Source organism: Streptosporangium roseum DSM 43021, assembly GCF_000024865.1.
Taxonomy (GTDB): Bacteria; Actinomycetota; Actinomycetes; order Streptosporangiales; family Streptosporangiaceae; genus Streptosporangium; species Streptosporangium roseum.
In genome coordinates this window covers 794,410-851,539 of record NC_013595.1, presented here as the reverse complement: position 1 = coordinate 851,539, position 57,130 = coordinate 794,410, and the positions used below count along the sequence as shown (strand labels likewise).

Genomic DNA, 57,130 nt, shown 5'->3' with positions numbered 1-57,130 from the left:
TACCGGCTGCTCGAGTCGGTGTCGGCGTACCTTTCGGGGCGGCTGCGGGAGAGCGAGTACGAGCGGGTACGGCGCGCCCACGCGCACTACTACGTGGCGTTCGCCGAGCGGGCCGACGCCTTTCTGCGCGGCGCCGATCAGCAGCACTGGCTGCGGCGCCTGGACGCCGAGACCGCCAATATCCGCAGCACGCTCGACAGCGCCGCCGCGGACGGCGACGGTCGCCTGATGCGCCGGCTTGTCCACGCGATGGTTTGGTACTGGTTCCTGCGTGGCCGCCTCAGCGAGGCCAACCGCTACCTCACCCTGGCCCTCGCCCTGCCCGAGGATCCTCCCGGATGCGGTGAGGGCGCGGCGGACTCCGCGGCCCGCCGGGTGCCGGACCGGTCGGGCACCGTGGCCTGGCACACCGGGATGAGCCTGCTGTCGGGCGCCCCGAACGGTCCGGCGCGCCGCAGCCGGGCCGTCCTCGAGGTGTACGAGGGCATCCGCGACCCGCACGAGCGGACCAGGGCGGGCTGGCTGCTCGGTTTCGCGGTCACCCGGTTCGGCGACTTCGCGGTGGGCGAGGAACTGCTGAACCGGGTGCTGACCGAGTCCCGGGCGCTCGGCGACCGCTGGGGAATCGCCGCGGGGCTCAGCACCCGGGGCATGCAGACGTATGTGTGCGGCGACCTGAAGGCTTCCCGGCGCGAGGGCGAGGAGAGTCTCGAACTCTTCCTTGAGGCTGGTGACCGGTGGGGGCAGGTGCAGGCGACGGCCGTGCTCGGGCGGGTCGCGGAGATCGAGGGCGACTATCCGCGGGCCGCTCGCCTGCACCGGGAGGGGCTGCGGATGGCCGAGGATCTGGGGCTGTGGACCGACGCCTCGATGCGCTGGTCCGAGCTTGGCAGGATCACCCTGCTGACCGGCGACCACGCCGGGGCCGAGGAGTTCCACGAGCGGGGCCGGCGCCTTGCCGTCGAGCAGGGGGACAAGCCGGCCGAGGAGTTCGCCGAGGTCGGGCTTGCCCTGGGGGCGCGCCGGCAGGGTCGGCTCGACCGAGCGGAGTCGTATCTGCGCCGCTGGCTGGAGTGGAACCGGCAGTTCGACGCGGAGTACGGGGCTGCACTGATCCTGGCCGAGCTCGGCTTTGTCGCGGAGCTGCGCGGGGATGCGGAGACGGCGCTGGCGCTGCACCTGGAAGGGCTGGCCGCGGCCCGGGACACCGGCGATCCGCGGGCGCTCGCCCTGGCCTTGGAGGGGCTCGCCGGGGCGCGGGCCCTCGCCGGTCACCCCGTGCGGGCCGCGCGCCTGCTCGGTGCGGCGTCCGCGGCCCGCGCCTCGGTGGGCGCGCCGCTGCCGGCGGCCGAACGCGGTGACGTGGACCGGATCACCGCGGCGCTTCAGGCGGCACTGGGAGAAGCGGGCTTCGAAGCCGGGTTCGAACAGGGCGCCGTCCTGGGCCCGGACACCGACGCGGAGTCGCTCGACGCGTGACGGGGACGTCGGCTTGCCCGTCGCGGAGTCGCTCGACGCGTGACACCGACCCCGGCTTGCCGGTCGCGGAGCACTGGGAGGCCGGTACGCGGCGAGGGGCCGCTGCCGGTGGACTCGCCGTGTGCGCGAGCGGACGGATGTGACTGGTTACCGCGATGTCTTCACCTTCGCGCGCCTGCGCCGTATCAGGCTCACCACCACGACGAGCACCGCCAGGGCACCGAGCAGGATCCAAGACGCGCGTCCCAGCAGCTGCTCCAGGTGGGCGGCGGAGGCGCCCGCGAACGCGCCCAGGCTTACGTATAACGCCGACCACAGCAGCGATCCCGCCAGCGAGGCGGGCAGGAAGCGCCCGTACCGCACCTGGGCGGCGCCGGCCGCGGCCGGCGTGAGTGTGCGCACGATGGGGATCAGCCGGGTGACGAACACAGCCGCCGCGCCGTACCGGCGCAGTGCCGCTGTGGCGCGGTCCCAGTGCCGCACGCCGAGCCGCCGCACCACCGCCAGCTCCCGCATCCGCCCTCCGTAGCGACGGCCCAACAGGTAGCCGACGTGATCACCTGCTGTCACACCGAAGGCAACGAGCAGGAGCATGACGGCGAACCGCACGGGCGTGCCGGCGGCGGCTCCCAGCAGCAGCACGCCCATTTCCCCGGGAAAGATCGACCCGACGCCCAGGCCGGACTCGGCGAACGCCATGAGCGCGGCCACCGCCCCCACCACGGGGAAGGGTAAATCGCTGATCGCCCGGACAACTTCCGTGATCAAGTCCACCGCGCCGCCCCCGTTGATCCGTCGGAACATTCATGATCCCCGCTGTCCGATTCGACACCTGGGCGGAAAGCCTTGAGGCGTCCGCGGGTCACGGCTGTCCGGGCGTCCGCGGAACGAGCAGCCCGCGGTTGAAGGCCTCGGTGACGGCGGCGGCGCGGTCGTTCACCCCGAGCTTGGTGTAGATGTTCAGCAGGTGGGACTTGACCGTGGCCTCGGTGATGAACAGCCGAACGGCCGCCTCTCGGTTGGTGTTCCCGGCCGCCACGAGTTCGAGGACCTCCAGCTCGCGGGGGCTGAGCAGCTGCGGCGCGGGTGCCCGCATCCGGTTCATCAGCCGGGCCGCCACCGAGGGGGCCAGCACGCTCTCGCCCCTGGCCGCGGCCCGCGCACCACGCAGCAGCTCCTCCCGGGGGGAGTCCTTGAGGAGGTAGCCGGTAGCGCCCGCCTCGATCGCCGGCAGGACGTCGGTGTCGGAGTCGTAGGTCGTCAGCACCAGCACGCGCGCGGTGACGCCGAGCCGGGCCAGCTCGATGATCGCGGCCAGGCCGTCCATGCCCGGCATGCGCAGGTCCATCAGAATCACGTCCGGCCGCAGTTCCTGGGCCAGCCGCACCACGGCGGCGCCGTCCGGGGCCGCGCCCAGCACCTCGAATCCGGGCGCGGAGGCGAACATGCTGCTCAGCCCATCCCTGACAACAGGGTGGTCGTCGGCGATCAGCAGCCGGATCGGGGTGCCGGTCATGCGCCGCTCCCGGTCAGCGGACAGGGGACGCAGGCCGAGATGCCGGCGCCGGCGCCGGGCTCGGACTCGACACGCAGGCTGCCGGACAGCCCCTCCACGCGCTGCCGCATGATCGTCAGGCCGAACCCGCCGGCCTCAAGGCTCGCAAGGTCGAAGCCCTTGCCGTCGTCGCGCACGTCCAGTGCCACCTCCTGCTCCAGATAGGACAGCGTCACCCCGACTCTGCTCGCGCCCGCGTGTTTGGCCACGTTGGCCAGCGCCTCCTGCGCCGTGCGCAACAGCGCGAACTCGGCCTCGGGCGTCATCGGCCGCGCCGTGCCGGTCGTCGTGACCTGGACGGGCAGGCCATGCAGCTTCGACCACCGGTCGGCGACGCCGGCGAGCGCGTCGCTCAGGCGCGCGGTCTGCAGCGGCTCGGGCCGGAGCGCGTCGACCGAGCGCCGCGCCTCGGCCAGGCTCTCCCTCGCCAGGTTCTTGACGGCGCCGAAGGGCCGGCGCCACGGCGCCGGGACCTCGTGCATCTGCTCGGCCGCCTGGAGTTGCGCGATGATGCCGGTGAGCCCCTGCGCCAGGGTGTCATGGATCTCGCGGGCCATCCGCTGGCGCTCGTCGAGAACCCCCGCCTCCCGGGCCTGGGCGAGCAGCTGGGCATGCAGGCCGGCGTTCTCGGCGAGCGACGCCTCCAGCAGCCGGTTCGTCCGGCTCAGCTCTTCGAGGGCCTGCTCACGCCGCTCCTCCTCCTGCTCGGCGAGCCGCAGGACCCAGGCGCAGCCGCACATCATGGCGATGTTGAAGGCGACGATGATCCCGTACATCATCAGGCCGATCGCGTCCGTCTTGGGGATGCCGGACGCCTGCGCCGTACCGGCCAGGACCGCCGCGGCGGCCACGCCCAGCAGCCGCCACGGCCAGCGCAGGACCGTGAAGGAGTAGACGTAGGCGGCAGGGGTGAAGAGCCCGAAAGCGGGGTGACGGGCCACCAGGACCGCGGTGATCACGAGCAGCCCCGCGACGAACATCCCCATGATCCGTGGCCGGTCCCACCAGCCGGGACGCAGGGTGAACATGCCGAGCATCCACGCGGCCGCCAGCCCGCACAGGCCGAGGTCGATGAGCAAGGAGCCGCCCGCCCAGTCCTCCACGATCATCAGGATCACGACGAGGAGCGCCAGCAGCGCGTACGGCACCACGTTGACCAGAAGGAACGGCGGCTGTTGCGAGATCTTCCTGCTCAAGACTCCCTCTCCCCGCGAGATTCTATTCCCAGCGTCTATTCCCAGCGGAACCAGCGGACCGCGACGAACGCGCACACCACCGCATAGGCCCCCAGGGTCAACAGCGGCACGGCGGACGGAAAGTGACCCAGGTACGCGTCCTGGAACGCCCCCATGCCCGCGCCGAGCGGGGTGTAGTGGGCGATGTTCCTCAGCAGCGGCGGCATCTGCGAGATCGGCACCCAGAGTCCGGCGAAGAACATCATCGGGAAGAACAGCACCGTGCCGATCGCCGTGGCCGGGCCACGCCCGGGCGCGAGCGCGGTGATCAGCAGGCCGATCGCGAGCAGCGCGGCCGCCGCGAGCAGCCAGGCGAAGGCGAAACCGGGAACGTGCTTCGGCAGGTCGACGCCGAAGCCGAGCCCGGCCACCGCGAGGAACAGGACCATCGCGACGACCGCGATGGCGAAGTTGGCCACGAGCTGGGCGGTGAGCACGCGGGCCGGGCCGACCGGCGTGGTCCGCATGCGCCGCAGCACGCCGTTCTCCCGGTATCCGGCGAGCGTGGTCGGTAGGGAGGCCGTGGCCAGGATGGCCAGATTGAACAGGATCAGGACAGGCACATACAGGTCGAAGTACGTCAGGCCGCCGCCGGGCTCCACGGGTTCCCGCAGGTCGGGGACGCTACCGAGGACGATCAACAGGATCAGCGGGAAGCCGATACCCCACAGGGGGCCGACCTTGTCCCGGACGCACAACGTGCTCTCGGCCTTGATGAGCCGCCACGTCGCGGAACCTCGCTCGGCGGTGACGGGGGGTGCGGCGGTGCGCAGGGCTGACATGGGTATGAGGTCCTCTCTCTGTGATCTGTTACCGGGAGCCGGGTTCGAGGCGCTTGCCGGTCAGCTGGACGAACGCGTCCTCCAGGCTTGCCTGCTCGACGCGCAGCTGTTCGGCCACGATCTGGTTGCGGGCCAGTACGGTGGTGACGGCGTTGAGCGCGTTGTCGTTGCCGTTGACGATGACCAGCTCGCCCCGGCGGGTGACGCCGGAGACGTCGGGCAGGCTCGTCAGCAGGCGGTCGTCCATCGGCCTGGACGGACGGAACTGGATCCGCTGCTCGATGCGCGCCCGCTCGGTCAGACCGGCCGGGGTGTCCACCATGACGACGCGGCCGGCGTCGATCAGCGCGAGCCGGTCGCACAGCCGCTCGGCCTCCTCCATGAAGTGGGTGACCAGCACGATCGTCACCCCGCGGGAGCGCACACCCTCGATCAGGTCCCAGGTGTCGCGCCGGGCCTGCGGGTCGAGACCGGTGGTGAGCTCGTCGAGGATCGCCACCCGGGGGCTGCCGACGAGCGCCAGCGCGATCGACAGCCGCTGCTTCTGGCCGCCGGACAGCTTGCCGTACCTCGTCTTGGCCTTGTCCGCCAGGCCGAGGCCGTCCAGCAGCGCGCGCCAGTCGGCGGGCTCGGGGTAGAAGGAGCTGTAGAGCTCCAGGGCCTCGGCGACCTGTAGCCGCTCGGGGAGGTGGCCGGCCTGCAACTGGACGCCGAGCCGCCGGGTCAGCTCGGCGCGGTCCTTCAGGGGGTCGAGCCCGAGCACCCTGATCTCGCCGCGATCCGGCATGCGGAGGCCCTCGATGCACTCCACGGTCGTCGTCTTGCCGGCGCCGTTCGGGCCGAGGATGCCGAAGATCTCACCCTCCTGAACGGTGAGCGAGACGTCGTCGACGGCGACCTTGTCCTCATAGCGCTTGTGGAGGTTGCGTACCTCGATCACTGGTGGCATGCCCGTCCTTCCGGCGATGTGCTGTGGCTCCTCAGCCTGTTATGACCAGCGCTTTTCCGGCATAGACCAGTGGACGGAACCTGGCGATCCACCGATCGGTTGATCGCCGTCCGCCAGACGACGGACACCATGAGGCAGGCGAGACAGCATCGGCGTCCCCGTCATGGAGCGGACAGGACGCGGGACTCACGATCAAGGCGGTGGTAGGCGCGGCGGGAGGAGCAGGGGGCCGAGGAAGGCCCTGGCGGGGCCACGACCACGGACGGCGCCGGCCGTACACTGCTGGCCGTGAGCGACAACGAGCTGGGCACGTACCTGCGCACCCGCCGGGAGGCCGTCAGACCTGCCGACGTCGGGCTCCCCGACGGTGTACGGCGCCGCACTCCCGGCCTGCGCCGGTCCGAGCTGGCCACGCTGGCCGGGGTCAGCGTGGAATATCTCGCGCGGCTCGAACAGGGGCGCGACCGCCGCCCGTCGGTCCAGGTGCTCGCCGCGCTCGCCGACGCGCTGCGCCTTCCCCCGGAGGAACGCCTCCACATCCGCCGCCTCGCCAAGATGACCAGCGGTGACCATCTCCTCTGCCCGGCCTCCACCGAGCCGCCGGACCGCTCGGTGCGCCCCACCGTGCGGTCGCTGCTCGACCGGCTCGAACCCGCTCCCGCCGTCCTGCTCAACCGGCTGGGCGACGTGCTCGCCTTCACAACCGGCTACGAACGGCTCGCCGGCCCCATCGGGCTCCTGGACGCCGAGCAGCCGAACCTCATCCGGTTCGTGTTCACCGACGCCAGGGCCCGGACCGCCTACCCCGAGTGGGACCGCGTCGCCGACGAGCACGCCGCCAACCTCAAGATCGAGTCTTCCACCGCCGACCCGTACACCGCGGAGCTCGTCGACGAGCTGACCATCACCGCGGGCGCGCCGTTCTCCGACCGGCTGGCGGCCCCGACCGGCTTCCGGGGAAGCGCCGGCGTCGAGCGGCTGGTGCACCCCGAGGCGGGCAGGCTACGGCTGACCTACGAGATCCTCGAACTCCCCGACACCGGCCGGCGGCTGGTCGTCTACCTCCCCGATGACGACGCCACCTCCGCCGCGCTCGACCACCTCACCGGGCGCCAGCCCGGCGCGCTGCGCGTGGTGGCCGGCTGACCCGGGCCGGGACCGGGAGCTCGCCGGGTCGCCCGCGCCCGGCCGGCGGGCCCGAGCCCCGCCGGCACCGGTCGCGGCGGGGACCCGGCTGACGGCTGCCGTCCCCGAGGTCAGTCCTCGCGATGGTTGCCGGTCGCCCCGTCGAGGAGCTCTCGCACGATGTCCATGTGGCCGACGTGCCGGGCGGTCTCCTCGATCATGTGAATGAGCACCCAGCGCATCGTCACCGTGTCGCCGAACCAGGCCTTGCCGACATCTTCGGCATCGAGCTCGTTGATCACCTGGTCGGCCGCTGCCCGGGCGCGGCCGTAGAACGCCACGATGTCAGCGGTGGTCTCGTGCGGCTCCACGCGCAGATCGGCGTTCTCGTCCTCGTCGCTGAACGGGAGCGGCTCGGTCTCGCGTCCGAAGGTCTCGCAGAACCAGCTGTATTCGACGCTCGCCAGGTGTTTCACCAGGCCCAGCAGATTCGTCCCCGACGGGGTCATCGGCCGCCGCAGCTGCTCGTCATCGAGGCCGTGGAGCTTCCACAGCACCACGTCGCGGTGCCGGTCGAGGCTGACGTACAGACTCTGCTTCTCTTCACCGGTGAAGGGCACTCGTTGATTCATCCGCGGACTGTAGCAGCCGGGTCCGATACCCGGATTCATCAGGATCTTCGGGTCGATCCGTCAGCCGGTCACGATGGCGATTCCCGGGAAGGCGGCGGTCGCGTTGCTCCACGGCGAGTAGTACAGCCGCCAGGAGCAGATACGGCCGCTGACGATGTAGCCGGTGCAGGGCACCTGAGCGCTGGTGTCGATGAGGGAGATGACTCCCACCGCGTACTGCCGGGTGGTGCTGGACGGTTCGGGAGTCTCCACCGGGCCGCCGCTGTCACCCTGGCCGGCCGCGTTCTTGCGCGTCGGGTTCTCAAGGAGGGCCAGGCCGTGGATCGCGCTCTCGGCGAGGTAGATCGTGACGTTGGTCCCCCTCACCTGGCAGAGGCAGATGGTGCCCGAGTAGGCGCCGGAGGTGCAGAGCCACATGCCCACGTAGGTGGCGGAGGTGCCGGCGACCGGGTTGGTGAACTCCGGCGTTGTGGTGCCGGGGTTGTTGTTGTGGACGCGGCCGGCGGTACCGGCGCGGATCAGCATCACGTCGCGGCTGGTGTTGGCGTGGGCGATCGGGCCGATCACCTGGCCGGTCGGGTCGGTGGCCGTCTGCCCGACGCTCCCGCAGTGGGCCGCGGACAGCATCCAGCTCGTCCCGCCGGCGGTGACGGCGAAGCCCGTCGAGCAGCCGCGGCCGGTGCCGGCGTTGCGCCAGGCCGCGCCGCCCAGCCAGGGCGCGTCGTCGTTCCAGCGGCTGGCCGGGGCCGGCGTGACGCCGGCCTCCACGGTGACGGGCACTGCCGAGCCGGCGACCTTCGAGCGGGTCAGGCCATAGTCGGCGCCCGAGACCGTCAGGCCCGAGCCGTCGGCGTTCGGCGCGATCGAGGTGATCACGCCGCCGGAGGCGCGGCCGAGGCGGTCCATCTCGCTCTCCAGCTCGCGGGCCGAGTAGGCCGCGGGCAGGACGCTGACCGGGACGTCCCGGCGCAGCCGGCCGACCAGGGCACTGATGCGCTCGGGGGTGTCTCCCTTCCAGTAGACGCGCAGTTCGCGGTTCTCCGGCGCCGCGATGATGCCGGCGAACCCGGTGCCGTCCTGCGTCCTGGCGGCGGCGGTGACGCGGTCGGCGGCCTTGACCAGCTTCTCCTGGGTGGCCAGCAGGTCCTTCCAGGAGGCGAACCCGCCCGGGACCTTGTCCGCGGGCTCGACGGCCCGGATGCCGGTGTCCTTGACGGGGGCGGGGACCGCGATGGCCTGGGCGGCACCCATTGCGACCATGGCGAGGGCGACTCCCAGCACCACTGCCAGGCGACCGGTGGATCGTGGAGTTTTCGAGGTAATCGGGGGGATTTTCACAGGATGCTCCTCCGTGCCTCAATTACGGGGATGCATCCGGTATTCCATGCATTTAAGGCGTAATCAATGTCTTGACATATTTTCTGGAGTGGTAAATCGGCAGGACATCACACCGGCCCTGTCCCGGCACGCGTGATCTCGCCGGCGGCGGCCGCGGCGGTCAGTCCGGGGATCCGTCGGCGCAGTCGGCCCGCCGGGCACCCGGCGGGGGGCCGGCGGCGAGCAGCCGGTCGCGCATCGCTTCGGAGATCTCGGCCAGCGTGTCGAGCTGACCGGCGTCGAGCGGGTCGATCAGCCACTGGCGGATGTGCGCCGCGCGCTTCGGGGCGGCGTCGGTGATGGCGGCGCGCCCCTCCGGGGTCACAGCGATCACCGACGCCCGGGAGGACTCGGGACACGACTCGCGGGTGACCAGTCCGCGCCGGGCCATGCGGGTCAGATGGTGGTGGAGGCGGCTCTTCTCGAACTGTGTGACGTCGCTCAGCTCGTATGCCCGCAACTGCCCCTCGGGCGCCCGCACGAGGGCGGTGAGGATGGCGAGGTCCGGCTCGGACAGGCCGGTGTCCTGCTGGAGCTGCTGGGCGAGCCTGCGCCAGAACAGCACCTGCATCTCGAAGAACGCGCTCCAGACACGGTCCTCGCGTTCGTCGAGCCAGTCGCCGGTGTCATGCATGGCTTGATCCTACGGGTGGGCCGGAACAGAGTTGACATGTCACCTCATGCCCGCCATCCTTCGGTTGACACATCAACCGTCAGCCGGGAAGGCGCCGGGCCGCGGCGACGGCGTCCCGCCTGATCGATTCCACATCGCCCGGCCAGCGATAGCCCGGGAGCCCGCCGAGGCCGGCGCCGGGAGTCGCCCGGCGACGAACGCTGCCGCATGTCAGGCACTCCACCTCCACCGCCCCCCTCATTCAGCCCGCCCGCACCCCTATAACCCTTAAAACCTACTTGTTTTATGTGTTCATCGGCGAGAGCCCGGCCCCTGCCCGGGGCTCCGGATCGACAGTCCGCGGATCCGGAAAGGCCGTGGCACTTCCCCCCGATCCCCGCGGAACACGGAAGGACATCTGCTGTGAAGTTCCTCCTCCTCCCCCACCTCCCCAACCAGGACAAACCACACGCGATCCAGTTGAAGGAGCTGGTCGAGCTGGCGGTGCTCGCCGAGGAATGGGGTTTCGACGGCTACGGCGTCGGAGAACGCCACGACCGCCCGGCCGTCTCCTCGGCACCACCGGTCATCCTCAGCCACATCGCGGCGCGGACGTCGACCATCCGCCTGTTCACCGCGGTGACGACCCTGGGCATGCTCGATCCCCTGCGCGCCTTCGAGGACTACTCGACTCTCGACAACCTCTCCGGCGGGCGGCTCGACATCATCATCGGCAAGGGCGCCTACCAGCGGTCGTCGAAGCTCTTCGGCGTCACGGCCGAGAACCGGTGGGCGTTGCTCCAGGAGAACTACGAGCTGTTCCGGCGCCTGTGGAGGGAGGAGAACGTGACCTGGGAGGGCAGGCTGGGTCGCAGCCTCGAAGACGCCGAACCCCTCCCGCGGCCGTTCCAGAAGGACATCCGCGTATGGCACGGCAGCGCGAGCAGCACGCTGTCGACCGACTACGCCGCCCAGCACGGCGACCCCGTCTTCTCCTCGAACGGCAGCGGCCCGATCGAGCGGTACGGCGAGCTCATCCAGCACTACCGGGAGCGTTTCGCGGCCCACGGCCACGACCCGGAGGACGCGCTCGTGGGGGCCGGAACGGCTGGATACCTCGGGGCCCGCACCTCGCAGGAGGCCGTCGCGAAGTACCGGCCGGTGTTCGAGGCGCGGCTCGCGGTCAACCGCGCCCACGACGGAGGGACGATCAAGTACGGCTCCGTCGAGGAGTGGGTCGAGAGCAGCTCGGTGCTGGTGGGCAGCCCGCAGCAGATCATCGACAAGGTCCACGAGCAGCACCGGCACTTCGGACACGAGGTGCTCCACATTCACGTGGACGGCGAGGTCCTCAGCCGGACGGACTATCTCGCGACCCTTGAGCTGTTCTTCGGCGAGATCGCCCCGGTGCTCCGCCGGGAGCTGCCCAGCAGGCCGCTGACGCCGGCGACGTCCGGGGCGCGCCGGAAGTGATCCGCGGCAGGCGCGGCGTCATGCCCGTCCGCCGTCCGGCGGTATCCCCATTCCACGTTGCTCTATAAACCAGCGGAACACGATGGAGAACATAAATCAGCAATACAGAAGAAGACGCCATAAAACGCCGATGCGAAGATCAGCTTGGCGGTCAACCAGTTAACGGGGTAAGGCGGGTCAGATCGCGACGAAAGGCTATACGGCCTTAAAACGGACACGGATTACCGGTCCGGACGTCACAGGGTGTCGGTGCGACGCAGCGATAGGGGAACGGATGCTGACCAGACGGAACATGCTCGCCGTGGGCGCTCTGACGCTTGGTGGTGCGGTGGGCGTTAAAGGACTGCTTTTCGATGACCGTACCGCTTTCTCAGCCGTACCCGGCCTCCGCCCGCACGAGCACGGCGTCCAGCCCGCGCGGGTCGGAGCGGCGCTGACCAACACGCCCTTCTCCGTGCGGATGCCCGTGCCTCCCGTGCTGCAGCCGGTGGTGTCGACCAACGACGTCGACATCTACCGGATCGACATACGGCACACGAACCTTGAGATCCTCCCCGGCGTCAGCACCCCGACCTTCACGTACGGCAACCAGCTGGTGGGCCCCACCATCCGGGCGAAGACCGGCCGCCGGGTGTTGATCAGATACAACAACCTCCTCAACCGGCCGACGAACGTGCACCTGCACGGCGGCCACGTCGAGGCGGACAACGACGGTCATCCGATGGAGCTCATCCAGCCCGGGCAGACGCGGTGGTACAACTACCCGAACAGGCAGCAGGGCGCGACGCTCTGGTACCACGACCACAGTCATCACACCGAGGCGGAGAACGTCTACCGCGGCCTGCACGGCTTCTATCTGATCGACGACGACAGCGAGAGGGGCCTCCGGCTGCCGCGGGGGGACTACGACGTACCGATCATGATCCGTGACGCCCTTTTCGACGCGGACGGCGCCATGCTGTTCGGCGGGAACCCGGCCGAGCGCAATGTGATCCTCGCCAACGGCAAACCCCAGCCGTATTTCCCGGTCGCCGCGCGCAAATACCGTTTCCGGCTGCTCAACGGCGCCACCGAGCGGACCTTCAACCTGAGCCTCGGCGGTGAGGAGATGACGCAGATCGCCTCCGACGGCGGCCTGCTGCCCGCGCCGGTGCCCCGGACCGGAATCCGGCTCAGCTCGGCCGAGCGGGTGGAGATCGTGGTGGACTTCTCGCGCTACCCGGTCGGCACGCAGCTGGTCCTCTCCGACGGGGCCACGCCGGTGCTCCGGTTCGACGTCGTCCGGCAGGCGGCGGACTCCAGCCAGGTGCCCGACCTGCTCCGCGCGCTCCCCGTTCTCCCGGCCGCGACGGTCAACCGCAACGTGACGCTGAGCTTCGACATCGCGGCCTTCCCGCCCGTGGGCCTGGTCGACGGCAAGACGTACGACCCGAACCGGGCCGACCTCCAGGTCAAACGGGGCAGCACGGAGATCTGGACGATCACCAACGGCGACGGCCAGTTCGGCTTCCCCCACAACTTCCACATGCACCTCGTGCAGTTCCAGGTGCTGGACCGCGACGGTCAGCCGCCCTCGCTGGACGACGCGGGCCGCAAGGACACCGTGCTCATCCCGGCGGGCACCTCCGTGCGGGTGAAGGCGCACTTCACCGATTACCTCGGACGGTACGTCTACCACTGCCACTTCCTGGAGCACTCCTCGCTCGGGATGATGGCGCAGATGGAGATCGTCCCCTGACGTTCGACACCGCTCCGTGTTCTCGGAAGGTGTTTCCGGGGTCCGTGACCGGCATGGCCCGTGTTCTCGGAAGTCACCTCGGGATCCGCCTTCCGAGAACACGATCTTCCCGGAAGTCCGATGATCCGCGCGGATCGGCGCGCCTCGGGGCTGGGGCCGCGCCCGGGAGGAGGACGCCCGCCGGCACTCCTGCCCTGCGGTGCCCGCACACCAAGGCGGGTCAAGGGGGTCCGCCGGATTCTCCGCGATCGCTACCGGGCCCCCTCGGCTATCCGGGCATCACGTAGACGTCGCCGGAGCCCGTCGTCATCGTCACCTTGCGGGGAGAACTCGCATCGTTCTTTACGGAAACCTGCGCGTCGCCCGATTTCATCTTGGTTTTCACGTCATACGACCCGTCGGGCACGTGAAGGGTCGCGTTGCCCGAGCCCGCCTTCATTTCGACGCGGTCAGGGGCGACGGTGTACTTCAACTCGGCGTCGCCCGAGCCGGTCTCGGTGAAGACCTTCTTCCCCGCCAGGCCGGCGCCGTTCACATCGCCGGACCCCGTGGAGGCGTCGATCGGCCCCGTCAGAGAGCTGAGCGTGATGTCACCCGAGCTGCTGCTCAGGTCCACCTGCAGCCCTCTGGGGATCTCGACCCTGTAGTCGACGCCGCAGTTGTCCCACTTCGCCGGGCAGTTGTAGGTCATGACCAGCGTGTCACCATCGACCCTGTGCTCGGCGTCGGGCTTCTCGCCGCTCCACCTGAGCTTCTCGACGACCCGGATGGCGCTCCCGCCGGTCTCGGTGATCACGATGTCTCCGGACTCGCTCGTCACGTTCACCCTGGCCACCTTCTCCGTGACCTGGTAGGTCACGGTGTCCCGGTTGGCGGGGCCGCCGATGTTCCCCAGCCCGCATCCCGTCAGCAGCGCCGCGCAGGCCAGCAGGCCACCCGCCATCGCAACCGCCTTCATGCCGTGATCCTTGTGCGGGCATGGAAGGTGCGCGTCGGGGGACGCCGCCGAAGGACCCTCGGGAGAACTCCGGGAGCGCCGTCGGAGACGACAGCCGCGGCCGGCCCGCCTGCGAACGCGCCGGTGACGGCCGGGGCGGCCTCGTCGGTGGACCGGGGCGCAGGCGCGGCCGGCGGGCCGGCCGGGAGCTGCGGCGCATGCTGTGTGGACATCGATGGCACCTCTGGGTGGGCGGTGAACGGCACCCCTGAAGTCTGTCCTGCCCGCCAAGCAAGATCATTCCCGGCCGCCCCCTGCTTGATGGTAGGGAGAGCCCTACCATCAGAGCCGGTCGTGCCGCCGGCGCCGGCCGGCCCGGCCGTCAGGCGGGCGCCGAGGACAGCTCCCCCGCCTCACAAGGGCTGAGCGTGACCGGGACCCCGTTGAACACGGCGTTTCCGGAGAGGGCGTCGACCACCGACTCGTCCGTCAGCGTATTGGCGTTGACCCCGGCGTGCTCCGCCGCGACCCGCTGCACGCTCCCGGCGTGTCCCCAGCCGTGGGGCAGGCTCACCACCCCGGGCATGATCGTGTCGGTCGGCTCCAGCGGGACGGTCAGCTCGCCCGCCGCCGAGCGGATCACGGCCTGCCCGCCGAGCCCGAGCCTGGTCACGTCGTCGGGGTTGATCTGCAGCGTGCAGCGGTTGCTCCCGCCGACCAGCGATCCCACGTTGTGCAGCCAGCTGTTGTTGGAGCGCAGCTGGCGCCGCCCGATCAGCACGAGCTCCGCGGGCGGTACGGCCAGCCGCTCGCGCAGCCGTCCGACGTCCTCGGCCAGCGGCCGCGGGGCCAGCTCCACCCGGCCCGAGGTCGTGCACAGCAACTCCTCAAGCCGCGGCTCCAGCGCGCCCAGGTCGACGCCGTGCGGGTTGGCCCGCAGGTCGGCCAGGGACAGGCCGTAGGGGCCGAGCCTCAGCATGGCGTCCAGCATCAGCTCGGGCCCGCTGTCACCGTCCAGCCCGGCGCGCAGCTCCGCCACTTCCTTGCCCTCGAACGGTGAGCCCGGAATCTCGGTGGCCCCGCGGAGCACCTGGTCGAGGATCATCTCGTCGAGCATGGCCGGATCGGCGTCCGCCCCCTGGCCGGAGACCATCAGCGTCAGCCGGGCCAGGATCTCGGCCTCCGACCGCTGCCCCGGCTCCAGCGGCAGGATCGGCGGGGAGAACCGGGCGTAGTTGCGCACCGTGACGGTCAGCAGCAGGAAATCGTAGTGCGGCATCTGCAGCATCCGGGGCGGCGGCAGGATGACGTCGGCATGGCTGGTCGTCTCGTTCAGGTAGGGGTCGACGCAGACCATGAAGTCCAGGTCGCGGAAGGCCCGGTCCAGCCGGGGTCCGTTCGGCGCCGACAGCACCGGGTTGCCCGCCACCGTGATCAGCGCCCTGACCTGCCCCTCGCCCGGGGTCTCGATCTCGTCGGCGAGGGTGGCCACCGGCAGCTCGCCGAGCGCCTCCGGCAGCCCCCGGACACGGCTGTGCCAGTTTCCCGCCGTGTACGGCTGCCCCGTTCGGAAGAGCTCGACGGCGGCGGTCCTGGTGAACATGACCCCGCCGGGGCGGTCGAAGTTGCCGGTCAGGATGTTGACCACGTCGACCAGCCACTGCGCGACGGTGCCGAACTCGGCGGTGCAGGTGCCGATGCGGGAGTAGACGGCGGCCGTGGGCGCTGCGGCCAGCTCGCGGGCCAGCCGTACGATCTCCTCGGCGGGCACCCCGCACACCCGCGCCGCGGCCTGCGGGGCGAACTCCTCCGCCAGCCGCCGGAGCTCCTCCAGGCCGTTCACCTCGACATCGATCTTCGTGAGGTCCTCGGCGAGGAGGGTGTGGACGATGCCGAGCAGCAGGTAGGCGTCGGTGCCGGGCCGTACGAACAGGTGCTCGTCGGCGAAGGCCGCGGTCCTGGTGCGGCGCGGGTCGACGACCACGAGCTTGCCGCCGCGCCCGCGCAGGGCCTTGAGCCGGCCGGGGAAGTCCGGGGCGGCGCAGAGCGAGCCGTTGGACTCCACCGGGTTGGCGCCGAGGATCAGCAGGTAGTCGGTGCGGTCGAGGTCGGGAACCGCGATGGCCATCGGGTCGCCGAGCATGAGGCCGCCGGCCACCTGCTTCGGTATCTGGTCGATGGTGCTGGCGGAGAAGACGTTGCGGGTGCCGAGTGACTGGGTGAGCGGCACCCGGTACATGAATCCGGCCATGGTGTGAAAGGTCGGATTTCCGAAGTAGACGGCCAGGGCCTGGCGGCCGTGGGTGTCGATGACGTCCTTGAGGCCCTGGTCAACGGCCTGGAAGGCCTCCTCCCAGGTGGCCTCGCGCCACTCGCCGCCCTTGCGGATCATCGGGACGCTCAGCCGGTCGGGATCCTCGTCGATACGGCCCAGGCTCGCGCCCTTGGGGCAGATGAACCCCTTGGAGAACGGGTCGTCCGGGTCACCCTTGACCGACGCGACACGTCCGGCACCGTCGAGCGTGAGCCGCAGGCCGCAGACGGCATCGCAGATAGGACAGGTCCGGTGTGCGGTTCGCATCGGCGCTCCTGAGTTCGTCGAGAACTCATCATGGCCCGCGCCGGGGACGAGGGGATCTTCCAGATTGCTGTGCTGCGGACCGTCTGTCCCGGCGGACGGGCCGGCCGGGGACCCGTGACGGCGTTCCGGGCCACGACGGCCCGCGACGGGTGATCCGGCGAGGGCCCGCGGCGAGCACCCCCGCGTTTCCGCACCGGGGTCCCGGCCGTGCCGACAAGCCCTGCCGTTAAAGTGACGTAGCCGGTTCCGTGACGCACGATCCGGCCTGCGCAGACCCGCCAGCCGGAAGGTGACGTACGTGCCGCACCACAGCAGGATCGACAAGATCGTGATCGATGTGCCGGAGGCGGACCACGACAAGGAAGTGGGGTTCTGGCAGGCCGCGACCGGCCAGGAGATGACCCCGTTCGCCCACTACCCGGCATACCACGGCGCCCTGCTCCCCGGCCAGGAGATCGGGCTGCTCACCCAGCGTCTCGGTGAGGGGGAGAGCCGGGTGCACCTGGACATCCATACCGATGACCTGGAGGCGGAGGTCGCGCGGCTGGAAGAGCTGGGAGCCAGGCGAGTACGGCAGGCGAACGGCTGGTGGGTCATGCGGGACCCGGCGGGCCTGCTGTTCTGCGTCATACCGGACACCAGCGGCGCGCTGAACGAGACCAACGCGCAGCGCTGGGGCTGACTCGCTCCACCGGAGCAGATCCACCGATCTCGGCTGACGCCTCCGGCTTTCGACTGACGCGGCGGACCGCCGCGGGATCACGATCACCGTTGATCCCGACGGGCGGCGGTCCGGTCCGGCCGAGCGGCGGAAAAGCGCTCCCCCTGGCGTTCCGCTCCACTCCCCTGGTCAGGAAGGGCACACCTGATTGCCTGGTCAGGAGGGGCACACCTGATTGGCGAGGGCGGTCTGCCAGGGCAGGTTGACCGGCCCCCTCGTGCCCACGTTGAAGAGCTGCAGGGGAGCGTAGACGAGTGTGTCGCCCTCGTCCGACCGCACATGGACCGGCACCGGCCATTCTCCCTTCTGAACATCACCGCAGTCGGTGATCTCATACCTGAGACCGAAAGAGACAATCTTTCCGGGCTGGAGCACATAAGGGCCGCGAGCCACGGGCGTGAGAAGCTTCAGCCCCGCTCCGCTCCGGCCGATCCCGGTGATGGTCATCGCTTCGGCGCCCTCGCCCCGCACCTGCACCTTGAGGTAGAAGTGCAGCCTGGTCTTGTTCCCGCGCAAATTGGAGTGGCTCGAACTGCTCCTCGCCTCCAGCTTGAAAAGGACGGGCGAGGCCGGGTTGGGCGGCGAGTCCGGCGCCGAGGTCCCGGCTGAGGCCGGGGCAGCCGAGCACAGTCCGCATACCAGCATGAATGCCAGGCCATAGGCGGTCCCGCGCGCTCCGGGACGCCGGCCACCGCTCATTTCACGAGTCATGCCACGGATCATTCGCGCCCCGAGCCAAAAACAAACTCATGCCGCGGTCACGCTAACCCTAGACCTGCCCCGCCGGATTCCGCGGACCAGGCCCCGCCGCCGGCTGGGGCTGGCCATAGGGCGATATGTCGCAACAGACCGTTTTTTTCGAACCGTTGACGCGGCTGTAGCACGTAGTTAACATTTGGCCAACGCAATGCAAGAACCTTGCAAGTCATCGTTACTTTCTAGCTGTTCTTCGCAACTTCTCGCAGGGACACGCAGTGTCCGTGCACCCGCTCCGCACCCCCCACGGAGAGGTCCCAGGTGATGTCGGCTTCGGCATTGCGTGTCCGGTCGCCGCCCGGCGGCCGCGGTCGGCCGCGACACCTGAATCCGCCGCCGGAGGCGGACCGGGGAGCACGGCCGCGTACAACGACCGGCCACCCCGGCCCGCCCGTCTGCCGGCCCCCGGGGATCCGATATCCATCCCTCGCCGGCGAGGCCGTACCCGCCCGTGGTCGAGCGCGTCGCACGGCGGACGCCACGGTCTCCTCTCCGCACCTGCCGTTCCAGACGAGAGACAGAGGAACGCAATGAGAAACAAGCACGTCCCGTTGTTACGGCTGATCGCGGCGGCGCTCGCGACCGGCCTGCTCGCCCTGTTCGGGCCGCTCCCCCAGGCCTCGGCGGCGGCCGACCCCAACCTGGCCGCGGGGAAGCCCGCCTCGGCCGGCAGCGCCAACAACCCCTACACCGCCGGCAACGTCAACGACGGCAACGCGGCCACCTACTGGGAGAGCGCCAACAACACCTTCCCGCAGTGGGTCCAGGTCGACCTCGGAGCCTCCACCAGCGTGAACAAGATCGTCCTGAAGCTGCCGCCGGCGCCGGAGTGGGCCACCAGGACCCAGACCCTGACCGTGCAGGGAGACACGAGCGGCCCGCCCACCAACACCATCGTCCCGTCGGCGGGCTACACCTTCAACCCGGCGACCGGCAACACCGTGACGATCAACTTCACCGCGACCAGCGTCCGGTACGTGCGGTTGACCATCACGGGCAACACGGGCTGGCCTGCCGGTCAGCTGTCCGAGTTCGAGGTGTACGGCCCCGCCGGCCCCGGCGGCGACACGCAGGCGCCGACCGCGCCGTCGAACCTGGCCTACACCGAACCCGCCTCGGGCCAGATCAAGCTGACCTGGAGCGCCTCCACCGACAACGTGGGCGTGACCGGCTACGACGTCTACGCCAACAACGCCCTGCGCGGCAGCGTGGCGGGCAACGTCCTGACCTACACCGACAGCCAGCCCGCCGGCGCGACGGTGTCGTACCACGTCAAGGCCAAGGACGCCGCGGGCAACCAGTCGGCGAACAGCAACACCGTCACGCGCAGCGGCAGCGGCGGCGGCTCCAACCTGGCCGTCGGCAAGCCGATCACCGCGTCGTCCTCTGTCTTCACCTTCGTGGCCACCAACGCCAACGACAACAGCGTGACGACCTACTGGGAAGGCAACGGCGGCAGCTACCCCAGCACGCTCACCGTGCAGCTGGGCTCGAACGCCGCCGTCAACTCGGTCGTGCTGAAGCTGAACCCCGACAGCTCGTGGGGGACGCGCACGCAGACCATCCAGGTCCTCGGACGCGAGCAGAGCTCCTCCTCCTTCACCAACCTGTCCTCGGCGGCGACCTACACCTTCAACCCCGCCTCCGGCAACACCGTGACGATCCCGGTCACCGCCACCGCCGCCGACATCCAGCTCAAGATCACCACGAACTCCGGCGCGCCCGCCGGGCAGGTCGCCGAGTTCCAGGTCATCGGCACGCCGGCCCCCAACCCGGACCTGACGATCACGGGCATGTCGTCGGCTCCCTCGGCCCCGGTCGAGACCGACTCCGTCGCGCTGACCGCCACGGTCAAGAACATCGGAACGGCGGCCTCCGGCGCGACGAACGTCAACTTCTACCTGGGCACCGCCAAGGTCGGCACCGCCTCCGTCGGCGCGCTGGCGGCCGGAGCGTCCACCAGCGTGTCCGCCAACGCCGGTCCCCGTGACGCGGGCACCTACCCGCTGAGCGCCAAGGTCGACGAGGCCGACAGCGTCATCGAGCAGAACGAGACCAACAACGGCCACACGAACCCGTCCCCGCTCGTCGTCAGGCCCGTCGACAGCTCGGACCTCGTCGCGACGACCAGCTGGACGCCGAGCACCCCGGCGAACGGCGACGTCGTCACCTTCTCCGTGGCGATCAAGAACCAGGGCACCGTGGCCTCCGCGGGCGGCGCCCACGCCATCACGCTGACGGTCTCCAACGAGGCGGGCACCGTCGTCCGCACGCTGACCGGCTCCCACAGCGGCGTGATCGCCGCCGGCGCCACGACCAGCCCGGTCAGCCTGGGCACGTGGACGGCCGCCAACGGCAAGTACAGCGTCAAGACGGTGCTGGCCGACGACGCCAACGAGCTTCCGGTGAAGCGGCAGAACAACACCGCCACGCAGCCGTTCTTCGTCGGGCGCGGCGCCAACATGCCCTACGACATGTACGAGGCCGAGGACGCCGTCGTCGGCGGCGGGGCGACCGTCCTCAGCCCGAACAGGGACATCGGCAACCTGGCGGGCGAGGCCTCCGGCCGCAGGGCGGTGACGCTGAACTCCACCGGCAGCTACGTCGAGTTCACGACCAAGGCCAGCACGAACACCCTCGTCACCCGCTTCTCCATCCCCGACGCGGCGGGCGGCGGCGGGATCGACTCGACGCTCAACATCTACGTCAACGGCACCTTCCTCAAGCCCATCAACCTGACCTCCAAGTACGCGTGGCTGTACGGGAACGAGGCGAGCCCGGGCAACTCGCCGGGAGCGGGCGGACCTCGCCACATCTACGACGAGGCCAACGTCATGCTCGGGACGACCGTCCCGGCCGGCAGCAGGATCAGGCTGCAGAAGGACCCGGCCAACACCACGACGTACGCGATCGACTTCATCAACCTTGAGCAGGTGTCGCCCGTCGCGAACCCCGACCCCGCCAAGTACACGGTGCCCGCGGGCTTCACCCACCAGGACGTGCAGAACGCGCTCGACAAGGTGCGGATGGACAGCACCGGCACCCTCGTCGGCGTCTACCTGCCGCCGGGCACCTACCAGACGGCGAGCAAGTTCCAGGTGTACGGCAAGGCGGTCAAGGTGGTCGGCGCCGGTCCCTGGTACACGCAGTTCCGCGCCCCGACGACCCAGGACAACACCGACGTCGGATTCCGCGCGGAGGGGACGGCCAACGGCTCCTCGTTCGCGAACTTCGCCTACTTCGGGAACTACACCTCACGCATCGACGGTCCGGGCAAGGTGTTCGACTTCTCCAACGTCGCCGACGTGGTGATCGACAACATCTGGAACGAGCACATGGTCTGCCTGTACTGGGGCGCGAACACCGACCGTGTGACGATCAAGAACTCCCGGATCCGCAACATGTTCGCCGACGGCATCAACATGACCAACGGCAGCACGGACAACCACGTCGTCAACAACGAGGCCCGCGCGACGGGTGACGACAGCTTCGCGCTGTTCTCGGCCATCGACGCCGGCGGGGCCGACATGAAGGGCAACGTCTACGAGAACCTGACCTCCATCCTGACCTGGCGCGCCGCCGGCGTCGCGGTCTACGGCGGCTACGACAACGTCTTCAGGAACATCTACATCGCGGACACGCTGGTCTACTCCGGCATCACGATCAGCTCGCTCGACTTCGGCTACCCGATGAACGGCTTCGGCGCCGACCCGCCGACGAGGTTCGAGAACATCTCCATCGTCCGTGCCGGTGGCCACTTCTGGGGCGCGCAGACCTTCCCGGCGATCTGGGTCTTCTCCGCCTCGAAGGTCTTCCAGGGCATCCGCGTCAGCGACGTGGACATCGTGGACCCGACCTACAGCGGCATCATGTTCCAGACGAACTACGTGGGCGGCCAGCCGCAGTTCCCGGTCAAGGACACGGTCTTCACGGACATCTCGATCTCGGGCGCCCGGAAGAGCGGGGACGCCTTCGACGCCAAGTCCGGGTTCGGAATCTGGGTCAACGAGATGCCCGAGCCCGGCCAGGGCCCGGCGGTCGGTTCGGTGACCTTCAACAACCTGAGGATGAGCAACAACGCGACGAACGTGAAGAACACGACGTCGACCTTCACCATCATCACCAACCCGTAGGGAGAGCGGAGCCGGTGGAGGCGCCGCCGGGAGGTCCGACCTCCCGGCGGCGCCTCCGTCGCGTGGCGGGAGCCGCGCCGGCCGGCCGCGGGGCCGTGAGATGCCGCAGGGCCGTGAGATGCAGCAGGGCCGTGAGATGAGGAAAGATCCGGCCCCGTGAACGGGAGGGCATCGGGGCGCTCACCGAGGTTCGAGAAGGACCGGAGACCATGCTGGAGACGTCCATCGGACGGGCGGGCCCCGTTCCGCCGTACCCTGGATACGTTCAGAGCGTTTCATCCCCTCCGATTCTTGGCCATCATGAGTCCCTCAGATCCGCATACCTGGTAGGACGGAGGGAACGCCCGCCCTGTGAACTGCGGGTCTAAGGAGTTCTCGATGTCAACCGAAGGTGCGGCAACGCTCCTCATCTCGTCCGGATCGCACGGCGGCGCCATCGTCGTCCGCGCGGTCGGCGAGCTCGACTACGACTACGCGCCGACGTTCCGGCGAGAGCTCACCCAGGCGTGGACCAGCGGCACCGGTGAGTCACCGACGCTCGTCCTCGACCTCACCGGACTCACCTTCTGCGACTCCACCGGGCTCGCCGAGCTGCTGTGGATGCTGCGCCGGAGCCAGGAGAGCGGGACCCGCCTGGTCCTGGCCGGGGTGAGCCGCACCCTGCGTCACATGCTGACCACCACCGGGGTCCTGCCCTACTTCACGCTCTCCGCCTCCGTGGAGGAGGCTCTCCAGGAGGGGTGACCGGATGACCAGTGGTCAGGCCGGCGGAATCACGATGTGCAGGCGGACGGTCGTGCCGGCCCCCTGAGCGGACCGGATCTGGACCAGGTCGCACAGCTGGTGGACGAGCCACATGCCCCGGCCGCTCAGCGGCCGGGGACTCGGGAGCCTGCGGCCGATCATGGGATCGGTCATCACCCCGTCGTCGCGGAACTCGCAGACGAGCGTGCCCCCCTGCACCCAGGTGCGGAGGGTTCCGTGGCCGCCACCGTGGGCGATGCTGTTGCCGGCCACCTCGGTGACCGCGATCAGGGTCTCCCTCAGCCTCTCCCCCTGCAGACCGTGTGGTATGGCGCAGGCCGACACCTTTTCCCGGACGGCCGCGAGATCCCCCCTGCCGTAGGGGAACTCCTCGAACGGGTCGCACGCCGGCTCCAGGTCGTCCCAGACGAAGGGCGCGTGGACGTAGTCCGGGAGCTCCCGATGGATGCCCTGCTCCAGGACGAACGGATGGCACTGGCTGATCGCCCGCATGGTCTCGGGATCGATCGTGTCGGTGTCGTAGGGGCACAGCAGCCACCATGCCGGCGAGCCGGTGAAGGCGAGATTCAGCAGCCACTCGTGATAGCGCAGCTCAGCGATCTCCGCCGCGCCGCGGCCGCTCCAGTCGGTCTCGCCGATGCCGCGCACCGGACGCCCCTCCTCCGCCCGCTCGCTGATCCACCGCTGCCAGGCCGGGATGAGCCGGGCGGGATTGCGGCCCAGCTTGGAGACGTCCATGAACACCACGCGGGGGTCGGAGCCGGCCGGCTCCGCGCGGAGGATCTGCTCCCTGCTCTCGGGGACGGACACCAGGACGACCTCGTCGGCCGCCAGCGCGTCTTCGATGAAGGACAGGGTCCCGTCGAGGAACTGCGTCTCCCCCGAGTAGGAGTAAAGCTCGTGGCGGAGTCCTGCGGCCCCCTCCGCTCCGGTGACTTGAGTGGTCATGGCGTCAGCTCCACGGGTGCCTCGTAGGTGCTGTAGCCGAGCATCTCCCAGCACGAGCGCACTGTCGGGTTCGCGCCCTCGACCGTGATGCTGCGGATCGGGGCCCGGGTGGCGGCTTCCACGAGCGCGCGCATCCCGGCGGCGTCCATCAACTCCAGTTCGTCGAAACGGAGCCGCAGCGCCGGCGAGAGCACCGCGGCGGCGGACAGTGCGGCGCTGAACGCCGTGGCGCCGTCGGAGTCGACCACCCCGCACACGCTCCAGCTGTCCGGCCCCGAGTTGAACATCCGGAACGACGGCCCCGCCCATCCACTTCCCAGTTCGCGAGGGTGAACACATGCCACGTGGTTCAATGTGGCGGCGCCGAAACGGTCACGGCCGTAGGCGCACACCATGATGGCCGCGCTGTCCGCCACGAGCTCGTCAAGGCGGAGCTCGTGGTCGATCAGCATGTCCACGCCCGCGCCCGGCGGCACGAGCTGGTCCATCACGGCGAGCACGCGGAGGGCGCGGTAGCCCTGGCGTCCCGCTCTGTCCGCCTCGCGCCGCACCAGGCCCAGCATCGAACTCATGTCGGGGGTGGGACCCGCGCCACGGATCAGCCCCGGATCGACGACCATCGCCCCGCGGAGGGTGCCGGCGGCCGGGGAGGGCTCCAGCAACGACCCGACGATGACCACCTTGTCACCGAAGAGCTCGCCGTCGGCCAGGAACGTCGAGGTGGCGGCCGTGTAGCCCTGGTCTGGATCGACGACCCAGCACACATGCTCGCCGACATCCACCGGATCAAGCGTCTGCATGACCCCTGACTTGCGCACCGCGAACTCACCCCGCCCTCGCTGCGACACCGGCGCCAGTGTATTGCGTCCGTACGGCACCGCAGATCATGCGCCGGACGGCCGGGAACAGGGTGGCAGATGGGGCACGGGCTCAGGAAATCAGGAGGCCCGGGGGCAGGGGGCAAAGGGTCGGAGGGTCCCGGGGTCAGGGGGTCAGGGGGATTCCAGCGGGATGACGGCCTCGTCGTAGGCGGCCAGAAGCGCGGCCGCGACCTCCGTCACGTCCAGCTCCACGACGACCTCGTCACCCGAGGCGGTGCCGCGATCCGCCACGGCGAGGCCGATCAGCGCCAGGGACGCCGCGCGGTCCCGGACCCGGGCCTGCTCTACGGTCTCCTCGCCCACCTCTCCCTCCTCGTCACGGTCCCACGCGGCGACCGCGGCCCGTGCCAGGTCTCCGGAGAGCCGGACGGTGAGACGTGCGACCTGGGGGTCGAGGAAGCGTCCGATCTCGGCGAGCACCCCCGAGTCCTGGCGGTACCTGGTGTACTCCTGGCTTTCATCCACAGCAGGAGCCTACGCAGGGCACCGCCGTCCACAGCTTCAAACCCATATGTGCGATGGACCGTCCGGCTTGGGCCCCGCCTGTCTCTCCCCATCGCCACAGATCTCACCGCCGTGGATCTCTCACCGCCGTAGATCTGACCGCCCTGGACCTGACCACCCCGGATCTCACCGACCCGGACCTGACCGCCACAGATCTCACCACCCCGGACCTGACCACCCCGGACCTCACCGCACTGGACCTGACCGCCACGGATCTCATCGGCCGCAGGTCTCGCGATAGGGGATGCCGGGGATGAGGCGCTCCCACTCGGCCGCCGACAGCCCGGAGCCGACCCGGGCGCAGACCGACTCCGCGACCATGGAGGGTTCCACCGGCAGGCGGCTGACCGAGCCGTCGCGTGCCACCGCGTTGAGGACCCGGCCGTCCGGGCTGAAAGCCAGATCGAGGGCGGTCGCGGCGAGTGGGAGGGCGCCGATCTCACGCTGGGTGGCGGTGTCCCACAGGCGGACACCGTCTCCCGCCGTGACGAGCACCCGGCCGTCGGGAGAGAACCGCAGGGGCTGCTGGAGCCCCTTGACGCTCAGGACGCCCAGGCGCGCACCGCGCTCGACGTCCCACAGAAGGACGCGCTGGTCGGCGAGGCCCAGGGCCAGGACGCGGCCGTCGGGGGTGAAGGCGGCGGACTGGACGTCCGGGCCGCTGACCCCGGCGGGGGCACTGACCGTCCTTCCGCCGGGGAGCGCGACCAGCTCCGCCCCAACGGAGATCACCTCTCCTCCGGAGCCTCCGTCCCGGCCGCCCACCGGGTCCCCGCCCGGGCGGAAGGCCAGGCTCTGGATGGCCCCCCGGGGCACCGTCCCGGTGATCCTGCCCGCGCGCACGTCCCAGATCTGGATCTCCTTGCCGCCGCCACCGCCCACACCGGCCGCGAGCGTCCGGCCGTCCCCGCTGAAGGCGAGGGCCATGACCGGCCCGGCCCCGGTCTCCAGGGTGGTGAGGCTCCGGCGGGTGGTGACATCCCACAGGGTCACCGCCGAACCGTCCCTGCGGGGGATGGCGAGTGTCCTGCCGTCCGGGCTGAACATTCCGGCCGAGCCCGCGTCGGCGGTCAGCGGGCCGCCGATCGGGGCCAGCCGGGTGGGGTCCCAGAGGCGGGCCACGCCCAGGTTGGCGTAGGCGAGCACCCGCCCCCCGGGGGCGAACGCCGCGCTCTCCCAGCCGCTGCGCTCCTTCGGCACGTTCAGGGTGTCGGTGTGGGTGACTGCGCTGATGTCGACCGAGACCACCGAGCCGTAGTCGGTCGGGTACCGCAGCGTGCGGCTGTCGGCGGTGAAGCGCGCTCTGCCGAAGGTCGCCAGGGGGAACTGCGCGGATATGGTCCGGTCGGCCACCTTCCAGAGGTAGAGGGCGTCGTCCGCCTGCTCGGCGAGGAAGCGGCCGTCCGGGCTGAACCCGAGCGAGCCGCCGCCGGTGCTCGGGAAGTGCTCGCCGCGCTGCTTCCCGCCGGCGGGGTCGAGCAGCACGATCGAGGTGTCACCGCCGACCGCGAGGGTCGCGCTGTCCGGGCTGAACGCGATCTGCGGCGCTCCCCGCTCCCCCCGGAGGCTGACGGGTCCGTCGATCTTCCTGCTGAACGCCCGTCTCCCCGCGGCCAGGTCCCAGACCTCGACCGTGCCCTGACGGCCGGCCACGGCCGCCCACCGGCCGTCCGGCGAGACGGTCCCCTCCGGTTCGGTCCCGGTCGCCGAGACCAGCGGCCCGCCCCCGTCCAGCGGGCGCATCACCAGCCCGTCGGGGCCGGTGATCGAGAGCAGCCGCCGCTCCGGCTCCAGCTCCGCCCTCGCCCCCTCGGGGATCGCCGGGCCGACGGCCTTACCCGTGGTGCTGTCCCAGAGCCGCTCGCCGACCTGGAGGATCGAGCCGTCAGAACTCGCCGCGGTCACGGCGGCGCGGTCTCCCACTCCCCGCAAGGACCGGACCGGCCTGTGCGTGGCCACGTCGTACATGCGGACCTCGCCGCCGTACGCCCGCACGAGCGTCCGCGCGTCGGGTGTCAGGACGTAGGAGGCCCTGGAGGTGGCGTCGGGGTCGGTGAACACGTCGATCTTCGCCTGGGCCAGCGCGGCCTGCAGCGCGGAGCGCGCCTCCGGCACCTGGGCGATCCGCCAGGCGGCCACGCTGAGCCGCATGGCGGTCCCGGGGTCGGAGTCGCGCAGGTCGTCGGCGCGGGCGGCGGCGGCCCGTGCGGCCGACTCGTCACGCTGCCGTCCCAGATCCTCGGCCTGCCCGGCGAGAGTCTGCCGCTGGCGCAGGGCGATCGCGGTCACGCCCAGCGAGAAGACGAGCAGCACGGCCATCCCTGCGGTGACCAGCCGCCGCCCGCGCTGGCGCCGCCGTTCCACGGCGGAGGCCATGTCGAGGAACTGCCGTTCCCGGCGGTTCATCCCGAGGTAGCGCCGCTCGGTCGCGGCCCAGTGCAGCGCCTCCCGGAGTGACGCCCCCTGGTAGAGGTCTCCCGGGAGGCGCCCGCGCTCCTCCCAGACCCGGGCCGCCTCGGCCAGCCGGCGATGCACCGGCAGCCCGTCGCGCTCGGCCGCCAGCCACTCGCGCAGCCGGGGCCAGGCCCGCGACAGGGCCGCTCCGGCCGGAACGACTGTGGCGCCCTCCCTGACCAGCAGCCCGGCGTCGGCGAAACGGGCGATCACCGGCTCGTCCTCCGGCCGGTAGTCGATGCTCTGGATCGAGTCGTCACCGATCATGCGGAGCAGCACCCCGGGGGCGTCGGCCTGCGCCTCGGGCGGCAGCCCGGCGAAGGCCTCCTCGGCGACCACGCCGAGCGCGGGGGCGCCGGATCCGGCCGGCAGGACCCCCCGGGCCGCCCGTGCCCCCGCCACGAGGTCCGCGGCCACCCCGTCCTCCGTGCCCTCGCCTCCGGCCCCGCCGTCCTCCGCCGCCGAGGTCGCGGGCGCGGGCCCACCGGCCGCGCCCGTCTCCCGTACGGCCGGCGGGCCCGCCGTGACGGCGGCGCCGCCGAGCAGGCCGGTCAGCAGCTCGTGCGCGGTCGGCCGGCCCGTCGCCTCCTTGGCCAGCGCGGCGGCCATCAGCGAGCGCAGCGGCTCGGCGACGTCGCCGAGGTCGGGGTCGACGGTGAGCACCCGGTGCATCACGCCGCCCAGGGTCTCCGCCTGGAACGGGTCCTTGCCCGTGGCGGCGAACAGCAGCACCCCGCCCCAGGCGAACACATCGGCCGGGGCGCCGGCCCGCTGCCCGACGAACACCTCGGGCGCCATGTACGTCGGCGTCCCCGTGACGATCCCCGTCGTGGTCGGCGGCATCTCCCCGGTCCTGGCCACGCCGAAATCGATCACCCGGGGGCCGTCCGGGCCGAGCAGCACGTTCTCCGGCTTGACGTCGCGGTGGACCACCCCCGCGCGGTGGATCGCGGTCAGCGCCGTGGCCAGCGCGATGGCGAGCCGGTGCAGGGCGTCCCCGGCGTACGGCCCGGCCTCGCGGACCGCCCCGCGCAGGTCGGGCCCGGCGACGAACTCGCTGACGATGTACGGCCTCGGCGCGTCGAAGTCGACCGCGAGGATCCGGGCCGTGCAGAACGACGCCACCCGCCGCGCAGCCTCAGCCTCCTTCATGAACCGCGTCCGCAGCCTCGGGTCCGCCGCCACGTCCCCGTGCAGCACCTTGATCGCGGCTCGGCCGCCCTCGGCGTCATAGGCCTCGTAGACGACCCCCTGACCGCCTGCCCCCAGCCGCCCGGCCAGCCGGTACGCGCCCAGCCGTACGGGATCGCCCGGTGCGAGCGCCGTCAGTCCCATGGTGAGAACCCCCGTCCCCGGCAACGTCACCCCTTAGACGCCGGTTGGCTCAGAGAAGTTGTGAGAGATGTGGTGAATCACGCGCGCACGGCTGACATGTGGGTCAAAATCTTCTTACCGCGCAAGCCCGCCAGCCCCCGAGAGTGGGTCCCGATGCGGAAGATGTTGCCGCGCATGACCGCGGAGTCGCTGCCCGAGAGGCTCGACGACCTGCCCGTGGAACCCAAGGACTTTCTCCAGCTCGTGGCCGTGGACTTCAGCGGGACCTACCACGTCTACCTCGCCGCCAAGGACGAACGGCTCAAGATGACCAGGCTCTCCATGAGCCTGCTCGCCGCCCCGTTCGCCGCGGCCATCGCGCTGGCCAGCGCGAAGGTGATCAACCCGGGGACGCTGACCTCCTGGAACGGCGTGCCGTGGTATCTGTTCGCGACGATCGCCGCGTTCGGACTGCTGAACATGTTGCCATTCCTGCGGCTGATCGAGGCGGTGAACGCGCACATGCGGACCGCGCGTGCGCTCAACAACTTCCGCCTGCTCTACGTGGTCCAGCTCAAGGACCACTTCTCGGCCCTCGGCTGGACCCCCAACCTGCCGGTGGACCCCCGCTATCCCGAGACCTACGCGCCGCTCGCCTGGCCGGGGATCAACGTGATGATGCTGGCCCTCGTCAACAGCTCCTACATCGCGGTCGGCGCGCTCGGCATGGTCGGGGCCGACCCCAACACGGCCCTGCTGCTGGTGGTCATCGGACTGCTCGCACTGCTGCACTACGCCGTCTACTACGTCCGCGCCAACGTCTCGCGACAGCGCAGACTCCCACACAACCCCTTCCATTTCCCCAACGTGGAGACCTGAATGCCCGACCTCCTCAGATTCGCGTCTTGTGGGGAGACGTGGATCTGGCTGATGCGACACGTAAGGACCAACGGCAGGGCCGCCGAGGACGACCGGGGCCCGATCATCGAGGCCCAGGCGGTGCTGTTCGAGATCGCCGGGCTCGGCTGGGACGATCCGATCCTGGAGTCCTACGGCGACTCGGGGAAGATCCCGCTGTACGCCGGCAAGTTCAGCGAGTGCGCGATCATCCCGCCCTTCAAGTACAGCTACGGCGGCCGGCTCCGGCGGCTCCTCGGCGTCGACCAGCTCCACTGGGTCGCCGACGTGCTGCGCGCCAAGCCGTACACCAAGAGTGGCTGGATCTCCCTGACCGTCCCGGGAGAGTCTCCCGACGCGGTGCCCTGCCTGACCAGCCTGGCCTTCCGGCTGCGCGACGGGCGGCTGGTGATGACCGCCGCCTTCCGGTCGCAGAACGTGTTCACCTCCTATCTGAACTACGTGCCGCTGCGTAGTATCCAGAACGAGGTCGCCGGCGACCTCGGGGTGGGCTGTGGGTCAATGAGGGTCTTCGTCGACGTTCCTCACATCTACGTCGCGGACGCGGCGGCGGTCGGGGAGATCCTCCGGCTGTCGGAGCGCGATGGGCTCGGCGAGGGAACATCACCAGGTCCTGCTGATCGACTTGGACGGGACCGTGGTCGACTACGCCCGGACCGAGCGAGGCGCGCTTCATGAGGTCCACCACCGCTTCTTCCGGATGGGCCGCGCCGAGTTCCTGGCGCGGTTCCACGCCGCCAACGAGCCGCTCTGGGCCGCCTACCGCGAGCACCGGATCACCCTGGCCGAGCTGCGGCTGGAACGCTGGGCCAGGATGGGCGCCCTTCCCTCGGTCGCGGTCGCGTTCGAGGACGCGCTCGGCCGGAACGTGAGCCTGTTCCCCGAGGCCAGGGCCGCCCTGCGGCACCTGTCCCGGAGGTTCAGGCTGGCCCTGGTGACCGACGGCATCGCCCATGTCCAGCGGGCCAAGCTCCGCCGTACGCGGATCGGCGGGTTCTTCGAGCACGTGGTGATCGCGCCTGAGGTGGGCCTGCGCAAGCCCGACGGGGAGCTGCTCCACCACACCCTCGACCTGCTGGAGGCCAAGACCGGCGACGCGCTCATGGTCGGCGACTCCCCGGCGAGCGACGGTGGCTGCGCGCAGGCCGCCGGGGTGGACTTCTGCTGGGTGAACCGCACGCAGGCGCCGCCCGCCCCCGGCATCCCCGTCCACCGGACCGTCGCCTGCCTCCGCACCGTCTAGACCTTCACGGCGCGCAGGCGGTTCTGGCCGATGGCCGTGATGTCCTCGACATCGGAGGTCAGGACAGTCACCGGTCCGGGAAGGCGGAGGGCGGTGGCGCACACCATGGCGTCGACGGCGTGTCTGTGACCGTGGAGCCCGGCCGCGGCGAGCAACCGGGCCGCGTCGTGGGCGATCTCCCGGCTGACGGGTTCGACGCTCAGCCGGGAAAGAGTCCAGTCGTAGCGAGCCCGGTTGAGCCGGGGGTGGGACACCTCGACGAGAGTGGCGGCGCTGACGACGACGCGGACATCCTCCTCCTCGGCCGCCACCAGCCATTCGGTCAGCTCGGGGACCTGGAGGATCGCCTTCGACAGGCCTTCGCAGTCCAGAACGAGTGATCCGGGCATCACGCGGCCGACGTGTGGCCGCCGCTCCGATCCTCGGGCTCGGTTCGCAGGAGAGCGCGTTTACCCTCCACCCCCGCGCGATCCACGGGACCGTGCTGGGACTCGGCGGCGACGACGAGCTCTCGGAGGTTGTCCCGCTCCACCTGCCGGGCCAGCGCCTTGGAGACGTACGCGGAGAAGCTGGCACTGCCGATCCGCGCCTGCACGGTCGCGGCCAGCTCCTCCGGAATCGTGACACTGAACTTCCTGGTTCCACCGCTCATGCTACCGAAAGTAGCATGAGTAGCATCTTGAAGGCGATTAGAGTGGTGAAAGTCCGGTTCCCATCGGATGACCGGGCATTTCGGTGACGGGTCGCCGGAACCGGACGAGGCGGCCGCCGGGCTACGGCACGAACAGCGCCTCGGCGCCCACCGGGGCGTATCCCGCGGCCAGGAAGGCCCGGACGCTGGCCGCGTTGCCCGGGGCGATCTGGGCCCACAGCGGGTGCGGGGTGAGCCGGCGGGCCGCGCAGGCGAGAGCCCTTCCCAGGCCCCGGCCCTGGTGCTCCGGCTCGACCTCGATCGCGACCTCCCAGCGGCCCGCCACGCCGCGGCCGACGATGAGAAGGCCTCCCGGGCAGGTCCATGCCCGTACGGCGTCGCGGTACCGGCGGGCGAGCTCGACTCTCGGATGGCCGGTCCCGGCCGCCTCCGCCAGCGCGACCGACGGGCGGCCCCCCAGAGGCTCGGCGAGGGCGAGCATGTCGATGTTGTTGATCGGGCGGCCCATCCGTTCCTCCAGGGCGCTGAGGAACGGCGGGTTGAGCGGCGCGGAGAGATCTCCCGAGGGAAGCCGGTCACGGATCCACGACGGCTCGACGTCGGCGAATATCACGTTGTGAGCGGTGAAGGCGATGATCCCCGCGTCACGTGGTGTCGGCTGGGGCAGGATCGTCGGCCCCGTGTCCGGCGCGGGGAACCGCCCCCGGGACGCCTCGGTGAGCAGGTCCGCCAACGTGTTCACTCCGCAGCCCTCCATCGCGTCCGATCCTAGTCTCCGGAAGATCGGCGGACGAAGGGTGCCAGCAGTCCGGGCACCGACTCCTCGGCGAACACCAGCCCTTGCGTGACGGAGACGTCCCTGACCTTGTAGGACCCCTTGCCCGCCGCCGTGGTCGCGGCCAGCGTGAGCAGGCCCGACCTCCGCTGGAAGGGCGAACGGCTGACGGTCCAGCCGATGATCGCGGTACGGCGGAGCACCACGGTCCGGCGCCGGGCCGTGCCGTACCGGGTGACGAGGTAGGGGCCGTGGAGGCCGTGACCCAGGTTGCGGTAGGCGTCGCGGGCCAGGAGCAGTCCGGCGGGGAGCAGGGCCGGGCCGGCCAGCCAGAGCGGGCCGGGGGCCCGGATCAGCCACGCGGCGAGCCCGGCCGCCAGGAGCCCGAGGACGAGCGGCGGCCAGATCGCGTGGACGACCCTGCGCCGCAGCGCGGCCCGGGGGTGGGCGGCGAGCCGCGCGAGGGTCGGCGAGGTGTCCTCGGCCAGCACGGCGGCGGCGCTCCGGTGCGCCTCGGCGCGCGGAGCGGGCGGCAGCAGGGCCGTCGAGTCGTCCTCGCCGAGCCCGGTGGCCACGGCGTTCAGCCTGGCGCCCCCGCCCCAGCGCAACGGCAGCGGCTCGGCCACCTCGACCCCGTGCAGCCGCCGCTCCTCCAGCGACAGGGAACGGGTGGTCAGCAGGCCCCGCCGCACGAGGAAGGTGCGGTCGGGCTCGCGGGTCAGGCGGAAGTCCCACCAGGACTCCACGTGGAGCAGGAGGGCTCCCGACAGCCCGATCGCCAGGACGACGCCGACGGCGGCGGCGAGGACCACGACCGGGTGGGTCGCCATGACGGCGGCCCACAGCTCACCGAGGAAACCGACCTCCGCGGGACTGACCCCGAAGATGTCCAGCACGCGGAAGAACAGGCCGAAGGGGGCCAGGCCGATCGGCAGCGACCAGCTGCTCAGCAGCGCGTAGCGGATCCAGGCCGGGCGAGGCTCCGCGATGACGGAGCCGGCGGGCGCCGTACGGCCGAGCAGGCTCCGCCGCAGGAGCAGGGCGCCGGCCCGGGAGACGCCTTCGAGGGCGAACCCCTTCTCCGCGTCGTTCCGGCCGGTGCCGACCTTGACCGTGGCCAGGCCGAAGACCCGGTGCAGCGGGCCGGCCGTCAGGTCGACGCTGCGCACCCGGTCACGCGGGACCGAACGGTGCCTGCGGAAGAGCAGGCCGGAGCGGAGCTCGACGCGGTCACCGGTGACCCGGTAGCGGGTGGTGGTGTAGCGGAGCAGGCCGATCACGGTGATCACGGCGCCGGTCGCGAGGATCGAGCCGAGGGCGATGACGGTCTGCAGGTTCAACCGGTCGCGGGCGACCAGGGCCGTGACCGCGATGGGCGCCAGCGGCCCGATCACCCAGCTCAGACTCAGCCACGGCATCCGCGGGTCGAGCCGCGTCCACTCCCCGCCTGCCGCGACGCCCCCGCGCCCGCCCGTCCTTTCCGGGCCGCCCGTCCTTTCCGGGCCGCCCGTCCTTTCCGGGCCGCCCGTCCGCTTCCGGCCGTCGGCCTGCTCCCGGCCGTTCATCCCGCCGCCGGCGGCTGCGGGAAAGCCCCCGTCGTCTCCCGCCTCCCGCCGGCGGTCGGCGGCCGTCTCCTCGCGGCTCACGTGGCATCGCCGGGGGTGCGCCGGGTCCGGGCGGTGAGCCGCTCGACGAGGTCGGCGGCAAGGGCGTGGTCCAGCCCGTTGATCTTTATCGCGCCTGCCGCCGAGGCCGTGGTGACGGTCACGCCGGACAGGCCGAAGATCTGCTGGAGCGGGCCCCGGACCGTGTCGACGGTCTGGATCCGCGACATCGGCGCGACCCGCCACTTCTGCCAGATCCACCCGGAGGCCGCGTAGACCGCGTCGTCGGTGGTCTCCCAGCGGTGCACCCGGAATCGCCACCGCGGCATCACCAGCACGTAGACGGCTCCCAGCACCGCGATGACCAGCGCCGGGAGCAGCAGCCAGAACCGGGCCGGCGGGATCAGCAGGCCGAGGAGGACCAGCACGAGGACAGGCGGGACCACGATCACCGCGGCCTGGCTCGTCCACCACCGGACCGCCCGGCTGTCGACCGGATGCCGGGGCGGCCGGAGGGCGAGCTCCCCGCCTGCTCCGGCGCCCTCCCCGCCAGGCTCCGCCTGCGCCCGGCCGGCCGTCTCGATGGACGATCGAGCTTCTTGGCCGACCGGATTGTTTTTTGACCGCATGGCCAAAATTTAACACATGTGGACAGACACCGTCCCCGATCCCGCCTGGAGCGCGGACCGCGCCCGGCCCGCACGGACCGGAATCCACGCGGACCGGAATCCACGCGGACCGGAATCCGCGCGGGTTACGGCCCGCGGGGTCAGAAGCCAGGCGAGCCGGAATCCGCCCGCGGGGACGCCGGACGGTCAGACGGGCAGGCGCCTGATCCGGTCGGAGGCCGGGTCGTAGAGGGGTTCGGCGACCACGGTGGCGCCGACCCAGGTGCCGGTGACGCCGACCTCGGCCCGGTCTCCGGCGGCGGTCCCGGCGGGCAGGTAGGCGTAGGCGATCGAGCGCTCCACCCGGTGGCCGTACCCGCCGCTGGTCACCCGGGAGGCCGGCTCGCCGCCGAGGCGGACCGGCTCGCCCGCGAGGCACACCTGGCGGGGGTCGTCCAGGACGAGGCAGGCCAGGCGCCGGGCGGGGCCGTCCGTCCCCTGGAGCCGGTCCGGCGGGCCCGCGGGCGCGCCCTGCCCGTCCCGATCCCGCCGGGCGGCCGCCTCCAGCGCGGACCGGCCGAGGAAGTCCTTGTCCTTGGCCACCGCGAAACCCAGCCCCGCTTCGACGGGGGTGGTCTCCGGGGTGATGTCCATGCCCCAGACGCGGTAGCCCTTCTCCAGGCGCATCGAGTCGATCGCCCGGTAGCCGGCCGGGCGCATGCCGTACGGCGCGCCCGCCTCCATGAGCGTGTCCCACAGCGTCAGCCCGTACTCCGACGGGCAGTACAGCTCCCAGCCGAACTCGCCCACGAACGTCACCCGCTGGGCCAGCACCGGGACGTTCCCGACGCTGATCTCCCTGGCCCGCATGTATCCGAAGGTCAGATCGTCGCCGGACAGGGTGCCGAGGATGTCCAGCGCACGGGGGCCCCACAGGCAGTAGCAGGCGTGGGCGGAGGTGACGTCCCGGACGTCGAGGCCGTGGCCGCGGAGCCAGGCCGCGTCATGGACGCCGAAGGCGGTGCCGGTGACCAGACGGAAGCGGTCCTCGGCCAGGCGGGTGACGGTCAGGTCGGCCTCGATGCCGCCGCGCTCGTTCAGGAGCTGGGTGTAGACGACCGAGCCGGGGGGCCTGTCGAGCTGCCCGGCGCACACCCGCTGCAGCCTCATCAGCGCCTGATGTCCTGATATTTCAAGCTTTGAGAATGAGGTCTGGTCGAACAGCCCCGCCGCGTCCCGCGTGGCCAGGCACTCCTGCCGGATCGCCGGGGACCAGATCCGGCCGGCCCATCCGGCCGGGCGCGCCTCCGGCGACGGGCCCGCGTTCGACTCGAACCAGTTGACCCGCTCCCAGCCCGACTTCTCGCCGAACTCCGCCCCCAGCTCCGCGTGCCGTACCCACGCCGGAGAGCGGCGCAGCGGCCGGGCGGCGGTGCGCTCCTCGCCCGGGTAGACGATGTCGTAGTACTTCGAGTAGGAGTCGAGCGCCTTGGCGCGGGCCCACGAGGAGGACCGGGCGTGGCCGCCGAACCGGCGCAGGTCCATGCCGAACACGTCGTACTCGGGCGAGCCGTCCACGATCCACTCGGCCATGACCTTGCCCACGCCGCCCGCGGCGGCCAGGCCGTGGACGCAGAACCCGGCCGCCGCCCACAGGCCGCGGACCGCGGTCTCGCCGAGCAGGAACTCCCCGTCCGGGGTGAACGCCTCGGGCCCGTGGACGACCTTCACGATCGCGGTACGGCCCAGCGCGGGGACCCGCCGGGCCGCCGACTCCCACGATTCCTGAAATTTCGGCATATCGGCCGCGAACAGCGTCCGGGGCTCCTCCAGCGGGTTCCCCGTGTCCCAGATCTCCGGAGTCCGGATGTATCCCCCGACCAGGATGCCGCCGCCCTCTTCACGGAAATAGACGATGTTGTCAGGGTCCCGGACCGTGGGCATAGACGAGGGGACGTCGAAAGGCTCGGTGACGACATACTGGTGCTTGATCGGCACGACCGGGATGTCCACGCCGGCCAGCCGCCCGACCCGCCCGCTGGCCGCGCCCGCCGCGATGACCACGGTGTCGGCCTGGACCTGCCATTCCCCGGCGCCGAGCGCGAGGCGGACCCCGGAGACCTCGCCGCCCACCACGTCGAGCCCCGTCACCCGGGTCCCGGTGAGGATCCGCACGCCGAGCTTCTCGGCCCCGGCCGCCAGCGCCCTGGCCAGCAGCGCCGGGTCGAGCCAGCCGTCCCCGGGCAGCCAGAGCGCGGCCCGCACGTCGCGCACGTCGAGCAGCGGCAGCATCTCCTTCGCCTCGGCGCCGGAGAGCACCGCCAGGCCCAGGCCATAGGTCTCCCCCGCCCCCGCCAGCCGCAGCGACTCCTCCACCCGCTCGGGCGTGGTCGCCAGGCGGAGGCCGCCCACCCCGTGCCAGCCGGGGTCCATTCCGGTCAGCTCGGCCAGCTCGGGATAGAGACCGGCCGAATACATGATCATCTTGGTCTGGGTGACGGTCGAGCGGAGCTGGCCCACGAACCCGGCCGAGTGCCAGGTGGTCCCCTCGGTCAGCTCGTGCTGCTCGACCAGGATCACCTCGCTCCAGCCGAGCCTGGCCAGATGGTAGGCCACGCTGCATCCGGCCACCCCACCGCCGATCACGACGGCCCGCGCAGAGTTGGGAAGTTCCAAGGTCGGCAACCCCTCTGTAACAACTCGTCCGCATAATCGGATCAATGGTCTGAAGGTAGGCCAAAGGAGTGCGGCATGCCAGATGCTCTCGCAGACGTCCGCAGATGGGCCGGGCAGCCCGTCACCGAGACGCCGATCAAGGGTGGGCTCAGCCATCGGATCGCCCGGCTGGACGCGGCCGACGGGCAGCACTGGCTGCTGCGGGTGCTCGATCCGCGCGTCTCGCAGGCGGGCCTCGGCATCCCCATCGACCAGGAGATCGCCAACACGCTCCGCGCGGCCGAGGCCGGGGTCGGCCCGCGGATCCTGTACCGCATGCCCGGCGCCCTGCTGCTGGAGTATCTCGACGGCGCCACCCTGGACGCGCGCGACGTGCGGACGCTCCCCGAGCCGATCGCGGCGGCCTGCCGCCGCCTGCACGCCGGGCCCCGGTTCGTCAACGACTTCTCCATCTTCCGCAAGCTTGAGGAGTTCCTCACCCTCTGCCATACCCACGGACTGCGCGTACCCGACGGTTACGAGGACCGGCTCCCGGCGGTGGCGCGCATCGAGCGCGCGCTGGCCGCCCACCCGCTGCCGGCCGTGCCCTGCCACAACGACCTGCTGCCGGGGAACCTCATCCGGTGCGGCACGGAGATCAGGATCGTGGACTACCAGCTCTCCGGGAACAACGACCCGGCCTTCGAGCTGGGCGACATCGCCGCCGAGGCGGACTACGACCCGGACCTGGCCGGCCGGCTGGCCCGCGCCTACTTCGGCGAGGACGACCCTCGGCTGATCGCGAGGGTGCGGCTCAACCTGATCATGTCCAACCTGACCTGGTCCCTCTGGTTCTCCGTGCACCACGGGCTGCTGCGCGAGCAGGCGGCCGCGGCCGACTTCGACTACGACGCGGAGGCGGCCGACAAGTTCGCGCGCGCCGTACGGGACCTGGACGATCCGGGGTTCGGACGGCTCGTCGACGACGTCCGGGGCGGGCGCGCGCCCGGCAACCCGGACGGCCCACCCCCGGATGACCCCCCGGGCCACCGGGTAAGACCCCCCATGTAAGACGCAAGGAGGCTTGAATGACCAAGCCAGTGCCACCCGCGGACGCGGACGCGGATGCCAGGAGGCTCGCCGAGCTCGGCTACAAACAGGAGCTCTCCCGCACCTGGAGCGGCTTCTCCAACTTCGCCATCTCCTTCTCGATCATCTCCATCCTGGCCGGGTGTTTCACCACCTTCGGCCAGGCCTGGAACAACGGCGGGCCGATCGCCATCTCGTGGGGCTGGCCACTGATCTCGATCTTCATTCTGATCATCGGCCTGTGCATGTCGGAGCTGGTATCGGCCTATCCGACCGCCGGCGGCATCTACTGGTGGGCCGCCAAGATGGGCAGGCCGGTCCACGGCTGGTTCACCGGGTGGTTCAACCTCGTCGGGCTGGTCGCGGTGACCGCCTCGGTGGACTACGGCTGCGCGACGTTCATGAACATCACGATCAACCGGTTCGCCGAGGGCTTCGAGATCTCCCTGGGCAACACCTTCATCCTCTTCACGGTCATCCTGGTGCTGCACGCGCTGATCAACATCTTCAGCCACCGGCTGATCTCCCTGCTGCAGAACGTCTCGGTGTGGTGGCACGTGTTCGGGGCGGCCGTGGTGGTGGCGATCCTGATCTTCGGACCGGACAGCCACCAGTCGATGTCGTTCGTGTTCACCGAGCGCTTCAACAACTCCGGCTTCTCCGACACCTCGTTCTGGTTCTACGTGCTGCCGCTCGGCTTCCTGCTGACCCAGTACACGATCACCGGCTTCGACGCCTGCGCGCACGTCTCGGAGGAGACCCATGGCGCCTCGAAGGCGGCGGCCCGCGGGCTCTGGCAGTCGATCTTCTACTCCGCGATCGGCGGCTGGGTCCTGCTGCTGGCGTTCCTCTTCGCGGCCACCGACGTGGACGCGGTCAACAAGGAGTTCGGCTTCGTGGGGGCCATCTTCACCTCGTCGCTCACCCCGGTCCTGGCCACGGTGATCTTCGGAATCTCCACGATCGGGCAGTTCTTCTGCGGGATGAGCTGCGTGACCTCGATGTCCCGGATGACCTACGCGTTCTCGCGGGACGGCGCCATCCCCGGCTGGCGGCTCTGGTCGAAGGTCAACAAGAACCGGACGCCGGTCAACGCGATCGTGTTCGGCTGCGTCGCGGCCCTCATCCTGACCCTCCCCGCCCTCTACAAGGCCCCGACCGGCACCCCGCTGGCGTTCTACGCGGTCGTCTCTGTCGCGGTCATCGGCCTCTACATCGCCTTCGCCATCCCGATCTGGCTCCGGCTGAGGATGGGTGACCGCTTCCAGCCCGGCCCGTGGACGCTGGGCGCGAAGTACAAGGTCATGTGCTGGATCGCCGTCATCGAGATCATCGTGATCTCGATCTACTTCATCATGCCGCTCGCCCCGGCGGGGGTGCCGTTCAACAAGGACGACCCCGCCACGCCGGGGGACGAGACGTTCACCTGGACCGCGGTCAACTACTCGCCGATCGTGGTCGGGGTGATGGTCCTCGCCGTGGGCCTGTGGTGGGCGCTGTCGGCCCGGCACTGGTTCACCGGGCCGCGCCGTACGGTCGACGAGGATCAGCAGCCGGCCGCCTGATCAGGCCGCCTCGAAGGCCTCCGCCACCGCGGCCCGGACCCGGTCCATGGCTCCGGTGGCGGAGGACGTGCGGGACTCCCGGTTCAGCGAGGTCATGTCGACCTCGGGCATGCCGCAGGCCACCGCCCAGTTCCACGGGGTGAGGTCGCCCTCGACGTTGAGGGCGAACCCGTGGCTGGTCACGCCGCGGCTCTGCCGCATGCCGATCGAGACGATCTTCCGGCCCGTCTCCGTCGTCCACACGCCGGTGAGCAGCTCGGAGCCGGGCGGGGTGTCACGGCGCTCGGCCGGGATGCCGAGCGCGCCGAGCGCGCGGACGAGCCGGAGCTCGACCTCGCGGACGTAGTCGACGATCCCCTCGTCCTCACCGAGCTTGACGATCAGATACCCCACGAGCTGGCCGGGGCCGTGGTAGGTGAGCTGCCCGCCGCGACCCGTGCTCACGACCGGGATGCCGTGGGACGGGTCGGGCAGATGCTGCTCCGGCGTGCGCCTGCCGATGGTGTAGACCTGCGGGTGACTGAGGAGCCAGAGCGTGTCGGGGCGCTCGTCGCGCTGCCGTCGACCGACCAGCTCGGTCATCTGCTCCATGGCCTTCTCGTAGTCGACCAGGTCGTCCTGGATCAGTGACAGGGGACGTTGCCTCATGCCCCCACCTTATTTTCAGTATCGGACTGCGGGAGCCTTGGGGACGAGGATCCACATGATCACGTAGGCGACCCAGAGCGGACCCGGGATGAGCGAGAGCAGCAGCCACAGCACCCGGACGACCGTGGGCGACCAGCCGAGGCTGTCGGCGATCCCCCCGCAGACTCCGGCGATGATCTTGTGGTTTCTCGAACGGCGCATTTTGTCTCCCCGGATGGTTGTTCTTCACCTGTCCAAACGAAGGGCGAAGTCCTCCCCGTTCCCCGGACATCCCTGAGAAAACCCTGTCAGGGTCGGGCACGAGCCGAACGGATCGGGCGACTCACTGTCAATGGGCCTAGGCGAAGGTCGTTGATCACGGTACGTTCCGCCTTAGCAAGGCATGGGGCCCCCGAGTTCCACTCCCCGAGGAGCGTTATGCGCCTACGACGCAACCTGGTCCGGACCGTCACCCTGGTCACGGCCGTCACCCTTCCGCTCGCCTTCACCCCGCCGGCGAGCGCGACCACGGCCGACATCCCCGATGTCCTGGCCAACGCCCTGTCCTCCCAGGTCAAGGGCAAGAACGTCAAGAAGCATCTCGACAGGTTCCAGCAGATCGCCGACGCCAACGGCGGCACCCGCGCCGCGGGCACGCCCGGATACGACGCCTCCCTCGCCTACGTGCAGGACAAGCTGCGGCGGGCCGGCTACAAGGTCTCCACCACCGACGTGGAGTTCCCGGTCAGCTGGGAGGAGTTCTCCCCGTCGGTCCTGCAGCAGGTGACGCCGGAGGCCAAGTCCTACGCCAACCCCGCCGACTTCGTCACCGTGGTCTCCTCAAGTCCCGGTGACGTCACCGCGCAGGTCCAGGTGGTCGACGCGGTGATCCCGGTGCCCGGCACCCCCAACACCTCCACCGCGGGCTGCGAGGCCGCCGACTTCGCCGGGTTCGTGCCGGGCCGGATCGCCCTCATCCAGCGAGGCACCTGCGCGTTCGTCGACAAGGCCACGAACGCGAAGGCGGCGGGCGCGGCCGGCGTGATCTTCTTCAACGAGGGTCAGCCGGGCCGTACCGACCCGTTCGCGTTCGACATCCGCGAGTGGCGCTTCGGCTTCCCGATCGTCTTCGCCAGCACCACCGTCGGCCTCGACCTGGCCGACACCCCGGGCACGACCGTCCGCCTGAAGGTCGACGCCAAGACCACGGTCGGCCAGACCAAGAACCTCATCGCCGACTCCCTGTGGGGCAAGAAGGGCGAGGTCGTGATGGTCGGCGCCCACCTGGACGGCGTCACCGAGGGCCCCGGCATCAACGACAACGGCTCCGGCAGCGCCGCCATCCTGGAGACCGCGCTGAAGCTGGCCTACCTGCCCACCAAGAACAAGGTGCGGTTCGCCTTCTGGGGCGCCGAGGAGCTGGGCCTGCTCGGCTCCGACCAGTACGTCGCGGGGCTGTCCCAGGCCGAGCGGGACAAGATCCGGCTCTACCTGAACTTCGACATGATCGCCTCGCCGAACGACGTCACCTTCCTCTACGACGGCGACGACTCCGACGCCGAGGGCGCCGGAGCGGGCCCGGCCGGATCCGCGGAGATCGAGAAACTGTTCGAGAAGTTCTACGGCAAGCGTGGCCTGGGCTTCAAGGGGACCGACTTCAGCGGCCGCTCCGACTACGGCGCGTTCATCGCGACGGGCATCCCGGCCGGCGGCATCTTCACCGGCGCCGAAGGCATCAAGACCGCCGAGGAGGCCGCCACGTTCGGCGGTACGGCGGACGCCCCCTACGACCCCTGCTACCACGCCGCCTGCGACACCATCACCAACATCAACGCCGCCGCGCTGGACCGCAACTCGCGGGCGATCGGCTACTCCACCGCCTTCTACGCCTACGACCTGTCCACGATCCCCGACCGCGACGCCGCCTCCCTCGCGAGGTCGGCCGCGGCCGCCAAGCGGACGCCGGAGGACGCGGCCCGCTGACCCGTGTCCCGCGGATCCCACCTGACGGCCATCGCAGGCGGCGGATCCGGAGGACACCACCCAAGCGCACCACCACGCTGTACGGCGCGCACCCGCCAGGTGCGCGCCGCTCGGGGGACCCCCACACCTCACAACCCGAGGAGCATGATGCGCAACCTGTGGACCATCGGGATGGCGGCGATCCTGGCCATCCCCCTGGCGCTCACCGCGCCGGCCGCGTCGGCCGCGTCGGCAGCCGTCCCACCGGACATCTCACTCGCCAACGTGAAAGCACACCTCACCCAGCTCCAGTCCATCGCCACCGCCAACGGCGGCAACCGCGCCCACGGCCGCCCCGGCTATCTGGCCTCGGCGAACTACGTCAAGGGCCTGCTCGACGGCGCCGGGTTCACCACCACCCTGCAGTCGTTCACCTACAACGGCGCCACCGGCTACAACGTCATCGCCGACTGGCCCGGCGGCGACCCGAACGACATCCTCATGGTCGGCGCGCACCTCGACAGCGTGACCGCGGGGCCGGGCATCAACGACAACGGCTCCGGCAGCGCCGCCATTCTGGAGACCGCGCTGGAGGTCTCCCGCCAGGCCCTGGCGCCCACCAAACACCTCCGCTTCGCCTGGTGGGGCGCCGAGGAACTGGGCCTGCGCGGCTCGCAGTACTACGTCACCAACCTCCCGGCCGCCGAACGGGCCAAGGTCAAGGGCTACCTGAACTTCGACATGGTGGGCTCCCCCAACGCCGGTTACTTCGTCTACGACGGCGACAACTCCGACGGCGTCGGCTCGGGCCCCGGCCCGGCGGGCTCCGCCCAGCTGGAGGCGACGCTCCAGGCCTACTTCACCTCGATCGGCGTGGCCACCCGTGGCACCGACTTCGACGGCCGCTCCGACTACGGGCCGTTCATCAGCGTCGGCATCCCCGCGGGCGGCACGTTCACCGGCGCGGAGGGCATCAAGTCCAGCGCCCAGGCCACCCTCTGGGGCGGTACGGCGGGGCAGGCGTTCGACCCCTGCTACCACCGGGCGTGCGACACCACGACGAACATCAACGACACCGCGCTGAACCGCAACGCCGACGCGATCGCCTACGCGGTGTGGACGACCGCCACGGCCACCCCGCCGGTGACCGTCTGGCAGGACACCTTCGAGACGGCGACCGGCTGGACCGCCAACCCCGGCGGCACCGACACCGCCACCCTCGGCCGGTGGGAGCGCGGTGACCCCGAGGCCACCACCTCCAGCGGCGCCAAGCAGCTCGGCACCACCGTCAGCGGCAGCAACGACCTGGTCACCGGACGGCTGGCCGGCGCCTCCGCCGGAGACCACGACATCGACGGCGGCACCACGACCATCCAGTCGCCGGCCGTCACCCTGCCCACCGGCGGAACGCTCAAGCTGAACTTCTCCTGGTACCTGGCCCACGGCTCCAACGCCTCCAGCGCCGACTACCTGCGCGTCAAGGTCGTCGGCTCCACCACCACCCAGGTCTTCCAGCAGCTCGGCGCCGCCACCAACCGCAACGGCGCCTGGGCCGTGGCCGACGTGGACATCTCCTCCTACGCCGGGCAGAGCGTCCGGATCCTCATCGAGGCCGCCGACGCCTCCGGTGCCTCGCTCGTCGAGGCCGGCGTCGACGACGTCAAGATCACCCGGTAGCGGGAACACGGCCCCGCCTCAGTGAGGCGGGGCCGTACACGGGCACGAGCGTCAGGACGCGGGTTGGTCGTAGACTCCGACCGCCCAGCGCCCCGGCCTGGTCCCCATCTCCGCCGTCAGCCGCTTGACGATCTTCGGATCCATGAGGGCCGTCATGGGATACTTCCCGTCGCACTTGCGGATCTTCCTGCCCACCGGCTTGCACCCCTTGCGCACCATGTCGGACATGCTGATGACGGGGGCGTCGGAGGGGAGCACCCAGACGGTGACCGTCTGCTCCTTCCGTGTCCAGTCGGCGGGAGCCGACTTCTCGTCGTGCTGCGGCCCCATCCGGTTGAGCCCGTCGCCCTTCAGGGGCGGCACATCGGACGGGCAGGAATCGCCGACCGTCCCCGAGGGCTCGTGTTTCGTCCTGGTGGTGACGACCACCCACGACTTGGGGTCGGCACAGGTGACCCGGAATCCGGTGAAGCGACTGGTCGGCGTGAACGTCAGGGTGTACGGGGCTCCCGTGGTCTCCGCCCTGTGCGCCTGGATCAAGGACATTTTCCGCCCCCACATGTCCTTGAGGGCCTCCGGCAGGTATGTGCCGGGTTCGGGTCGCTCAGGTGCACGGGACACGGTAGGCGCGACGTCGACGGCCACCGTGTGCCGCGCGTCGCCGCCCCCGAGAAGCGGCGACGACACCACCCCGATCGCCACCGCTCCCGCGGCGAGGGCCGTGCGCACCGCCCTCCGCCTCCGCCGGACCGCCCTGCCCCTGCGCAGGATCTCCTCCAGCCGGGCGGCGCCCCCGCTGCCGCCCTCGCTGCGCTCCGCGAGCAGTTCCTTCAGATCGTGTTCGGTGTGGGTCATCGCTTCGCCTCCGTCATCGTCCGAACCCCCTGATCGACCCGTAGCCGGGCCAGAGCCCTGCCGAGCTGGCTCTTCACCGCTCCGAGAGAGCACCCCAGCACGTCGGCCACCTGGGCGAGGGTCATCTCCTCGAAGTAGTGCAGGACGACCACCGCCCGCTGGCGGCCCGACAGCTCGCTGATCGCCGTCCACAGCACGTCCCGGTCGCCGACGTCGCTCGTGAAGTCGCCCGCGACCGCCCGGTCCGGCAGGACCTCGGTGGGCACCTCCCCCCGCCAGCGCCGCCGCCACCAGGAGGCGTGCGTGTTGGCGATGATCCGGTAGACGTACGGATCGGGATCGCCGTCGATCCGCCGCCAGGCGACCCACGCCTTGGCCAGCGCCGTCTGCACCAGGTCCTCGGCGATCGCCCAGTCCCTGGTGAGGAGGTACGCCGTTCTTCGCAGCCGTTCGTGCCGCTGCGCGACGTACTCCGCGAACTCAGTCATCCCTGCCTCCACCTCGATGCTCCGAGGATGACTACCGCCGGGACGGGGGGTTCGGTTGACAGCCGGCCCCGGCCGGATGACGGAGTCACGAGAAGTCCCACGCTCCGCTAGCCTCGCGTAGGTTACGCACGCGCTGGGATGGAAGGTGCCCAAGTTGATCGGCTGGTTCGAAGCGGTGGTCCTCGGGCTCATTCAGGGATTGACGGAGTTTCTGCCGATCTCGTCCAGCGCCCACATCAGGGTCGTGTCGGCGTTCTTCGGCTGGGAGGACCCCGGGGCCGCGTTCACCGCGGTGATCCAGCTCGGCACCGAGGCCGCGGTGGTGATCTACTTCCGCAAGGAGATCTGGGAGATCATCTCCACCTGGACCAGAGCCCTGTGGACGCCCGACCTCCGCAAGCACCACGCCGCCCGGATGGGCTGGTATGTGATCATCGGTACCCTGCCGATCGTCGTCCTCGGCCTGGCCTTCGAGGACCCCATCGATTCCGCTTTCCGCGACCTGCGCCTGATCGGCACGACGCTGATCGTCTTCGGGCTGGTCCTCTGGTTCGCCGACCACACCGCACGCAACAAGCTCACGCTGGACAGGCATCTCAGCTTCACGCACTCCCTGATCTACGGCTTCGCCCAGTCACTCGCCCTGATCCCGGGCGTCTCCCGCTCCGGCGGCACGATCAGCGCCGGCCTGCTGCTGGACTACCGCCGGGAGGAGGCCGCGAAGTACTCCTTCCTGCTGGCCATCCCGGCCGTGCTGGGCGCGGGCTTCCTGCAGCTGTTCAAGATCGGCGAAGGGGAGGCCCCCGACTGGGGCCCGACGATCCTGGCCACCGTGATCTCGTTCATCGTCGGCTACGCCGCGGTGGCGTGGTTCCTGAAGTACATCAGCACCCACCGCTTCACCGGCTTCGTGATCTACCGGATCATCCTCGGCGTCGTCATCATCGCCCTGGTGAGCTTCGGCGTCCTGTCGCCCACGCCTTAGGACCGTCACCCCCCGGATGCGCCCGTTCAGCCCAGGTAGTCGCGCAGGGGCTGTGACCGGGAGGGGTGGCGGAGTCGGGACATGGTCTTGGACTCGATCTGGCGGATCCGTTCGCGGGTGAGGCCGTAGACCCTGCCGATCTCGTCCAGGGTCCAGGGCCTGCCGTCGGCGAACCCGAACCGCATCGAGATCACGCCCGCCTCCCGCCCGGTCAACGTGGCGAGCAGCGCGCGCACCTGCTCCTGGAGCAGGGTGAAGGCGACCGCCGCCTCCGGGGTGACGGCCTCCGCGTCCTCGATCAGGTCGCCGAGCTCGCTGTCACCCTCGTCGCCGAGCGGCGTGTGCAGGGAGATCGGCTCGCGGCCGTGGCCCTTGATCTCGGTGACCTTCTCCGGAGTCAGGTCGAGCTCGGCCGCGATCTCCTCCGGCGTCGGCTCGCGGCCCAGGTCGCACAGGAGCTGCCGTTCCACCCGGGCCACCTTGTTGATCATTTCGACCATGTGGACCGGGACGCGGACGGTCCGCGCCTGGTCGGCCATGGCCCGGGTGATCGCCTGCTTGATCCACCAGGTGGCGTAGGTGGAGAACTTGAACCCCAGCCTGTGGTCGAACTTCTCGACGGCGCGGATCAGGCCCAGGTTGCCCTCCTGGATCAGGTCCAGGAGGGGCACACCGCGTCCGGCGTGGCGCTTGGCGATCGAGACGACCAGCCGCAGGTTGGCCTCCACGAAGCGGTCCTTGGCGCGGCGGCCGTCGTCGGCGACGCACTCCAGCTCGGCCCGCAGGGCCGCCGGGAGTCCCTCGGCGCCGAGGCGTTCCCGGGCGAACAGGCCCGCCTCGACGCGCCGGGCCAGCTCGACCTCCTGCCCGGCGGTGAGCAGGGGGATCCTGGCGATCTGCCGGAGGTAGTCCCTGACCGGGTCGGCGGTGGCGCCCATCTCGGCCTTCAGGAGCGTCAGGACTTCGTCGCCGGTCTGGGTGAGGGTGGAACCGAGTGACAAGACAGGCACCTCTCGTAGGGGGCGGGGGGATGGCGGTCTGTTCAGTAGGTGCGGGACCGCGCCTGGTGGAGAGGGCGGCGGGCGAGGTCCGTCCTGCCGGTGGAGCGCACGTGGTCGTGCTCGCGGCGGCGCGGCCGGTACGGCCCGGCGTCCGGGGCCGCGGAGGCGCGGGCGCCCTCAAGGAGCGAGGCGTCGAGCTTGACCACGACGGCGGCCGAGACGCGGAAGGCGGGGGTTGCCTGGGGGTTCATACGATCTCCGTCCATCAATCTTGTGCTGGACCTAAATTTAGGTCAGCGCAAGCATGTTGTCAACATAAAAACAGGTCGAACCTAAAAATATGTCGAGCCTGTGAGAGGATGGCGGCATGAGCACAGAGACAACGGGCCTGCGGGAGCTGAAGAAACGCGAGACCCGCCAGACCATCTCGGACCACGCGACCCGGCTGTTCATGGAGCGCGGCTTCGACAGGACGACCATCGCCGACATCGCCACGGCGGCCAGGGTGGCCAAGATGACCGTCACCAACTACTTCCCGCGCAAGGAGGATCTGGCCCTCGACCACCACGAGGAGTTCGTGGCCGGCCCGGCCCGCACGGTCGCGGAGCGGGAGCCCGGCGAATCGGCCCTCGCCGCGCTCAGGCGGGCGTTCTTCACGGGGGTGGAGCGCCACGACCCCGTCATCGGCTTCTCCGGCGCCCGGTTCGCCCGCATGATCGCCGACAGCCCGACGCTGGTGGCCCGCATCCGCGACCTGCACGACCTGCGCGAAGACGCCCTGACCGAGGTCCTGGCCGCCGAGACCGGAGCCGAGCCGTACGACATCCTCCCGCGCGCGGTGGCGACCCAGCTCGGCGGCGCCCACCGCGTGCTCTTCACCGAGGTGCAGCGCCACACCCTCGACGGCCGGAGCAACCAGGAGATCGCCGCCGCCGTCGCCGAATCCGCCCGCCAGGTCTTCGACCTGCTGGAGCCCGCCGTCGGCGGCTATGCCGTACGGCGGGCGACGGGCTGACGGGCCGGGCCGCATGAGATCCGGCCCCCCGTCCGCGCCGGTCACCGGGCTCGGGGAGACTGGCCGGGTGCGTTCCGACTGGTCAGGCCTCCCCGTCCGCCACGTTCTGCCCGAGCTGCTCGCGGCCCTGGACGAGCGTGGCGTCGCCGTGCTCACCGCGCCACCCGGCACGGGCAAGACCACGCTCGTCCCGCTCGCGCTGGCCGGGCTCCTCGACGGCTCGGCCCCGAAACGGGTGATCGTGGCCGAGCCTCGCCGGATGGCGGTGCGGGCGGCGGCCCGGCGGATGGCGTGGCTGCTGGAGTCGGAGGTGGGCGCGGAGGTCGGGTTCACGGTCCGCGGCGAGCGCAGGGCCGGCCCGGAAACGGTCGTCGAGGTCGTCACCACCGGAGTCCTCCTCCAGCGGCTCCAGCGCGACGCCGAGCTCGACGGCGTGGACGCGGTGCTGCTGGACGAGTGCCACGAACGCCACCTGGACGCCGACACCGCCCTGGCCTTCCTCCTCGACGTCCGCGCCACCCTCCGTCCCGACCTGCGGCTCATCGCCACCTCCGCCACCGCCGACGCCGCGCCCTGGGCCCGGCTGCTCGGCTCCGGCGCGGCCGGCGACCACCCGGCGACCGCCGTACCCCTGCCGGACGCGCCGATCGTGCACGCCTCTGGTGCCATGCACCCGGTCACGCCCGTCTGGGCGCCGCCCGCCAGGCCGGTGACGCCCCCGCGCGGCCTGCGGGTGGACCCGGCGTTCCTGTCCCACGTCGCCGATGTCGTACGGCGCGCGCTGGGCGAGCACGGAGGGGACGTGCTGTGCTTCCTGCCGGGGGTGGGCGAGATCGGCAGGGTGGCCGCGATGCTTCACGGCGTCGACGTCCTGCAGGTCCACGGCCAGGCCCCGGCCCGCGTGCAGGACGCCGTGCTCTCGCCCGGTGAGAACCGCCGGGTCGTGCTCGCCACCTCGGTCGCCGAGTCGAGCCTGACCGTCCCCGGCGTGCGGATCGTGGTCGACTCCGGCCTCGCCCGGGAGCCCCGCACCGACCACGCCCGGGGGCTCGGCTCGCTCACCACCGTCCGCGCGTCCAAGGCCTCCGCCGTCCAGCGCGCCGGCCGGGCGGGGCGCGAGGCCCCGGGGGTCGTCTACCGGTGCTGGTCGCAGGCCGAACACGACCGGCTCCCCGAACACGCCCAGCCCGAGATCGCCCTCGCCGACCTGACCGGCTTCGCCCTCCAGGCCGCCTGCTGGGGTGATCCCGCCGCCACCGGCCTGGCCCTGCTCGACCCGCCGCCGCCCGCCGCGATGGACGCGGCGCGACGGACCCTGCACGACCTGGGCGCCCTCGACGGGCGGGTCACCGCCCGGGGGCGGCGGATGGCCGGGGCCGGGGTCCACCCCCGCCTGGCCCGCGCCCTGATCGACGTCGGCCCCCGGGCCGCCGAGGTGGTGGCGCTGCTGTCCGAGCAGCTCCCCAGGGACGCCGGTGACGACCTGGTCGCCGTCTGGCGTTCCGCCCGGCGGGGCGACGACGGTTTCTCCGCGCGCTGGCGCCGGGAGACCAGGCGGCTGGCGCAGGCCGTTCCCCGCGAGGGCCGGACTCCCCCGCCGGCCGGACAGGACGGGCGGCCTCGTCCGGCTCCCGCACCGGCCGGACAGGGCGGGCGGCCTCGTCCGGCTCCCGCGCCGGGCGGCCGGGACGGGAGCGCGGGGGTGTCTCCCCCGCCGGCCGGACGGGACCGGGGGCCGGAGCCGGGCGACGACGCCGTGGCCGGGCTGGTCGTGGCGCTGGCCTACCCGGAGCGGGTGGCCCGGCGGCGGGGCGGCTCCTACCTGATGGCGTCGGGAACCGCGGCGGAGCTCCCCCAGGGGTCACGGCTGGCGAGCGCGGAATGGCTGGCCGTCGCGGTGGCGGACCGGCCGGCGGGGTCGGCGTCGGCCCGCGTCAGGCAGGCCGTCGTGATCGACGAGGAGATCGCCAGGCTCGCCGCCGCGCCCCTGTACGGCTCCGGCGAGGAGGTGGTGTGGCGGGTCCCGCCGGGTGAGCGGCGCGGTGACGTCTCGGCTCGCCGGGTGGAACGCCTCGGCGCCATCGAGCTGTCCTCGGCCCGGCTCCGGGACGCCGATGTCAGGCCCGCCGTCCTGGAGGGGCTGCGCACCGAGGGCCTGGCGGTCCTGCGCTGGACCCCCGAGGCCGTCGCCCTGCGCGAGCGCCTGGCCTTCTGCCACCGCGCGCTCGGCGACCCCTGGCCGGCGACGGACGACGACGCCCTGATCGGCGCGGCCGACCTGTGGCTGGAGCCCGAGCTGTCCCGGGTCCGCCGCCGGTCCGACCTGGAACGCCTCGACGTGACCTCGGCGCTGCACCGCCTGGTCCCGTGGAGCGCCCGCCTGGCGGACACGGCCCCCGAACGGATCGAGGTCCCCAGCGGATCGCGGATCAGGATCGACTACTCCGGCGACCAGCCGGTTCTGGCCGCCAAGCTGCAGGAGCTGTTCGGCTGGGACGAGGCCCCGCGCGTGGCCGGGGTGCCGCTGGTGATCCACCTGCTCTCCCCGGCGGGGCGCCCGGCGGCGGTCACCGCCGACCTGGCCTCCTTCTGGCGCGGCGAGGGCTACCGGTCGGTCCGCGCCGAGCTCCGGGGCCGCTATCCCAAGCACCCCTGGCCCGAGGACCCGCTGTCGGCCGTCGCCACCCGCCGTACCAACCCCCGCCGCTGAGCCCGCGGCGGCGGGTCCAGGCGGTCCGCGGTGGGGATGACATCCTCGATCCGCGTGACGGGGAGGTCCATCGAGTACACGGTGCCGCCGACGGCGGCCGCCAGGGACCTGGCGGCCTTGTAGACGACCTCCACGTCGGAGCGGTGCGGGTCGCCGCCGTCGATCCCCAGGTCGACCGAGTGGTCGGGGAGCTCCCCCTCCCATCCGGGGGGCGGGTAGTCGTAGGTGACCTGGATGGGGTCTCCCGCCTTGCCGTCGATGTGGCAGAGGCCGAGGTCGTGGTCGTGGCGGATGGTGCGCTCGCCGAGGTCCGGGCGGAGCAGCTCGGCCACCCGCTCGCAGCCGAGCGGGTGGCCCCTGCCGATGCGCACCTCGACGTCCACGTGGTTGTCGTGCTCCTGCGGCGGGTACAGCGCGCCGCCGAGACGGCTCGCGAGGCCGTTGAGCAGGAGGCAGGCCGCCGGCCTCAGCTCGTTCCTGGCGATGATCGCCCCGCGCCGGTCGGCGGGGACGCCCGCGAGGGCGGTCTGTCTGTCGGTGAGCTCGGTGCAGCGCACCCGGATTCCCCTGGCCTCGAACCAGTCGCCTGACCTCGTGAGGCCGGGATCGTACCGGCGGAGCAGGGCCTCCAGCCTGTCGAGGTCGGGTGGGCGGCGGGTGAGCAGGGCGGGGTGACGGCGCAACTGGCGCGCCGTGCGATCGAGGAACCACATACCCCCGAGTCTGCGATCCGGCGCTTGGGGTTCACTTGCGAGCCGGCGGGCCATGACTTGCGCGCGCCGGCCCGGACGCCGTCCCGGCGCTCCGGCCCGGACATCACTTCGGGGTTGCGCGCGATCACCCATGGTGGGCTATCGTAGTGATATCACTTCGATAGCAGAGGCGGGACTCATGGAACGACGTGCTTTCCGGGCGAACGGGTTCGCCGTTCTGGCGGGGCTGCTGGCCCTCGGGATCGCCGCGGCCGCGGCCGCGCAGGCGGGCGGCGTGGCGCTGCTCTCCATCGCCGCGATCGTGTGGGGGGTCATCGCGGTCGTCGTGGCCACCGGCTTCGTGGTGATCAACCCGAACGAGGCGAAGGTCGTCCAGTTCCTCGGCCGCTACGTCGGGTCGGTGAGCGACGCGGGCTTCCTGTGGGTGCTACCGTTCACCACCAAGCGGCGGATCACACTCCGGGTGCGCAACTTCGAGACGGCCAAGCTCAAGGTGAACGACGCCGACGGCAACCCCGTGGAGATCGCGGCTGTCGTCGTCTACAAGGTGATCGACACCGCCACGGCCGCGTTCTCCGTCGACGATTACGAGGAGTATGTGGCGATCCAGTCCGAGGCGGCCGTCCGGCATCTGGCCACCAGCCACCCTTACGACGCCCACGAGGAAGGCCGTACGAGCCTGCGCGACGGCGCCGAGGTGGCGGCCGAGCTCACCACCGAGCTGAGCGACCGCACCCAGCTGGCCGGGGTGGAGGTGCTGGAGGCCCGGATCACCCACCTCGCCTACGCGCCGGAGATCGCCCAGGCGATGCTGGTCCGCCAGCAGGCCACCCAGGTCGTCGCGGCGCGCACCCAGATCGTCGCGGGCGCGGTGGGCATGGTCCAGCTCGCGCTGACGAGGCTGGCCGAGGAGGGCGTCGTGGAGCTCGACGAGGAGCGCAAGGCGCAGATGGTGTCCAACCTCCTGGTCGTCCTGTGCGGTGACCGGGCGACGCAGCCGGTGGTCAACGCCGGCAGTCTGTATGGCTGAGCGCAAAAAGATCCTGCTCAGGCTCGATCCGGCCGTCTACGAGGCGATCGCCAAGTGGGCGGCCGACGACCTGCGGAGCGTCAACGCCCAGCTTGAGTACGCCCTGCGCCTGGCCCTCAGGGGAGCGGGCCGCGATCTCAGGCGGGCGGAGCGGAACGACGCCGGGCCGGGCACCGCGGAGCGGGATAACACCGATGAGCCGGACAAGTCATCTGATTGAGATGTGAGAAGCTTCCGCTGACGCACTCGCCGGACCACACTCGGTTCATGTCGTGGGTGGGAAAGTCCGCAGCGGAGATCGCGGAAGCCGTGCGACGGGGGAAGGCGACCGCGCCGGCGGTCGTCGAGGAGCACCTGCAGGTGATCGCCAAGTATGACGGTCGCATCGGGGCGTTCCGCAAGGTCCGCGCCGAGCGGGCGCTCGCCGAGGCGCGGGCCGTGCAGGGACGGGGGGACCTGGCCGGGCTGCCGCTCGCCGGGGTTCCGGTCGCGATCAAGGACAATGTTGCGATCCGGGGCGAGGCGACGCGCAACGGGTCCGCGGCGACGCCGAGCACCGCCGCGGCCGAGGACCACCCGGTGGTGGCCAGGCTCAGGGCGGCGGGCGCGGTGGTCGTGGGGATCACCAACGTGCCGGAGCTGTGCCTGGCGGGGTTCTCCGACAGCGTGTACGGCGTGACCCGCAACCCCTGGGACCTGAGGCGCACCCCGGGCGGGTCGTCGGGCGGGAGCGCGGCGGCCGTGGCCTCGGGGATGGTCCCGCTGGCCCACGGCAACGACGGGCTCGGCTCGCTGCGCATCCCGGCCGCCTGCTGCGGGCTCGTCTCGATCAAGCCGGGCCACGAGGTGGTCCCGCCGCCCGAACACGGCTGGCGCGGGATGTCGGAGAACGGCCCGCTCGCCACGACGGTGACCGACCTCGCCCTGGCGTTGGCGGTGATGGCGGGCGACATGTCACTGGCGACACCCGGTGAGAGCGAGTCCCTCGAAGTCGGCAGCGCCATCGACGACTATCCGGGCGGCCTCACCCCGGCGGAGCCGGTGAGACTGCGGATCGCGGTGGCTCCGGCGCCGCTGCCGCCGGGGTTGACGGTGGACGCCGAGTTCCAGAGAGCGGTGGTGGAGGCGGCCGACACCCTCGGCGCCGCGGGGCACACCGTGGTGGAGCACGGCGCGCGGATGCCCGGCTGGCTCGGCTCCGCCACGATCGCCACCTGGCTGGCGTGCGCCGGAGAGGACGTCGAGGGGCTCGACCCGCGCAGGCTGGAGCGCCGCACCAGGTCACTGGCGAGGATGGGCCGGCTGCTCACCAGGCTCAGGCTGGACGGCTCGGCGGGCCGGGACCGATGGCGCGCCCACGGCGCCGACCAGTGGTTCGGCAACGCCGACGTGCTCATCACCCCGACGCTCGCCACCGTCCCCCCGCCCGCCGAGCGCTGGGGCCGCCGCGGGCTGCTGGCGAACATCCGCACCAACGTGACGTACGCCCCCGCCACCGGGGCCTGGAACATGGCCGGCTGGCCCGCGATGACCGTTCCGTACGGCTGGCACTCCACCGGCATGCCCATCGGCGTCCAGCTCGTCGCCGCACCGGGTGGCGAGTCCCAGCTCCTGGCCCTGGCCGCCCAGCTGGAGAGCGCCCACCCCTGGCTCCGCCACGCCCCGCTCGACTGACCGGTCGAGGGGCCCCGGCGGGCCGCGCCGCGGGGCCGGTGCGGAGGGCGGACCCCCCGCACCGGCACAGCGGGTCAGAGACCGGTGGGATGCCAGACGGTCTTGGTCTCCAGGAAGGCCGTCAGGCGCTTGGTGCCGGGGTCGGCCGACCAGTCGGTCGCGGCGGGGCGCAGGACCCGCTTGAGGTTCTCCGCCGCCGCCTCCTCGCACGCGACCGCCAGATCCGCGTCGGTGACGCCGGTGAGGTCGATGGCGTTGACGTCCATGTGCGCGGCCAGCCAGGGAGCGATCTCCTTGACCGAGCCGGTGAGGACGTTGACCACACCACCGGGAAGGTCGGAGGTGGCCAGCACCTCGGCCAGCGTGATGGCCGGCAGCGGAGCCCGCTCGCCGGCGATCACGACGCAGGTGTTGCCCGTGACGATCACCGGGGCGATCACCGAGACGAGGCCGAGCAGCGGCTCGTCCGGGGCGACCACCGCGACCACGCCGGTCGGCTCCGGCGAGGAGACGTTGAAGTACGGCCCGGCGACCGGGTTGGCGGACCCGGCCACCGCGGCGATCTTGTCGGCCCAGCCGGCGTACCAGACCAGCCGGTCGACGGCCGTGTCCACGATGTCCCCGGCCTTCTTCGTCCCCGCCTCGGTCAGCTCGGCGACGAACTGCGCCCGGCGGCTCTCCAGCATCTCGGCGACGCGGTAGAGGATCTGCCCCCGGTTGTACGGCGTGGCACCGGACCAGCCTCCGAAGGCCTTGCGGGCGGCGGAGACCGCGTCACGGGCGTCCTTGCGGGAGGCCTTGGACGCGTTGGCCAGGAACTCGCCCTTGGACGAGGTCACGACATAGGACCTTCCGCTCTCCGAACGCGGGAACGCCCCGCCGATGTACAGCTTGTAGGTCTTGCGCACGGCCAGCCGTACGGGCTCGCGGCCACCCGGCCGCTCCGCCTTACTCATCTCCCCGCCCTCTCCACATGCTCTCCTGCTGTGCCAGCCGTGCCGGTACGAAGATCTGACCGCAGCGGCTCACCCCGCACCGGTGGGCGAACCAGCCCCGCAGCACCGGACGGCCTGCGCGGGCGAAGTCGTGGCCCCGGGTGCTCTGGGCCCGGCGGTCGCGGCGCTTGGCCTTGCGATGGTCACACATCGAGATACGCCTCCAACCCGTGACGTCCGCCCTCTCTGCCGTAGCCGGACTCCTTGTAGCCGCCGAACGGGGAGGTGGGGTCGAACTTGTTGAAGGTGTTGGCCCAGACGACGCCGGCGCGGAGCCTGTCCGCCATCCACAGGATGCGCGAGCCCTTCTCCGTCCACACACCCGCCGACAGGCCGAACGGGGTGTTGTTGGCCTTCTCGACCGCCTCGGCCGGGGTGCGGAAGGTCAGCACGGACAGGACCGGGCCGAAGACCTCCTCGCGGGCGATCCGGTGCGACTGGGCGACGCCGGTGAAGATCGTCGGCGGGAACCAGAAGCCCTTGTCCGGCAGCGGGCACACCGGCGACCAGCGCTCGGCGCCCTCCGCCTCTCCCAGATCCGACAGCTCGCGGATCTTGGCGAGCTGGGCGGCGGAGTTGATCGCGCCGATGTCGGTGTTCTTGTCCAGCGGGTCGCCCAGGCGGAGCGTGCCGAGCCGGCGCTTCAGCGCGTCGAGCAGCTCCTCCGCGATCGACTCCTGGACCAGCAGCCGGGAGCCCGCGCAGCAGACGTGCCCCTGGTTGAAGAAGATCCCGTTGACGATGCCCTCGACGGCCTGGTCGAGCGCGGCGTCGTCGAACACGATGTTGGCGGCCTTGCCGCCGAGCTCCAGGGTGACCTTCTTGCCCGTCCCCGCGACGGAGCGGGCGATCAGGCGGCCGACCTCGGTGGAACCGGTGAAGGCGACCTTGTCGACGCCGGGGTGGTTGACCAGGGCCGCGCCGGTCTCGCCCGCGCCGGTCACGATGTTGACCACGCCGGGCGGAAGGTCGGCCTGCCGGCAGATCTCCGCGAACAGCAGCGCGGTCAGCGGGGTGGTCTCGGCCGGCTTGAGGACGACCGTGTTGCCGGCTGCCAGCGCGGGAGCGATCTTCCAGGCGAGCATGAGCAGCGGGAAGTTCCACGGGATGACCTGGCCGGCGACGCCGAGCGGCCGGGGGTCCGCGCCGTACCCGGCGTGCTGGAGCTTGTCGGCCCACCCCGCGTAGTAGAAGAAGTGCGCGGCGACCAGCGGCAGGTCCACGTCTCGGGACTCGCGGATCGGCTTTCCGTTGTCCAGCGTCTCCAGCACGGCCAGCTCGCGCGAGCGCTCCTGGATGATGCGGGCGATCCGGAACAGGTATTTCGCCCGCTCGGA

At 71.1% G+C, this 57,130-nt stretch carries 50 protein-coding genes and 1 pseudogene (2 of these 51 running past the window's edge); 20 read left to right on the top strand and 31 right to left on the bottom strand.

The genetic code is table 11. From position 1 onward, the window contains the following. A protein-coding gene (locus SROS_RS53710) for an AfsR/SARP family transcriptional regulator (protein ID WP_281047996.1) crosses the window boundary here: on the top strand, positions 1-1,479 show its end. The gene continues 1,725 nt to the left of window position 1, outside the view; 1,479 of the gene's 3,204 nt are visible here — the last part of the coding sequence; its start codon lies off the left edge, out of view; its stop codon occupies positions 1,477-1,479. Between the two features lie 147 nt (positions 1,480-1,626). Here the strand turns inward: SROS_RS53710 and SROS_RS03980 are convergent, their stop codons facing one another. The 5 genes from SROS_RS03980 to SROS_RS03960 all read right to left on the bottom strand — a co-directional run bounded on the left by SROS_RS03980 (position 1,627) and on the right by SROS_RS03960 (position 6,000). Continuing rightward, entirely contained in the window at positions 1,627-2,199 is a 573-nt protein-coding gene (locus SROS_RS03980) for a DedA family protein (protein ID WP_218919810.1), read from the bottom strand. Between the two features lie 142 nt (positions 2,200-2,341). Further along, positions 2,342-2,995: a response regulator gene (locus tag SROS_RS03975; protein WP_012887587.1), complete on the bottom strand. Its 654-nt coding sequence runs from the start codon at positions 2,993-2,995 to the stop codon at positions 2,342-2,344. Then, positions 2,992-4,230, bottom strand: coding sequence for a sensor histidine kinase (locus SROS_RS03970; protein ID WP_012887586.1), 1,239 nt, complete (start codon positions 4,228-4,230; stop codon positions 2,992-2,994). The genes SROS_RS03975 and SROS_RS03970 overlap by 4 nt, the downstream gene beginning before the upstream one ends. Positions 4,231-4,265: 35 nt before the next feature. Next, positions 4,266-5,051 carry an ABC transporter permease gene (locus SROS_RS03965; protein WP_012887585.1) on the bottom strand — a complete coding sequence of 262 codons (786 nt, stop codon included), beginning with the start codon at positions 5,049-5,051 and terminating at the stop codon, positions 4,266-4,268. A 28-nt stretch (positions 5,052-5,079) separates the two neighbouring features. Continuing rightward, a complete protein-coding gene (locus tag SROS_RS03960) occupies positions 5,080-6,000 on the bottom strand; it encodes an ABC transporter ATP-binding protein (protein WP_012887584.1) in 921 nt (306 codons plus the stop codon). A gap of 288 nt (positions 6,001-6,288) precedes the next feature. Between SROS_RS03960 and SROS_RS03955 the strand changes: the two genes are divergently transcribed. Further along, on the top strand, positions 6,289-7,146 hold the full coding sequence (locus SROS_RS03955) for a helix-turn-helix transcriptional regulator (protein WP_012887583.1): 858 nt from the start codon (positions 6,289-6,291) through the stop codon (positions 7,144-7,146). Positions 7,147-7,256: 110 nt separating this feature from the next. On the opposite strand, the gene SROS_RS03950 is transcribed toward SROS_RS03955, so the two are convergent. The 3 genes from SROS_RS03950 to SROS_RS03940 all read right to left on the bottom strand — a co-directional run bounded on the left by SROS_RS03950 (position 7,257) and on the right by SROS_RS03940 (position 9,768). Next, a complete protein-coding gene (locus tag SROS_RS03950; RefSeq protein ID WP_012887582.1) occupies positions 7,257-7,757 on the bottom strand; it encodes a DinB family protein in 501 nt (166 codons plus the stop codon). Between the two features lie 60 nt (positions 7,758-7,817). Next, positions 7,818-9,038: a chymotrypsin family serine protease gene (locus SROS_RS03945; protein WP_148268942.1), complete on the bottom strand. Its 1,221-nt coding sequence runs from the start codon at positions 9,036-9,038 to the stop codon at positions 7,818-7,820. A gap of 217 nt (positions 9,039-9,255) precedes the next feature. Then, positions 9,256-9,768 carry a MarR family winged helix-turn-helix transcriptional regulator gene (locus tag SROS_RS03940; protein WP_012887580.1) on the bottom strand — a complete coding sequence of 171 codons (513 nt, stop codon included), beginning with the start codon at positions 9,766-9,768 and terminating at the stop codon, positions 9,256-9,258. 402 nt (positions 9,769-10,170) lie between these two features. Between SROS_RS03940 and SROS_RS03935 the strand changes: the two genes are divergently transcribed. Then, positions 10,171-11,220, top strand: a complete 1,050-nt coding sequence (locus SROS_RS03935; RefSeq protein WP_012887579.1) for an LLM class flavin-dependent oxidoreductase — start codon at positions 10,171-10,173, stop codon at positions 11,218-11,220. A gap of 274 nt (positions 11,221-11,494) precedes the next feature. After that, the gene (locus SROS_RS03930; protein WP_012887578.1) at positions 11,495-12,958 is read left to right on the top strand and encodes a multicopper oxidase family protein; all 1,464 of its coding nucleotides are present in this window, start codon (positions 11,495-11,497) and stop codon (positions 12,956-12,958) included. 268 nt (positions 12,959-13,226) lie between these two features. Here SROS_RS03930 and SROS_RS03925 read toward each other — a convergent pair whose 3' ends face one another. Then, complete coding sequence (locus SROS_RS03925; protein ID WP_012887577.1) at positions 13,227-13,916, bottom strand: DUF4097 family beta strand repeat-containing protein; 690 nt, start codon at positions 13,914-13,916, stop codon at positions 13,227-13,229. 361 nt (positions 13,917-14,277) lie between these two features. Then, positions 14,278-16,476 (bottom strand): molybdopterin-dependent oxidoreductase, encoded by a 2,199-nt coding sequence (locus SROS_RS03920; RefSeq protein WP_012887576.1) that lies wholly within the window; start codon positions 16,474-16,476, stop codon positions 14,278-14,280. A gap of 298 nt (positions 16,477-16,774) precedes the next feature. On the opposite strand from SROS_RS03920, the gene SROS_RS03915 reads away from it, so the two are divergent. Next, positions 16,775-17,158 (top strand): VOC family protein, encoded by a 384-nt coding sequence (locus SROS_RS03915; protein WP_012887574.1) that lies wholly within the window; start codon positions 16,775-16,777, stop codon positions 17,156-17,158. Between the two features lie 195 nt (positions 17,159-17,353). Here the strand turns inward: SROS_RS03915 and SROS_RS49225 are convergent, their stop codons facing one another. Then, positions 17,354-17,920, bottom strand: a complete 567-nt coding sequence (locus SROS_RS49225; protein WP_169369241.1) for a hypothetical protein — start codon at positions 17,918-17,920, stop codon at positions 17,354-17,356. 563 nt (positions 17,921-18,483) lie between these two features. Between SROS_RS49225 and SROS_RS03905 the strand changes: the two genes are divergently transcribed. Together SROS_RS03905 and SROS_RS03900 are read left to right on the top strand one after the other, a co-directional pair. Continuing rightward, complete coding sequence (locus tag SROS_RS03905) at positions 18,484-22,086, top strand: galactose-binding domain-containing protein (RefSeq protein WP_012887572.1); 3,603 nt, start codon at positions 18,484-18,486, stop codon at positions 22,084-22,086. A gap of 378 nt (positions 22,087-22,464) precedes the next feature. After that, positions 22,465-22,830: an STAS domain-containing protein gene (locus tag SROS_RS03900; protein ID WP_012887571.1), complete on the top strand. Its 366-nt coding sequence runs from the start codon at positions 22,465-22,467 to the stop codon at positions 22,828-22,830. Positions 22,831-22,845: 15 nt separating this feature from the next. Here the strand turns inward: SROS_RS03900 and SROS_RS03895 are convergent, their stop codons facing one another. The 4 genes from SROS_RS03895 to SROS_RS45660 all read right to left on the bottom strand — a co-directional run bounded on the left by SROS_RS03895 (position 22,846) and on the right by SROS_RS45660 (position 28,973). Further along, positions 22,846-23,799: a sensor histidine kinase gene (locus tag SROS_RS03895; RefSeq protein WP_012887570.1), complete on the bottom strand. Its 954-nt coding sequence runs from the start codon at positions 23,797-23,799 to the stop codon at positions 22,846-22,848. Next, positions 23,796-24,647: an MEDS domain-containing protein gene (locus tag SROS_RS03890; protein ID WP_148268940.1), complete on the bottom strand. Its 852-nt coding sequence runs from the start codon at positions 24,645-24,647 to the stop codon at positions 23,796-23,798. The genes SROS_RS03895 and SROS_RS03890 overlap by 4 nt, the downstream gene beginning before the upstream one ends. A 144-nt stretch (positions 24,648-24,791) precedes the next feature. Then, positions 24,792-25,145, bottom strand: a complete 354-nt coding sequence (locus SROS_RS03885; protein WP_012887568.1) for a hypothetical protein — start codon at positions 25,143-25,145, stop codon at positions 24,792-24,794. A 255-nt stretch (positions 25,146-25,400) separates the two neighbouring features. Beyond that, a complete protein-coding gene (locus tag SROS_RS45660) occupies positions 25,401-28,973 on the bottom strand; it encodes a WD40 repeat domain-containing serine/threonine protein kinase (protein ID WP_012887567.1) in 3,573 nt (1,190 codons plus the stop codon). A gap of 153 nt (positions 28,974-29,126) precedes the next feature. Here SROS_RS45660 and SROS_RS03870 point away from each other — a divergent pair, with 153 nt between their 5' ends. The 3 genes from SROS_RS03870 to SROS_RS03860 are packed head-to-tail and all read left to right on the top strand — an operon-like array spanning position 29,127 to position 31,113. Continuing rightward, positions 29,127-29,831, top strand: a complete 705-nt coding sequence (locus SROS_RS03870; protein WP_148268939.1) for a hypothetical protein — start codon at positions 29,127-29,129, stop codon at positions 29,829-29,831. A gap of 51 nt (positions 29,832-29,882) precedes the next feature. Continuing rightward, on the top strand, positions 29,883-30,548 hold the full coding sequence (locus SROS_RS03865; RefSeq protein ID WP_052316865.1) for a thymidylate synthase family protein: 666 nt from the start codon (positions 29,883-29,885) through the stop codon (positions 30,546-30,548). Further along, positions 30,496-31,113 carry an HAD-IA family hydrolase gene (locus tag SROS_RS03860; RefSeq protein WP_043651279.1) on the top strand — a complete coding sequence of 206 codons (618 nt, stop codon included), beginning with the start codon at positions 30,496-30,498 and terminating at the stop codon, positions 31,111-31,113. Before SROS_RS03865 ends, SROS_RS03860 begins: the two co-directional genes overlap by 53 nt. Here SROS_RS03860 and SROS_RS03855 read toward each other — a convergent pair. The 6 genes from SROS_RS03855 to SROS_RS03830 form a co-directional block, all read right to left on the bottom strand. Further along, the gene (locus SROS_RS03855) at positions 31,110-31,502 is read right to left on the bottom strand and encodes a type II toxin-antitoxin system VapC family toxin (RefSeq protein ID WP_012887563.1); all 393 of its coding nucleotides are present in this window, start codon (positions 31,500-31,502) and stop codon (positions 31,110-31,112) included. The two genes, SROS_RS03860 and SROS_RS03855, sit on opposite strands and share 4 nt — an antisense overlap. Beyond that, positions 31,502-31,765, bottom strand: coding sequence for a hypothetical protein (locus SROS_RS03850; protein WP_012887562.1), 264 nt, complete (start codon positions 31,763-31,765; stop codon positions 31,502-31,504). Before SROS_RS03850 ends, SROS_RS03855 begins: the two co-directional genes overlap by 1 nt. A gap of 121 nt (positions 31,766-31,886) precedes the next feature. After that, positions 31,887-32,507: a GNAT family N-acetyltransferase gene (locus SROS_RS03845; protein WP_245564555.1), complete on the bottom strand. Its 621-nt coding sequence runs from the start codon at positions 32,505-32,507 to the stop codon at positions 31,887-31,889. A gap of 26 nt (positions 32,508-32,533) precedes the next feature. After that, on the bottom strand, positions 32,534-33,958 hold the full coding sequence (locus SROS_RS03840) for a PH domain-containing protein (protein WP_148268938.1): 1,425 nt from the start codon (positions 33,956-33,958) through the stop codon (positions 32,534-32,536). Between the two features lie 224 nt (positions 33,959-34,182). Continuing rightward, on the bottom strand, positions 34,183-34,773 hold the full coding sequence (locus tag SROS_RS03835) for a PH domain-containing protein (protein ID WP_012887559.1): 591 nt from the start codon (positions 34,771-34,773) through the stop codon (positions 34,183-34,185). Positions 34,774-34,959: 186 nt separating this feature from the next. Further along, positions 34,960-37,428 carry a GcvT family protein gene (locus tag SROS_RS03830; RefSeq protein ID WP_012887558.1) on the bottom strand — a complete coding sequence of 823 codons (2,469 nt, stop codon included), beginning with the start codon at positions 37,426-37,428 and terminating at the stop codon, positions 34,960-34,962. A gap of 75 nt (positions 37,429-37,503) precedes the next feature. On the opposite strand from SROS_RS03830, the gene SROS_RS03825 reads away from it, so the two are divergent. Both SROS_RS03825 and SROS_RS03820 read left to right on the top strand, forming a co-directional pair. Further along, the gene (locus tag SROS_RS03825) at positions 37,504-38,478 is read left to right on the top strand and encodes a phosphotransferase (protein ID WP_012887557.1); all 975 of its coding nucleotides are present in this window, start codon (positions 37,504-37,506) and stop codon (positions 38,476-38,478) included. Positions 38,479-38,495: 17 nt separating this feature from the next. After that, positions 38,496-40,061, top strand: coding sequence for an amino acid permease (locus SROS_RS03820; protein WP_012887556.1), 1,566 nt, complete (start codon positions 38,496-38,498; stop codon positions 40,059-40,061). On the opposite strand, the gene lipB is transcribed toward SROS_RS03820, so the two are convergent. Both lipB and SROS_RS03810 read right to left on the bottom strand, forming a co-directional pair. Further along, on the bottom strand, positions 40,062-40,709 hold the full coding sequence (gene lipB, locus SROS_RS03815) for a lipoyl(octanoyl) transferase LipB (RefSeq protein WP_012887555.1): 648 nt from the start codon (positions 40,707-40,709) through the stop codon (positions 40,062-40,064). It abuts the gene before it with no gap. Positions 40,710-40,724: 15 nt separating this feature from the next. Next, positions 40,725-40,910: a PspC domain-containing protein gene (locus SROS_RS03810; protein WP_012887554.1), complete on the bottom strand. Its 186-nt coding sequence runs from the start codon at positions 40,908-40,910 to the stop codon at positions 40,725-40,727. A 216-nt stretch (positions 40,911-41,126) separates the two neighbouring features. On the opposite strand from SROS_RS03810, the gene SROS_RS03805 reads away from it, so the two are divergent. Then, positions 41,127-42,671, top strand: a complete 1,545-nt coding sequence (locus SROS_RS03805; protein WP_012887553.1) for a M28 family peptidase — start codon at positions 41,127-41,129, stop codon at positions 42,669-42,671. 144 nt (positions 42,672-42,815) lie between these two features. Continuing rightward, positions 42,816-44,327 carry a M28 family metallopeptidase gene (locus SROS_RS53705; protein WP_218919809.1) on the top strand — a complete coding sequence of 504 codons (1,512 nt, stop codon included), beginning with the start codon at positions 42,816-42,818 and terminating at the stop codon, positions 44,325-44,327. A 51-nt stretch (positions 44,328-44,378) separates the two neighbouring features. On the opposite strand, the gene SROS_RS03795 is transcribed toward SROS_RS53705, so the two are convergent. Next, the gene (locus tag SROS_RS03795) at positions 44,379-45,182 is read right to left on the bottom strand and encodes a hypothetical protein (protein ID WP_012887551.1); all 804 of its coding nucleotides are present in this window, start codon (positions 45,180-45,182) and stop codon (positions 44,379-44,381) included. Then, positions 45,179-45,670: a SigE family RNA polymerase sigma factor gene (locus SROS_RS03790; protein WP_012887550.1), complete on the bottom strand. Its 492-nt coding sequence runs from the start codon at positions 45,668-45,670 to the stop codon at positions 45,179-45,181. Before SROS_RS03790 ends, SROS_RS03795 begins: the two co-directional genes overlap by 4 nt. Before the next feature lie 145 nt (positions 45,671-45,815). On the opposite strand from SROS_RS03790, the gene SROS_RS03785 reads away from it, so the two are divergent. Next, positions 45,816-46,655 (top strand): undecaprenyl-diphosphate phosphatase, encoded by an 840-nt coding sequence (locus SROS_RS03785; RefSeq protein ID WP_012887549.1) that lies wholly within the window; start codon positions 45,816-45,818, stop codon positions 46,653-46,655. A 26-nt stretch (positions 46,656-46,681) separates the two neighbouring features. Here SROS_RS03785 and SROS_RS03780 read toward each other — a convergent pair. Both SROS_RS03780 and SROS_RS03775 read right to left on the bottom strand, forming a co-directional pair. Next, positions 46,682-47,593: pseudogene (locus SROS_RS03780) on the bottom strand (RNA polymerase sigma factor); the annotation flags it as partial. A 104-nt stretch (positions 47,594-47,697) separates the two neighbouring features. After that, positions 47,698-47,907 (bottom strand): hypothetical protein, encoded by a 210-nt coding sequence (locus tag SROS_RS03775; RefSeq protein ID WP_012887547.1) that lies wholly within the window; start codon positions 47,905-47,907, stop codon positions 47,698-47,700. 116 nt (positions 47,908-48,023) lie between these two features. Between SROS_RS03775 and SROS_RS03770 the strand changes: the two genes are divergently transcribed. Then, positions 48,024-48,671 carry a TetR/AcrR family transcriptional regulator gene (locus tag SROS_RS03770; RefSeq protein ID WP_012887546.1) on the top strand — a complete coding sequence of 216 codons (648 nt, stop codon included), beginning with the start codon at positions 48,024-48,026 and terminating at the stop codon, positions 48,669-48,671. Positions 48,672-48,738: 67 nt separating this feature from the next. After that, the gene (locus tag SROS_RS03765) at positions 48,739-51,381 is read left to right on the top strand and encodes an ATP-dependent RNA helicase (RefSeq protein ID WP_012887545.1); all 2,643 of its coding nucleotides are present in this window, start codon (positions 48,739-48,741) and stop codon (positions 51,379-51,381) included. Here the strand turns inward: SROS_RS03765 and SROS_RS03760 are convergent. Further along, positions 51,309-52,094, bottom strand: coding sequence for a hypothetical protein (locus tag SROS_RS03760; RefSeq protein WP_012887544.1), 786 nt, complete (start codon positions 52,092-52,094; stop codon positions 51,309-51,311). The two genes, SROS_RS03765 and SROS_RS03760, sit on opposite strands and share 73 nt — an antisense overlap. A gap of 178 nt (positions 52,095-52,272) precedes the next feature. Between SROS_RS03760 and SROS_RS03755 the strand changes: the two genes are divergently transcribed. From SROS_RS03755 to SROS_RS03745, 3 genes are read left to right on the top strand one after another with little or no spacing between them, the layout of a single operon-like run. Next, a complete protein-coding gene (locus SROS_RS03755; RefSeq protein WP_012887543.1) occupies positions 52,273-53,124 on the top strand; it encodes an SPFH domain-containing protein in 852 nt (283 codons plus the stop codon). After that, on the top strand, positions 53,117-53,344 hold the full coding sequence (locus SROS_RS03750) for a type II toxin-antitoxin system antitoxin (RefSeq protein WP_012887542.1): 228 nt from the start codon (positions 53,117-53,119) through the stop codon (positions 53,342-53,344). The genes SROS_RS03755 and SROS_RS03750 overlap by 8 nt, the downstream gene beginning before the upstream one ends. A gap of 47 nt (positions 53,345-53,391) precedes the next feature. Beyond that, entirely contained in the window at positions 53,392-54,798 is a 1,407-nt protein-coding gene (locus tag SROS_RS03745; protein WP_012887541.1) for an amidase, read from the top strand. A 74-nt stretch (positions 54,799-54,872) separates the two neighbouring features. Here SROS_RS03745 and SROS_RS03740 read toward each other — a convergent pair whose 3' ends face one another. The 3 genes in view from SROS_RS03740 to SROS_RS03735 are tightly spaced (each overlapping or abutting the next) and all read right to left on the bottom strand, a layout consistent with a single transcriptional unit that may run on beyond the window. Beyond that, on the bottom strand, positions 54,873-55,754 hold the full coding sequence (locus SROS_RS03740; RefSeq protein ID WP_012887540.1) for an aldehyde dehydrogenase family protein: 882 nt from the start codon (positions 55,752-55,754) through the stop codon (positions 54,873-54,875). Continuing rightward, positions 55,747-55,944: a hypothetical protein gene (locus SROS_RS49220; protein ID WP_012887539.1), complete on the bottom strand. Its 198-nt coding sequence runs from the start codon at positions 55,942-55,944 to the stop codon at positions 55,747-55,749. Before SROS_RS49220 ends, SROS_RS03740 begins: the two co-directional genes overlap by 8 nt. Then, positions 55,937-57,130: the 3' portion of an aldehyde dehydrogenase family protein gene (locus tag SROS_RS03735; RefSeq protein ID WP_012887538.1), read on the bottom strand. The gene runs 231 nt beyond the window's last position; only the last 1,194 of its 1,425 coding nucleotides appear in the window; its start codon lies off the right edge, out of view; it ends in the stop codon at positions 55,937-55,939. Before SROS_RS03735 ends, SROS_RS49220 begins: the two co-directional genes overlap by 8 nt.

Excerpts from the sequence above, each read along its gene's own strand:
- SROS_RS03975 (WP_012887587.1), bottom strand. The coding sequence starts at position 2,995 with ATGACCGGCACCCCGATCCGGCTGCTGATCGCCGACGACCACCCTGTT.
- SROS_RS03965 (WP_012887585.1), bottom strand. The coding sequence starts at position 5,051 with ATGTCAGCCCTGCGCACCGCCGCACCCCCCGTCACCGCCGAGCGAGGT.
- SROS_RS03960 (WP_012887584.1), bottom strand. The coding sequence starts at position 6,000 with ATGCCACCAGTGATCGAGGTACGCAACCTCCACAAGCGCTATGAGGAC.
- SROS_RS03950 (WP_012887582.1), bottom strand. The coding sequence starts at position 7,757 with ATGAATCAACGAGTGCCCTTCACCGGTGAAGAGAAGCAGAGTCTGTAC.
- SROS_RS03940 (WP_012887580.1), bottom strand. The coding sequence starts at position 9,768 with ATGCATGACACCGGCGACTGGCTCGACGAACGCGAGGACCGTGTCTGG.
- SROS_RS03930 (WP_012887578.1), top strand. The coding sequence starts at position 11,495 with ATGCTGACCAGACGGAACATGCTCGCCGTGGGCGCTCTGACGCTTGGT.
- SROS_RS03925 (WP_012887577.1), bottom strand. The coding sequence starts at position 13,916 with ATGAAGGCGGTTGCGATGGCGGGTGGCCTGCTGGCCTGCGCGGCGCTG.
- SROS_RS03920 (WP_012887576.1), bottom strand. The coding sequence starts at position 16,476 with ATGCGAACCGCACACCGGACCTGTCCTATCTGCGATGCCGTCTGCGGC.
- SROS_RS49225 (WP_169369241.1), bottom strand. The coding sequence starts at position 17,920 with ATGATCCGTGGCATGACTCGTGAAATGAGCGGTGGCCGGCGTCCCGGA.
- SROS_RS03905 (WP_012887572.1), top strand. The coding sequence starts at position 18,484 with ATGAGAAACAAGCACGTCCCGTTGTTACGGCTGATCGCGGCGGCGCTC.
- SROS_RS03900 (WP_012887571.1), top strand. The coding sequence starts at position 22,465 with ATGTCAACCGAAGGTGCGGCAACGCTCCTCATCTCGTCCGGATCGCAC.
- SROS_RS03895 (WP_012887570.1), bottom strand. The coding sequence starts at position 23,799 with ATGACCACTCAAGTCACCGGAGCGGAGGGGGCCGCAGGACTCCGCCAC.
- SROS_RS45660 (WP_012887567.1), bottom strand. The coding sequence starts at position 28,973 with ATGGGACTGACGGCGCTCGCACCGGGCGATCCCGTACGGCTGGGCGCG.
- SROS_RS03870 (WP_148268939.1), top strand. The coding sequence starts at position 29,127 with ATGCGGAAGATGTTGCCGCGCATGACCGCGGAGTCGCTGCCCGAGAGG.
- SROS_RS03865 (WP_052316865.1), top strand. The coding sequence starts at position 29,883 with ATGCGACACGTAAGGACCAACGGCAGGGCCGCCGAGGACGACCGGGGC.
- SROS_RS03855 (WP_012887563.1), bottom strand. The coding sequence starts at position 31,502 with ATGCCCGGATCACTCGTTCTGGACTGCGAAGGCCTGTCGAAGGCGATC.
- SROS_RS03850 (WP_012887562.1), bottom strand. The coding sequence starts at position 31,765 with ATGAGCGGTGGAACCAGGAAGTTCAGTGTCACGATTCCGGAGGAGCTG.
- SROS_RS03840 (WP_148268938.1), bottom strand. The coding sequence starts at position 33,958 with ATGCCGTGGCTGAGTCTGAGCTGGGTGATCGGGCCGCTGGCGCCCATC.
- SROS_RS03835 (WP_012887559.1), bottom strand. The coding sequence starts at position 34,773 with ATGCGGTCAAAAAACAATCCGGTCGGCCAAGAAGCTCGATCGTCCATC.
- SROS_RS03825 (WP_012887557.1), top strand. The coding sequence starts at position 37,504 with ATGCCAGATGCTCTCGCAGACGTCCGCAGATGGGCCGGGCAGCCCGTC.
- SROS_RS03820 (WP_012887556.1), top strand. The coding sequence starts at position 38,496 with ATGACCAAGCCAGTGCCACCCGCGGACGCGGACGCGGATGCCAGGAGG.
- lipB (WP_012887555.1), bottom strand. The coding sequence starts at position 40,709 with ATGAGGCAACGTCCCCTGTCACTGATCCAGGACGACCTGGTCGACTAC.
- SROS_RS03810 (WP_012887554.1), bottom strand. The coding sequence starts at position 40,910 with ATGCGCCGTTCGAGAAACCACAAGATCATCGCCGGAGTCTGCGGGGGG.
- SROS_RS03805 (WP_012887553.1), top strand. The coding sequence starts at position 41,127 with ATGCGCCTACGACGCAACCTGGTCCGGACCGTCACCCTGGTCACGGCC.
- SROS_RS53705 (WP_218919809.1), top strand. The coding sequence starts at position 42,816 with ATGATGCGCAACCTGTGGACCATCGGGATGGCGGCGATCCTGGCCATC.
- SROS_RS03795 (WP_012887551.1), bottom strand. The coding sequence starts at position 45,182 with ATGACCCACACCGAACACGATCTGAAGGAACTGCTCGCGGAGCGCAGC.
- SROS_RS03790 (WP_012887550.1), bottom strand. The coding sequence starts at position 45,670 with ATGACTGAGTTCGCGGAGTACGTCGCGCAGCGGCACGAACGGCTGCGA.
- SROS_RS03775 (WP_012887547.1), bottom strand. The coding sequence starts at position 47,907 with ATGAACCCCCAGGCAACCCCCGCCTTCCGCGTCTCGGCCGCCGTCGTG.
- SROS_RS03770 (WP_012887546.1), top strand. The coding sequence starts at position 48,024 with ATGAGCACAGAGACAACGGGCCTGCGGGAGCTGAAGAAACGCGAGACC.
- SROS_RS03760 (WP_012887544.1), bottom strand. The coding sequence starts at position 52,094 with ATGTGGTTCCTCGATCGCACGGCGCGCCAGTTGCGCCGTCACCCCGCC.
- SROS_RS03755 (WP_012887543.1), top strand. The coding sequence starts at position 52,273 with ATGGAACGACGTGCTTTCCGGGCGAACGGGTTCGCCGTTCTGGCGGGG.
- SROS_RS03750 (WP_012887542.1), top strand. The coding sequence starts at position 53,117 with ATGGCTGAGCGCAAAAAGATCCTGCTCAGGCTCGATCCGGCCGTCTAC.
- SROS_RS03745 (WP_012887541.1), top strand. The coding sequence starts at position 53,392 with ATGTCGTGGGTGGGAAAGTCCGCAGCGGAGATCGCGGAAGCCGTGCGA.
- SROS_RS03740 (WP_012887540.1), bottom strand. The coding sequence starts at position 55,754 with ATGAGTAAGGCGGAGCGGCCGGGTGGCCGCGAGCCCGTACGGCTGGCC.
- SROS_RS49220 (WP_012887539.1), bottom strand. The coding sequence starts at position 55,944 with ATGTGTGACCATCGCAAGGCCAAGCGCCGCGACCGCCGGGCCCAGAGC.